Origin of the sequence: Alteromonas naphthalenivorans, assembly GCF_000213655.1 — a bacterium.
Lineage (GTDB): Bacteria > Pseudomonadota > Gammaproteobacteria > Enterobacterales > Alteromonadaceae > Alteromonas > Alteromonas naphthalenivorans.
In genome coordinates this window covers 4383039-4440709 of sequence record NC_015554.1, presented here as the reverse complement: position 1 = coordinate 4440709, position 57671 = coordinate 4383039, and the positions used below count along the sequence as shown (strand labels likewise).

47 protein-coding genes and 1 tRNA gene (1 of these 48 only partly in view) are annotated in these 57671 nt (G+C 44.9%); 29 read left to right on the top strand and 19 right to left on the bottom strand.

Translation table 11 applies throughout. The features are described 5' to 3' along the window. Window positions 1–414: 414 nt before the first annotated feature. Together gloA2 and AMBT_RS19340 are read right to left on the bottom strand one after the other, a co-directional pair. Window positions 415–798, bottom strand: coding sequence for an SMU1112c/YaeR family gloxylase I-like metalloprotein (gene gloA2, locus AMBT_RS19345; protein ID WP_013786346.1), 384 nt, complete (start codon window positions 796–798; stop codon window positions 415–417). A 49-nt stretch (window positions 799–847) separates the two neighbouring features. Further along, window positions 848–1798 (bottom strand): aldo/keto reductase, encoded by a 951-nt coding sequence (locus AMBT_RS19340; RefSeq protein ID WP_013786345.1) that lies wholly within the window; start codon window positions 1796–1798, stop codon window positions 848–850. Window positions 1799–1977: 179 nt separating this feature from the next. Here AMBT_RS19340 and AMBT_RS19335 point away from each other — a divergent pair, with 179 nt between their 5' ends. The 5 genes from AMBT_RS19335 to AMBT_RS19315 all read left to right on the top strand — a co-directional run bounded on the left by AMBT_RS19335 (window position 1978) and on the right by AMBT_RS19315 (window position 6111). Further along, complete coding sequence (locus tag AMBT_RS19335) at window positions 1978–2475, top strand: lipocalin family protein (RefSeq protein WP_193352911.1); 498 nt, start codon at window positions 1978–1980, stop codon at window positions 2473–2475. Window positions 2476–2559: 84 nt separating this feature from the next. Beyond that, on the top strand, window positions 2560–3117 hold the full coding sequence (locus AMBT_RS19330; protein ID WP_013786343.1) for a PhnA domain-containing protein: 558 nt from the start codon (window positions 2560–2562) through the stop codon (window positions 3115–3117). Window positions 3118–3145: 28 nt separating this feature from the next. Then, entirely contained in the window at window positions 3146–4204 is a 1059-nt protein-coding gene (pyrC, locus tag AMBT_RS19325) for a dihydroorotase (RefSeq protein ID WP_013786342.1), read from the top strand. Between the two features lie 33 nt (window positions 4205–4237). Further along, window positions 4238–5620, top strand: a complete 1383-nt coding sequence (gene dbpA / locus AMBT_RS19320) for an ATP-dependent RNA helicase DbpA (protein ID WP_013786341.1) — start codon at window positions 4238–4240, stop codon at window positions 5618–5620. Window positions 5621–5709: 89 nt separating this feature from the next. Further along, entirely contained in the window at window positions 5710–6111 is a 402-nt protein-coding gene (locus AMBT_RS19315; RefSeq protein ID WP_013786340.1) for an ACT domain-containing protein, read from the top strand. A gap of 153 nt (window positions 6112–6264) precedes the next feature. On the opposite strand, the gene AMBT_RS19310 is transcribed toward AMBT_RS19315, so the two are convergent. Beyond that, window positions 6265–8325 (bottom strand): M13 family metallopeptidase, encoded by a 2061-nt coding sequence (locus AMBT_RS19310; RefSeq protein WP_013786339.1) that lies wholly within the window; start codon window positions 8323–8325, stop codon window positions 6265–6267. 18 nt (window positions 8326–8343) lie between these two features. Further along, a complete protein-coding gene (locus AMBT_RS22510) occupies window positions 8344–8571 on the bottom strand; it encodes a hypothetical protein (protein ID WP_013786338.1) in 228 nt (75 codons plus the stop codon). 135 nt (window positions 8572–8706) lie between these two features. Between AMBT_RS22510 and AMBT_RS19305 the strand changes: the two genes are divergently transcribed. From AMBT_RS19305 to nusG, 5 genes are all read left to right on the top strand, one after another. Beyond that, window positions 8707–9321 (top strand): RraA family protein, encoded by a 615-nt coding sequence (locus AMBT_RS19305; protein ID WP_013786337.1) that lies wholly within the window; start codon window positions 8707–8709, stop codon window positions 9319–9321. An 88-nt stretch (window positions 9322–9409) separates the two neighbouring features. After that, entirely contained in the window at window positions 9410–11251 is a 1842-nt protein-coding gene (locus AMBT_RS19300) for an ABC transporter ATP-binding protein (RefSeq protein WP_013786336.1), read from the top strand. A 210-nt stretch (window positions 11252–11461) separates the two neighbouring features. Next, window positions 11462–11538, top strand: a tRNA-Trp gene (locus AMBT_RS19295). Between the two features lie 58 nt (window positions 11539–11596). Continuing rightward, window positions 11597–11974 carry a preprotein translocase subunit SecE gene (gene secE, locus AMBT_RS19290; protein WP_013786335.1) on the top strand — a complete coding sequence of 126 codons (378 nt, stop codon included), beginning with the start codon at window positions 11597–11599 and terminating at the stop codon, window positions 11972–11974. Window positions 11975–11977: 3 nt separating this feature from the next. Continuing rightward, window positions 11978–12526, top strand: a complete 549-nt coding sequence (gene nusG / locus AMBT_RS19285; protein WP_013786334.1) for a transcription termination/antitermination protein NusG — start codon at window positions 11978–11980, stop codon at window positions 12524–12526. 330 nt (window positions 12527–12856) lie between these two features. Here the strand turns inward: nusG and AMBT_RS22630 are convergent, their stop codons facing one another. Beyond that, window positions 12857–12997, bottom strand: a complete 141-nt coding sequence (locus AMBT_RS22630) for a hypothetical protein (RefSeq protein WP_013786333.1) — start codon at window positions 12995–12997, stop codon at window positions 12857–12859. A 247-nt stretch (window positions 12998–13244) separates the two neighbouring features. On the opposite strand from AMBT_RS22630, the gene rplK reads away from it, so the two are divergent. The 12 genes from rplK (at window position 13245) to AMBT_RS19225 (ending at window position 31867) form a co-directional block, all read left to right on the top strand. Next, window positions 13245–13673 carry a 50S ribosomal protein L11 gene (gene rplK / locus AMBT_RS19280; protein ID WP_013786332.1) on the top strand — a complete coding sequence of 143 codons (429 nt, stop codon included), beginning with the start codon at window positions 13245–13247 and terminating at the stop codon, window positions 13671–13673. Between the two features lie 4 nt (window positions 13674–13677). After that, a complete protein-coding gene (gene rplA, locus AMBT_RS19275; protein ID WP_013786331.1) occupies window positions 13678–14373 on the top strand; it encodes a 50S ribosomal protein L1 in 696 nt (231 codons plus the stop codon). 302 nt (window positions 14374–14675) lie between these two features. Next, window positions 14676–15194, top strand: coding sequence for a 50S ribosomal protein L10 (rplJ, locus tag AMBT_RS19270; protein WP_013786330.1), 519 nt, complete (start codon window positions 14676–14678; stop codon window positions 15192–15194). A 59-nt stretch (window positions 15195–15253) separates the two neighbouring features. Beyond that, a complete protein-coding gene (rplL, locus tag AMBT_RS19265; protein WP_013786329.1) occupies window positions 15254–15628 on the top strand; it encodes a 50S ribosomal protein L7/L12 in 375 nt (124 codons plus the stop codon). A 322-nt stretch (window positions 15629–15950) separates the two neighbouring features. After that, a complete protein-coding gene (gene rpoB / locus AMBT_RS19260) occupies window positions 15951–19979 on the top strand; it encodes a DNA-directed RNA polymerase subunit beta (RefSeq protein WP_013786328.1) in 4029 nt (1342 codons plus the stop codon). 81 nt (window positions 19980–20060) lie between these two features. Beyond that, the gene (gene rpoC, locus AMBT_RS19255) at window positions 20061–24227 is read left to right on the top strand and encodes a DNA-directed RNA polymerase subunit beta' (protein ID WP_013786327.1); all 4167 of its coding nucleotides are present in this window, start codon (window positions 20061–20063) and stop codon (window positions 24225–24227) included. A gap of 307 nt (window positions 24228–24534) precedes the next feature. Then, the gene (gene rpsL, locus AMBT_RS19250; RefSeq protein ID WP_013786326.1) at window positions 24535–24909 is read left to right on the top strand and encodes a 30S ribosomal protein S12; all 375 of its coding nucleotides are present in this window, start codon (window positions 24535–24537) and stop codon (window positions 24907–24909) included. A gap of 74 nt (window positions 24910–24983) precedes the next feature. Continuing rightward, window positions 24984–25454, top strand: coding sequence for a 30S ribosomal protein S7 (rpsG, locus tag AMBT_RS19245; RefSeq protein ID WP_013786325.1), 471 nt, complete (start codon window positions 24984–24986; stop codon window positions 25452–25454). Window positions 25455–25481: 27 nt separating this feature from the next. Next, entirely contained in the window at window positions 25482–27587 is a 2106-nt protein-coding gene (gene fusA / locus AMBT_RS19240; RefSeq protein ID WP_013786324.1) for an elongation factor G, read from the top strand. Window positions 27588–27650: 63 nt separating this feature from the next. Beyond that, the gene (tuf, locus tag AMBT_RS19235) at window positions 27651–28832 is read left to right on the top strand and encodes an elongation factor Tu (protein ID WP_013782545.1); all 1182 of its coding nucleotides are present in this window, start codon (window positions 27651–27653) and stop codon (window positions 28830–28832) included. A gap of 622 nt (window positions 28833–29454) precedes the next feature. Next, window positions 29455–30639, top strand: coding sequence for a hydroxymethylglutaryl-CoA reductase (locus AMBT_RS19230; RefSeq protein ID WP_013786323.1), 1185 nt, complete (start codon window positions 29455–29457; stop codon window positions 30637–30639). Window positions 30640–30805: 166 nt separating this feature from the next. Continuing rightward, window positions 30806–31867, top strand: coding sequence for an alpha/beta hydrolase (locus AMBT_RS19225; protein ID WP_148259133.1), 1062 nt, complete (start codon window positions 30806–30808; stop codon window positions 31865–31867). Between the two features lie 45 nt (window positions 31868–31912). On the opposite strand, the gene AMBT_RS19220 is transcribed toward AMBT_RS19225, so the two are convergent. Next, a complete protein-coding gene (locus AMBT_RS19220) occupies window positions 31913–33481 on the bottom strand; it encodes a sodium:solute symporter family protein (protein WP_013786321.1) in 1569 nt (522 codons plus the stop codon). A 239-nt stretch (window positions 33482–33720) separates the two neighbouring features. Then, a complete protein-coding gene (locus AMBT_RS19215; protein ID WP_013786319.1) occupies window positions 33721–34239 on the bottom strand; it encodes a membrane protein in 519 nt (172 codons plus the stop codon). 337 nt (window positions 34240–34576) lie between these two features. Here AMBT_RS19215 and AMBT_RS19210 point away from each other — a divergent pair, with 337 nt between their 5' ends. The 3 genes from AMBT_RS19210 to AMBT_RS19200 all read left to right on the top strand — a co-directional run bounded on the left by AMBT_RS19210 (window position 34577) and on the right by AMBT_RS19200 (window position 39084). Next, window positions 34577–36265, top strand: a complete 1689-nt coding sequence (locus AMBT_RS19210) for a carbon starvation CstA family protein (RefSeq protein ID WP_013786318.1) — start codon at window positions 34577–34579, stop codon at window positions 36263–36265. A 321-nt stretch (window positions 36266–36586) separates the two neighbouring features. Beyond that, window positions 36587–37822 (top strand): SO_0444 family Cu/Zn efflux transporter, encoded by a 1236-nt coding sequence (locus tag AMBT_RS19205; protein WP_013786317.1) that lies wholly within the window; start codon window positions 36587–36589, stop codon window positions 37820–37822. Between the two features lie 158 nt (window positions 37823–37980). Beyond that, window positions 37981–39084, top strand: a complete 1104-nt coding sequence (locus tag AMBT_RS19200) for a CNNM domain-containing protein (RefSeq protein WP_013786316.1) — start codon at window positions 37981–37983, stop codon at window positions 39082–39084. 6 nt (window positions 39085–39090) lie between these two features. Here the strand turns inward: AMBT_RS19200 and AMBT_RS19195 are convergent, their stop codons facing one another. From AMBT_RS19195 to pdsR, 6 genes are all read right to left on the bottom strand, one after another. Continuing rightward, the gene (locus AMBT_RS19195; RefSeq protein ID WP_013786315.1) at window positions 39091–40311 is read right to left on the bottom strand and encodes a hypothetical protein; all 1221 of its coding nucleotides are present in this window, start codon (window positions 40309–40311) and stop codon (window positions 39091–39093) included. Then, window positions 40311–40991, bottom strand: coding sequence for a methylamine utilization protein (locus AMBT_RS19190; RefSeq protein ID WP_148259132.1), 681 nt, complete (start codon window positions 40989–40991; stop codon window positions 40311–40313). The genes AMBT_RS19195 and AMBT_RS19190 overlap by 1 nt, the downstream gene beginning before the upstream one ends. Window positions 40992–41266: 275 nt before the next feature. Further along, window positions 41267–41947, bottom strand: a complete 681-nt coding sequence (locus AMBT_RS19185; protein ID WP_013786313.1) for a Fe2+-dependent dioxygenase — start codon at window positions 41945–41947, stop codon at window positions 41267–41269. A gap of 25 nt (window positions 41948–41972) precedes the next feature. Continuing rightward, on the bottom strand, window positions 41973–44267 hold the full coding sequence (locus tag AMBT_RS19180) for a TonB-dependent receptor (RefSeq protein ID WP_013786312.1): 2295 nt from the start codon (window positions 44265–44267) through the stop codon (window positions 41973–41975). A gap of 195 nt (window positions 44268–44462) precedes the next feature. After that, a complete protein-coding gene (gene pdsS, locus AMBT_RS19175; RefSeq protein ID WP_013786311.1) occupies window positions 44463–46685 on the bottom strand; it encodes a proteobacterial dedicated sortase system histidine kinase in 2223 nt (740 codons plus the stop codon). 12 nt (window positions 46686–46697) lie between these two features. After that, on the bottom strand, window positions 46698–47387 hold the full coding sequence (pdsR, locus tag AMBT_RS19170) for a proteobacterial dedicated sortase system response regulator (protein WP_013786310.1): 690 nt from the start codon (window positions 47385–47387) through the stop codon (window positions 46698–46700). 832 nt (window positions 47388–48219) lie between these two features. Here pdsR and AMBT_RS19165 point away from each other — a divergent pair. From AMBT_RS19165 to trmB, 3 genes are read left to right on the top strand one after another with little or no spacing between them, the layout of a single operon-like run. After that, a complete protein-coding gene (locus AMBT_RS19165; RefSeq protein WP_013786309.1) occupies window positions 48220–49140 on the top strand; it encodes an ABC transporter ATP-binding protein in 921 nt (306 codons plus the stop codon). A 2-nt stretch (window positions 49141–49142) separates the two neighbouring features. Then, window positions 49143–49955 carry an ABC transporter permease gene (locus tag AMBT_RS19160; RefSeq protein ID WP_013786308.1) on the top strand — a complete coding sequence of 271 codons (813 nt, stop codon included), beginning with the start codon at window positions 49143–49145 and terminating at the stop codon, window positions 49953–49955. Next, window positions 49955–50635, top strand: coding sequence for a tRNA (guanine(46)-N(7))-methyltransferase TrmB (gene trmB / locus AMBT_RS19155; protein ID WP_013786307.1), 681 nt, complete (start codon window positions 49955–49957; stop codon window positions 50633–50635). The genes AMBT_RS19160 and trmB overlap by 1 nt, the downstream gene beginning before the upstream one ends. Window positions 50636–50660: 25 nt before the next feature. On the opposite strand, the gene AMBT_RS19150 is transcribed toward trmB, so the two are convergent. After that, window positions 50661–51380 carry an EAL domain-containing protein gene (locus AMBT_RS19150; protein ID WP_013786306.1) on the bottom strand — a complete coding sequence of 240 codons (720 nt, stop codon included), beginning with the start codon at window positions 51378–51380 and terminating at the stop codon, window positions 50661–50663. A 276-nt stretch (window positions 51381–51656) separates the two neighbouring features. Between AMBT_RS19150 and panP the strand changes: the two genes are divergently transcribed. Continuing rightward, window positions 51657–53285 carry a pyridoxal-dependent aspartate 1-decarboxylase PanP gene (panP, locus tag AMBT_RS19145; protein WP_013786305.1) on the top strand — a complete coding sequence of 543 codons (1629 nt, stop codon included), beginning with the start codon at window positions 51657–51659 and terminating at the stop codon, window positions 53283–53285. 198 nt (window positions 53286–53483) lie between these two features. Here panP and panC read toward each other — a convergent pair whose 3' ends face one another. From panC to gluQRS, 5 genes are all read right to left on the bottom strand, one after another. Beyond that, window positions 53484–54332 carry a pantoate--beta-alanine ligase gene (gene panC / locus AMBT_RS19140; protein WP_013786304.1) on the bottom strand — a complete coding sequence of 283 codons (849 nt, stop codon included), beginning with the start codon at window positions 54330–54332 and terminating at the stop codon, window positions 53484–53486. A 12-nt stretch (window positions 54333–54344) separates the two neighbouring features. After that, a complete protein-coding gene (gene panB / locus AMBT_RS19135) occupies window positions 54345–55139 on the bottom strand; it encodes a 3-methyl-2-oxobutanoate hydroxymethyltransferase (protein ID WP_013786303.1) in 795 nt (264 codons plus the stop codon). A 50-nt stretch (window positions 55140–55189) separates the two neighbouring features. After that, window positions 55190–55687, bottom strand: coding sequence for a 2-amino-4-hydroxy-6-hydroxymethyldihydropteridine diphosphokinase (gene folK, locus AMBT_RS19130; RefSeq protein WP_013786302.1), 498 nt, complete (start codon window positions 55685–55687; stop codon window positions 55190–55192). After that, window positions 55680–56996: a polynucleotide adenylyltransferase PcnB gene (pcnB, locus tag AMBT_RS19125; RefSeq protein WP_013786301.1), complete on the bottom strand. Its 1317-nt coding sequence runs from the start codon at window positions 56994–56996 to the stop codon at window positions 55680–55682. Before pcnB ends, folK begins: the two co-directional genes overlap by 8 nt. A 98-nt stretch (window positions 56997–57094) precedes the next feature. Next, window positions 57095–57671: the 3' portion of a tRNA glutamyl-Q(34) synthetase GluQRS gene (gluQRS, locus tag AMBT_RS19120; RefSeq protein WP_013786300.1), read on the bottom strand. Its footprint extends 512 nt past the window's final position; the window shows 577 of its 1089 coding nt (coding positions 513–1089); the start codon falls outside the window, past its right edge — the gene reads right to left on this strand; it ends in the stop codon at window positions 57095–57097.

The following is a 57671-nucleotide window of genomic DNA, read 5'->3' as shown; positions in this document are numbered from 1 at the left end:
ATCGATTACTCTTACTAAATTATAGTCGTAAATTATTAGGTTGCCTGTGCAATACGCCAAAATCACGCTAAGTTACGGCGGAGTAAAACAAAATAGATTTTCCGTTACTGGCTGCCAATAATAATAGGGGCTGAATGGGCGATTATTGCTCTAGCCAAAGCTGTTGAAAAGGGGCAAGCGAGATTCTTGCATCGCTGTGCATAACGCAACGCTATTTAGGATGGGTCAATCTTTTGAAATAAGTCGCAGAAGTGCATTTAAACTCGGTAAGCAAACAGCGTGATAAAGCAAACACGGTATGAGTTCGATGACTTCAGCGAAAATCTGCAGAAAGCGCAAACGATTAAGTTGAACGGTACGCTGTTACATTAAGATATGCACGAAAGACGACGCATTTGAACTGTTCATACAAAACTACATTTCATACAGCTCAAGCGGTAAACCGTCGGGGTCTGCGAAAAAGGTAAACCGTTTTCCTGTGTATTCATCTACACGAATGGGCTCGCACTCCACCTTATTTGCAGTTAAATGCGCAATCACCTCATCAATGTCATCTACCCTGAACGCCAAGTGACGCAACCCTTGCGCCTCGGGCCTTGATGGTCTAGCAGGTGCACCCGGGAATGAAAATAGTTCGAGTTGTCCGCCATCAGGTAAGGCTAAATCACACTTGTATGACTTTCTTGCTTCGCGATAATTTTCCGCAATAACGCTAAGACCAAGAATGTCAGTATAAAAATGTTTAGACACCGGGTAGTCGCTACAAATTAGCGCTACGTGATGAATTCCTTTTAACATAAATAAGCTCCGTTAAAACATGAAACCAGAATGTGGCATAGACCCTACCTTATGGCATTTCCTGGCCACGTGCAGTTTCTAACAACAAGTACCAATGTTCACGGCTAAGGTGAACCTTTAACGCTTTATGGCAGGCCTTTATACGTTCAATATTGGTGGTGCCAAGTACGGGCTGAATATTGGCAGGATGACGCATTAACCAAGCCAATACGATAGCTTCAGGACTAGTCTGGTATTCAGCGGCCAGAGAATTAACCAGCGCAGCCGTGGCAGCATCAGTATCGTTGTGGGTACTGGCACCCGTATACTTGCCTTGTGCCAAGCTGCCCCAAGCTTGAATTTGCACCTTGTTCATCATGCAATACTCAAGGGTACCTGGGGCATAACCAGAGTTACGGTTTGCTGGGCTATTGGTGGTAACACCGTCTTCTAACCAGTCTCGAAACGCTAAGCTCATTTCCAATTGGTTTGCCACAATTGGGCTTGAAAGCGCCGATTGTAGGTACGCCATTTGATGCCCATGCATGTTTGATACGCCAACGTGCTTTATTTTTCCTTGCTGCTGTAAGGAAGAGAGCGTGGTAGCCACTTCATCCAGTTCCATTAAGGGATCGGGGCGATGAAGCAGTAAAATATCAAGTTGCTCTATGTTCAAACGCTGCAAAATTCCTTCTACCGAAAATTCAATCCATTTTGCAGAGAAATCGTAGCGCTTTGGTCCTAAATCATCTTCGAACCGTATCGCACACTTAGATTGCAAAATCATGCGCTCTTTCAGCGAAGGGTTTTCTTTTAGAACCTTACCAAACACGGTTTCAGCTTTGCCAAAGGTATAGATGTCCGCATGATCGAACACATTAATATCAAGAGCCAATGCTTGTTCTATTACCTGGTGTGCTTGTAACACATGTTCTTTCGTTGCTGATTCGTTGTTCCAGCCACCACCAAGGCCCATGCAGCCATAAACAAGTCTGCTTGCGTCTGGGAAATAGTTTTGCATCTTATACTCCAAATAAATGTGCAACTGCGTTGGCAGTCACGATAACGTGCTATTTTGTTAAAGTAAGCCATATATAGATGAAGCTAGGGGATTAGTCGATGTTTAACACATTGAATACGTATGAAGGTATTTTTCGCCGATTGTTTAGCCAGCATAGTAAAAAATGGTTCAGTGTGGCCATGTTATTTACTTTGGTGGGATGTACTTCAGTACCAGATGGCGTCAAGCCGGTGGAAGGATTTGAGTTAGACCGTTATTTAGGGCAGTGGTACGAGGTAGCGCGCTACGATCACAGTTTTGAAGAGGGGCTATCCAATGTTACGGCTACCTACGCTATGCGTGACGATGGTGGCGTAAAGGTTATCAACCGAGGTTACTCGCAAGAAGAAGCAAAGTGGGATGAGGCCGAAGGTAAAGCTTATTTTGTATCGACTGCCGATACGGCGCATTTAAAAGTATCATTCTTTGGTCCTTTCTATGCCAGTTATGTGGTGATGGCATTAGACAAAGAAGACTATCAATATGCCATGATAACAGGGCCTGATAGAGATTATTTGTGGATCTTAGCGAGAGAAAAATCCTTACCTCAAGAAACTATCGACGCCCTCTTAGCCCAAGCTACACAAAGCGGCTACGATACCAGTAAATTGATTTGGGTGTCTCACGACACGCCTTAACCATGTTTAGCAGGCGTTTTTGCCAGCCCCTATTTAGCCGAATTGTGGTATACTTTGCGGCAAAATATCGTAGGGACATTTGCTGTGCTTCAAGAAGCTGTTTTCAATCGAGCGGATAACGCTTGCGAGTTGTGTAAGAACACCGAAAATTTAGACGTTTACATGGTACCTGAGTCGCCAGACGAAACTGCTGGCTGCGCGGTACTTACTTGCCAAACCTGCCGCATGCAACTTAACAGTGAAGCCGACATAGACACCAACCACTGGCGTTGTCTTAACGACGCCATGTGGTCACCCACACCCGCCGTTCAAGTGGTGGCTTATCGTATGCTTAATAAAATAAGCGGCGAAAGCTGGGCACAAGATTTGTTAGACATGGCCTATTTAGAAGACGATGTTAAGCAGTGGGCTGAAGCGGGACTTATCGAGCAGGAAGCTACGCTTGATTGTAACGGTACTGCGCTGCAAGCTGGCGATAATGTGCACCTAGTTAAAGACCTTACTGTGAAAGGGGCTAACTTCACAGCGAAGCGCGGCACACCAGTAAGAGGCATTAGCCTAAGCGATAACCCTTTGCATATTGAAGGTAAAGTGAATGGTACCCGCATTGTTATTATTGCGGCATATACAAAAAAATCTTAATTGGTCTTAAAGAAGAGAGCTTTCGGTTATGCAAACGCTAACGATTAGAACCCCCGATGATTGGCACTTACATTTTCGTGACAACGAAATGTTAGCAGAAACTGTTCCCGCTACAGCCCGTTGTTTTCAGCGCGCCATCGTAATGCCTAACTTGGTTCCACCTGTGGTGAATGCAAGTATGGCGGTAGCTTACAAACAGCGGATAGAAGCGGCTCGTCCTACGGGTAGCAGCTTTGAACCTCTAATGACTCTCTTTTTGACTAACACCACATCAGTCCAAGATATTGCTGATGCGAAGGCTGCTGGCGTAACAGCGTGCAAGCTATACCCAGCTGGCGCAACCACCAATTCAGATGCTGCTGTAAAAGGTATCGAGGCGTTATACCCTGTTTTTGAAGCCATGGAGGCTCACGGGCTATTACTACTTATCCATGGTGAAGTTACCGAATCGCATATTGATATCTTCGACCGTGAAAAAGTGTTCATCGATACGCATTTGTCACCTATCGTGGCGGCTTTTCCGAACTTAAAAGTAGTGTTTGAGCATATTACTACCGCAGACGCAGCAGCTTTTGTGGTAGATGCTAGCGCCAACGTGGGCGCGACAATTACGCCGCAGCATTTATTGTTAAATCGCAATGATTTACTGGTTGGTGGCGTTCGACCACACAATTACTGCCTACCTGTATTAAAGCGAAATACACATCAAAAAGCGCTGCAAAATGTGGTAGCCAGCGGCAATACTAAATTCTTCTTAGGTACCGATTCAGCACCTCATGCCAAACACAAAAAAGAGAACGCGTGTGGTTGTGCTGGTTGCTATAGCGCATGGTCTGCCATCGAGTTTTATGCTGAAGTGTTCGAGCAGTTGGGCGCATTAGACAAGCTAGAAGGGTTCGCCAGTAACTACGGCGCAGACTTTTACGGACTACCAAGAAACAACACAACAATGACGTTAGTAAAAGAAGCGTGGACAGTACCTGAACAGGTCACGTTGGCTGATGGTACTGATATGGTGCCTTTCTATGCAGGGCAGACGCTTCAATGGAAACTACAAGATACTTTCCAAACGCGCTCGGCTGACTAACGCTACGTATATGCATCTTTGGAAAAAACAGAAATGACAATTGAAACAATAAAGCAGTTGGAAATAAATCCAGCGATTACAAAAGCGTTAGATGCACAAGGTATTTTTACCTTATCGCCCATTCAAGCACAGTCTTTACCTCATGCATTAGCGGGAAGCGATGTTATCGGGCAAGCGCAAACAGGCAGTGGTAAAACGCTTTGCTTCGTAATACCGGCGCTTGAAAAGATTGACCCTACATTATTTGCTACTCAAGTACTGGTATTGTGCCCTACGCGAGAGTTGGCAGACCAAGTGGCCGTGCAGTATAGAAATGCCGCAAAGCAAATTGGTAATATTAAAGTGATGACCATCTGCGGCGGTCAACCTATGGGGCCACAGATTCAGTCGCTTAAACATGGCGCTCATGTTGTAGTGGGTACACCAGGGCGTGTAATGGAGCACGTAGAGAAACGCAGGCTGATGCTCAAAGATGTACGTTTACGCGTGCTTGATGAAGCCGACCGCATGCTAGATATGGGCTTTGAAGATGACTTGAAAGTCATTTTTTCGCCAATGAAGAAGGGCGTACAAACCTTACTATTTTCTGCTACCTATACAGAAGAAATTGAGCGTATTGCCGATCAGTATTTAACCGAACCTGTAATTTGTAAAGTTGAAAGTGATGAGTCGAACAAACCGTCGATTACTCAAATCGGTTACAACGTACTTCCGCACACACGAATACAAACGCTCAAAGCAATTCTGACCGATTCTCAGCCTAAAACAGCTATCGTGTTTTGTAACCGCCGAGTACAGGTGACTGAAGTGGTCGCGTCGTTACTTGAAGATGGCTTTAGTGCTGCAGGTTTACAGGGCGAAATGGAGCAGTACGAGCGTACGGCAGTTCTTAACCAGTTTGCTAGTGATGCACTACAAGTACTGGTTGCTACCGATGTAGCTGCACGTGGGCTTGATATTGATGATATTCCGTGTGTGATCAACTACACCGTGAGCGAAGAGCCGGAAACGCATATTCACCGTATTGGGCGTACTGCTCGTGCGGGCGCTGAAGGGACAGCAATAACGTTAGTGGGCGACGAGGAAGAGCATTTCTTGCGTAAAATTGAAGTGCTTCAAGGCACTGATATTCCGCTAAAAGGCGCACAAGGCTTACGTTTCCATAAAAACCGCATCATCGAACCTGAATTTAGCTGTATTTCACTGAGTGCGGGTAAAAAGCAAAAGCTTCGTCCTGGTGACTTAGTTGGTGCGCTGACTAAAGATGCAGGCATACCAGGTGATGATGTAGGTAAAATTGCTGTGCAAAATAGCCAAAGCTTTATTGCGGTTAAATTGCGTAGTGTAAAGCGTGCTATGAATCACTTCCGTGAAGGCAAGATTAAAGGCAAACGTGTGAGAGCACGTAAGTTATAGGTGATATCACCTATAACAGCCCAAGCGTATTGCACAATAGCTACGATAGTATATTTCACGAGTTGGATAGGCAAAGTAAAGGCGGTTAGATGTCAGGCGAAACAGATTTAAGTACTTTATTACAAACACTACAGCCAGAGCTAAGCGCTGAAGCGTTTGTATTTGTGAGCGTGCCTTACGCTGTTTCGCCAACTCAATTGGCCAATGCATTAATGGTGTATAAAGAAGATGAAGGTACAACTCTTATTCTTGAATCATCTTTTGCAAGTAACGAAGGATTTGCAGTAGATAGCACCTTTAAGCGTATTACATGTAATGTCCATTCAAGCTTAGATGCAGTAGGTATGACCGCAGTAATGTCCGCTGCACTTACGAAGGCTAATATTAGCGCGAATGTGGTAGCCGGTTATTATCATGACCATATTTTCGTTCCGGCTGGCCGAGCCGACGAAGCTATTACTGTATTGCTGGAATTGGCCAACCCTTCATAAGTCTCACGCATTCTGTTTAAAGTACATAAACGTGGCTAGCGAATAGAGGCTATCAATTTCCGTACGGTTTAAGCGCGATTCGCATATTTAATGCAGATATAAAAAAGGCGACAATGAAATTGCCGCCTCTTCAATAACACTAACAAATATCTATTACCAAATTTTTACGCGCTCTTCTGGCGGTAAATACAAATCATTTTCCTCGGTAACATCAAACGCCTCGTAAAATTCAGGAACGTTGCGCAGTGCACCGTTAGTACGGAATTTGGTTGGAGAGTGGGTGTCGGTCTGAATTTGGTTGCGTAAGGCTTCATCACGATACTTGCTCGCCCATACTTGGCCGTAACCAATAAATACGCGCTGATCGCCAGTGTAACCGTCAATAACAGGGGCTTCTTCACCCTCTAAGGTTAAGTGATAGGCTTTAAGCGCAATACTAATGCCGCCCAAGTCGCCAATGTTTTCACCCAGAGTATATTCACCATTAACGAAGAGTTCTGGCAGGGCTTCGAATTCATTGAATTGCTCGACAAGTTTCGCCGTTCTCGCCTCAAATTCCTGACGGTCAGTATCAGTCCACCAGTTGCGTAACGCGCCATCACCATCAAACGTCGAACCTGCATCATCAAAACCATGACCAATTTCGTGTCCGATAACGGCACCAATACCACCGTAGTTTACCGCGTCTTCAGCATTCATATCGAAAAATGGCGGTTGAAGTATAGCTGCTGGGAAAACAATTTCATTCGCCGTTGGGTTATAGTAAGCATTAACGGTTTGAGGCGTCATACCCCACTCATGCTTCCATACTGGACCGCCTTGTTTCTTAAGCATTTCTTCGTAGGCAACATCGGCTGAACGCTTTAAGTTGCCAAATAAATCGCTGCCTTTCACTACCAGCTGAGAATAGTCTTTCCACGTATTGGGGTAACCAATTTTAACCGTGAATTTAGACAGCTTATCTAACGCCTGCTCACGGGTTTCATCTGTCATCCAATCTAGCTTTTCAATACTGTCTTTGTAGGCAAGCAAAAGATTACTCACCATGTCGGTCATACGCTCTTTGGCTTCAGGCGGGAAGTATTGTTTCACGTAAACTTTACCGATAACTTCGCCAACATGCGCATTAGAAAGGCTAACAGCCCTGCGCCAGCGTGGCTCAGGCTCTTCGACACCGCGAAGTGTTTTGCTGTAAAAATTGAAGTTAGCGGTGTCGAAATCTTCACTTAAACGGCTGGCTGAGGCATTAAGTAAGCCCCATTTTAGGAATACCTTCCAATCTTCCAAAGAGGTTTCAGTGATGAACGTATCCATTTGCTTCATGAAATCAGTTTGTAAAAACACAAGGCTGTCTACGTCGTTTAATTCCATTTCATTAAGAAAAAGTGACCACGGGAAGTTAGGCATAAGAGTGCTTAGGTCTGACACAGGCACTTTATTGTAGTTAGCCGCCCAATTACGTACTTCTTCTTTCTTCATATGAAGCTCGGCAATACGGCTTTCCATATCAAACAGCATTTGTGCGTTATCTGAAGGCGCATCAAATTCAGCGAGGGTAAACATAGTTTCAATATGTTTAACGTAGGCATCGCGAATTTCTTGTGATTTGGCGTCGTCTTTAAAGTAGTAATCGCGCTCAGGCAGACCAAGGCCAGACTGCCATGTATAAATCATATAAGATTCTGGCGATTTGAAATCTGCATTTTGGCCAACGTTGAATGGGGTCACATAGCCGTACCGAATGGCATAGGCAAAGTATGCCGCTAATTCATCGTAATTTGTGATAGCTTCAATTTTTTCAATGTCGGCATTAATTGGGCTTATACCCAACTCATTAAGCGTATCCGTATCCATGTAAGCACGATAGAAGTCGCCCACTTTTTGTTCATCGGTGCCATCTGCAAAGTCGCCTTCGGCAGAACTTTTAATAATCTTCATCACATGATCTTGAGATTCATCACGCAAAATGGTGAAAGCGCCATAACTCGATTTATCGGCTGGGATCTCAAGGTTATCCACCCACGTGCCATTCACGTATTGGAAGAAGTCGTTGCCTGGGTCGGCCGTTAAATCCATGTTTTCTTTGTTCACGCCAGACTTTAATTCTTTTTGTTGCGTTGCCGCGGTTGGCGCTTGGCTTTCAGGTTGTGTATTTTGTGGGCTACATGCAGTGAGTGCTAATGCAACGCTTAAGCTAACTACGCTTTTCAACATTGATTGTAATTCCTATTTTTATAAGCTGGTGTGAACCAAGTCGTGATTAAATTGTGTCGTTAAGTTCATGTCTCGTTGGCTGAATACTGACTTATGCTCTCTATTGCCTTTTGGTAATGCAATGTGGAGCGCTGGCGAATGTATGATGGTTAAAATCAGCGCTTTTAAAAAGTCGTCGCCTTCATAAATCATAGACTTAAAATTAAGGCACGAAAGGCAGTATTCTCTTACGTTAATATTTATCACGCTCCTTCCATTAGAAAAAGCACTTATAGTGAAAATACATAGCTTGTAACAACTTCTGTGTCTAATTTCGATATATTGACTACATTGGGCAGGCAAAATCACCTTTGCACTTCACTTAATATTGAAGGAATTAACATGATTCAATTCGATACCGTGTCACCTTGCGAGTACGCCGACGCATTGCCTCGCAAGCAGTTTATGGATTATAAAATTAAGCCATTGTGGCAACCGATCCCCCGCATTGCTGGGCCTGCTTTTACAGTAAAATGCGAGGCAGGAGATCACCTTATGCTTCATGCGGCCATTTATCGTGCTAATGCTGGCGATATCATCGTGGTTGAGGCGGATGATAAATTCGCGGTGGCGGGCGGTAATGTGTGTGCAATTGCTAAGGCTAGAGGTATTAAAGGGTTTGTTATTGACGGTGTCATAAGAGACTTGGCTGAAACCCGAGAAAATCAATTCCCTGTCTTTGCTCGCGGTGTAATTCCTAAGCCGGGCGCTAAAAAGTGTATATCACCCCTTAATCAGCCTATTCAATGTGGTGGCGTAACAGTGAATGCCGGTGACATTATTGTGGCTGACGAGGAAGGTATTGTGGTAATTCCGCAAGCACAAGCACAAGAAGCATTTGATATAGCCTTTGCCCGTGGTGAGAAAGATGCAGCCATGACACTTGAGCAGTGGCAAGCGCAACATAGTGAAAAGGTAGAGAGCATTCTGACAAACTTAGGCTACAAAGATGAGTAACCCGATGTTTTAAACCCGAGCATTGAACATATCGTGTAGAATGACGTAATTAAACGCAGTTGATGTAGAACGACACGAGTTTTGTTGCATGTTTTCATTTTTTGAACGATTAACACAGCCTTTCCCTGAAGCCCCACCAGGGCAACCTCCAACAGGTATTGTTGCCTTTTGTAAGTATTACACCCAAGGAATGTGGGGTGTTATTGCCACCGTTTCTATTTTAAGTGCCATTGTTGCGGTGCTAGAAGTGGCGCTGTTCGGTTTCTTGGGCCAATTGGTAGATTGGTTTTCAGAACAAAACCGAGAAACTTTTTTAGCCGAGCAAAAATGGACCTTAATTGGCATGGCCGTTACCGTGCTAGTGCTGATTCCAGGCTTTATACTGTTACGTTCATTGTTTTCACGCCAGTCGCTTATGGGAAATTTCCCCATGCGTATTCGCTGGCAAGCCCACCGCTATTTACTCGGCCAAAGCTTAACCTTTTTCCACGATGAATTTGCGGGTCGCGTGGCTACAAAAGTCATGCAAACCGCGCTATCTGTCCGTGAAACTGTAACCAAAGTCCTCGATTTGCTGGTGTACATTAGCGTCTACTTTATTTCTATGGTGGTACTGGTTTTCAGTACCGATTGGCGCTTAGCGGTGCCGCTTGTGGTGTGGTTTTTTGTGTACATGTTCATCTTGCGCATGCTGGTACCCAAGCTTAAACAAGTGTCACAAAAGCAGGCCGATGCGCGCTCTATGATGACGGGTCGAATTGTAGATAGTTACACTAATATCACGACCGTAAAGTTATTTTCTCATAGCCGCCGGGAAGCTGACTACGCCAGAGAAAGCATGGATGGCTTCTTAAAAACTGTGTACCCACAAATGCGTTTAGTAACGGTATTAGAGTTTTGTGTAGAAATGTCGAATGCCATATTGGTGTTCACCATTGGCGCACTGTCTGTGTATTTATGGATGGAAAATTTGGCCACACCAGGCGATATTGCCATTGCGATTAGTTTGTCTCTTCGCCTAAATGGAATGTCGCATTGGATCATGTGGGAAGTATCGGGCCTGTTTGAAAACCTAGGCACGGTGCAAGACGGTATGAATACGCTAGCCCAACCTATCGCAGTGAAAGATAAGCCTAAAGCCACAGCGCTAAGTGTGCAGGGTGGTGGTATTAAGTTTGATAACGTGGACTTTGCCTACGCGGGAGCCGATAACCAACCCATCGACGTATTTTCTAGCTTAGAGCTCGCTATTCATCCGGGCGAAAAAGTGGGCTTGGTAGGACGTTCAGGTTCGGGTAAATCCACATTAGTTAATTTGCTGATGCGGTTTTACGATACCCAATCGGGGCGCATCATTATTGATGGGCAAGATATAACCCAAGTTGGACAAGAAACCTTGCGAGCTAAAATTAGCATGGTGACACAAGATACCTCGCTTATGCACAGGTCAGTACGTGACAACATTCTTTACGGGCGTACCAACGCCAGCGAAGAAGAAATGATAAACGCCGCCAAGCTATCAGAAGCTCATGAGTTTATTCTTACCCTTACTGACAGCCAAGGAAGAACTGGCTACGACGCCCATGTGGGAGAACGTGGTGTGAAGCTGTCCGGTGGCCAACGACAACGTATTGCAATCGCCCGGGTGTTATTGAAAGATGCACCTGTACTAATTTTAGATGAAGCCACTTCTGCCTTAGACTCAGAAGCTGAAGCCGCTATTCAAGCAAGTCTAGATAAAGTGATGGAAGGCAAAACCGTATTGGCTATCGCGCATAGGCTTTCAACGATTGCGCAAATGGACCGATTACTAGTGTTAGAAAAAGGCCAGATAGTAGAGCAGGGAACTCACGCTGAATTAATTGCACATAATGGTATTTACGCCAAGTTATGGGCACATCAAACAGGCGGCTTTATTGGCGTGGAATAGTTTTTCACTGAGATAACAAGTTTAACGGCACAGTAAGTTGTAGAACAACTTGCACTGAGGGTAATACCTTAAACATGGTTAACAAAAACCTTGTGCCGCTTGTTATCTTGAGTATAATACGCCTCCCTCCCTTGCGATACCGCACTTTCCATTGAAATGACGCTGAATTCCCAAGGGTAGTGTAAGTAAAATTTGTGAGTTAAACACCACAGGGGTGTAGTTCGAATTGGTAGAACAGCGGTCTCCAAAACCGATGGTTGGGGGTTCGAGTCCCTCCACCCCTGCCAAATTACAAGTTCGCGTATTAGCGCGAGCAAAACGACGCTGTAGTGCTAGGATCGTGACATGAGCGAAAAGACGGAAAATCAGTCCAATGCATTGGACATGTTTAAATGGGTAGTGGTATTTGCCCTACTTGCTGGATTGGTTACGGCCAACACAGTGTTCGGTGAAATTTCAGTATTATACCGTGCAGTTACCGCAGTAGTGGTAGTGATTATTGCTGGTTTTATTGCAGCATCAACGGTTAAAGGCAGCACTTTCCTTAGCTTTGCTAAAGAGTCGCGCACTGAAGTTCGCAAAGTAGTATGGCCGACCCGTCAAGAAGCAAACCAAACTACTATCATCGTACTAGCGGCTACGTTGGTAATGGCATTAATCCTTTGGGGATTAGACGGCATTATCGTTCGTGTTGTTGGATACATTACTGGAATAGGAGCATAACGTATGTCTGAAGAAGAAATTAAAAAAAGATGGTACGTAGTACAAGCATATTCTCAGTACGAAGGCCGCGTTCAAAAAACGCTACTTGAATATATCAAGATGCACGGCATGGAAGAGCACTTCGGTCAGATTCTAGTTCCGACTGAAGAAGTTGTTGAAATGCGTGCTGGCCAAAAGCGTAAATCTGAGCGTAAATTCTACCCAGGTTACGTATTGGTAGAAATGGCAATGAACGAAGAATCTTGGCACTTAGTGAAAAGCGTTCCTCGTGTACTTGGTTTCATCGGTGGTACTTCTGACCGCCCAATGCCAATTACCCAAAAAGAAGCAGACGCCATTCTTAACCGTCTTGAAGAGTCAGTTGATAAGCCTAAGCCGAAGACATTGTTCGAGCCAGGCGAAGTGGTTCGCGTTACAGACGGTCCATTTGCAGACTTCAATGGTGTGGTAGAAGAAGTAGACTACGAAAAGAGCCGCGTAAAAGTGTCGGTACTTATCTTCGGTCGTTCTACACCGGTAGATTTAGAATTCGGACAGGTAGAAAAAGGCTAGGTCTTTTTATCTACCTCTAAGTTCATAAAAAAGCCCCTTAATAGGGGCTTTTTTGTATGAGGAGCTTTTGTGTTATTCAGATAGTAATGGGTGAAACATCATTACTTCTTTTTTTGTAAAAAACAGATTGTTAATTCACCCACACAAACACGCTCAAAAAAGCAAAAAATGAAAATAGAAATTGCAGAATTAGGCTCGTGTTTTGGGATATTTTATTGCTACTACTAAAAGAGTCCCAAAATCCGACATTCAAAGCGCGCTTTAAAATGAAGTTGACTATGATAAGGCAAATCATCCAGACTAGAAATTTAGTGGCATGTTCCATTTTTTTTATTCATCTGTTGTCGCTGCATCTTCGGCGTCTGAAAGTACGTTGACAATTGCACCTGAAGCCACACCCCCTCCAACTCCCCACAACGCTCCAGACACTTGGGACACTTCTTCTTTGTTTAATTCGATTAGTTCTCTCATAGTATTAAATAAGCCTTATTTGTTAAAATTAAGGCTTAGTGCAACTTACACCAAAGCCGAGTTAATTTTGACAACCCTGAATATTTAATAAAACTGGCCATGAGATCGTTTTTTAGTCACATTTATGCTTGCATACCATTTGAACACCTTATATAATGCGCGCCCTTTTAAACGGAAACGGGAAGCCGATTGAGCAGGTAATCTCTGTACTTGCAAGGCGCTATACCCAAACAAGAGAGCATTTAAAATGGCTAAAAAAGTAAGCGGTATTATTAAGCTTCAGGTTGCAGCAGGCGCTGCTAACCCAAGTCCACCAGTTGGTCCTGCACTAGGTCAACACGGTGTGAACATCATGGAATTCTGTAAAGCGTTTAACGCAAAAACAGATAGCCTTGAGAAAGGTGCTCCGGTACCTGTAGAAATTACGGTTTATGAAGATCGTTCTTTCACATTCGAAACTAAGACTCCTCCTGCGTCTTACCTGCTTAAGAAAGCAGCGGGCATCAAGAGCGGTTCTGGCCGTCCTAACACTGAAAAAGTGGGTACTGTTACTCGCGCTCAGTTGGAAGAAATCGCCAAAACTAAAGAACCAGACTTAACTGCAGCTGACCTAGATGCAGCGGTTCGCACTATCGCGGGTTCTGCTCGCTCAATGGGCTTGAACGTAGAGGACTAATCGAATGGCTAAATTATCTAAACGCGCTCGCATTATCCGCGAAAAAACAGACGCGACTAAAGAATACGAAATCAACGAAGCAGTTGCTTTGCTTAAAGAATTAGCGACAGCTAAATTCGCTGAAAGCGTTGATGTTGCAGTAAACCTTGGTATCGACGCTAAGAAATCTGACCAAAACGTTCGTGGTGCTACTGTACTACCTAACGGTACTGGTAAAGACGTTCGCGTTGCAGTATTTACTCAAGGTGCTAACGCTGAAGCCGCTAAAGAAGCTGGTGCTGACATCGTTGGTATGGAAGACCTTGCTGAGCAAGTGAAGAAAGGCGAAATGAACTTTGACGTTGTTGTTGCCAGCCCAGACGCTATGCGTGTTGTTGGTCAACTAGGTCAAATCTTAGGTCCACGTGGCCTAATGCCTAACCCTAAAACGGGTACAGTAACGCCAGACGTTGCTACTGCTGTTAAGAACGCTAAAGCTGGTCAGGTTCGCTACCGTAACGATAAGAACGGTATCATCCATGCTAGCATTGGTAAGATTGCGTTCGAAACAAACCAAATTCAAGAGAACCTTGAAGCATTACTAGAAGCATTGAAGAAAGCTAAGCCTTCTTCTGCTAAAGGTACTTATATCCAGAAGATTAGCCTAAGCACCACTATGGGCGCTGGCGTATCTCTAGATAAAGCTTCAGTAGGTCTTTAATAGCCTGCCGAGGCAACTCGGCTTCTCTGTAAAGGTAATGGGTTGGAGTCGTCAATACAGCAGTGCTGATTGGCAACTCCCGTCCAAGACCGCAGGTGCGATGTGGTGATTGAGGTAAGAGAACTTTCACATTAAACATATCGCTTAATACAACAACCTGCGCAGACGGTGGTTTGACTCAGACTCTCTGGGGTAACAAACACCGTAGAGCGGTATCATCAATTATGTTGATATCAATCTGTGAACCCTGATGGCGTAAACAGGTAACTGTATACAAAGTCAGATACAAAGAGGTGAACTCAGTGGCACTAGGTTTAGCAGCAAAAAAAGAGATCGTAGCAGAAGTTTCTGAAGTTGCGTCTCGCGCTCTATCCGTTGCCGTCGCTGAATACCGTGGGATGGAAGTTGCAGAACTGACTGACCTTCGCGTAAAAGCTCGTGAGCAAGGCGTATACCTTAAGGTTATACGTAACACTCTAGCTAAGCGTGCATTGGCAGACAGTAAATTTGCAGACTTAGATAGCGCCCTTACTGGTCCTCTTATCTACGGCTTCTCAGTTGAGGCACCTGGTGGTGCAGCACGTCTTTTCAAAGACTTTGCGAAGCAAAACGATAAGTTGAACGTAACAGCTCTATCTATTGGTAGTGGTCTTCTTGGTCCAGATAAATTGGACGCAGTTGCTTCACTTCCTACTCGCGACGAAGCGCTTGCAAAACTTCTTGCAACCTTCAAAGCACCGGTTGGGAAATTCGTTCGAACTATCAACGAAGTACCTACCAAGTTTGTGCGCGTATTGGCGGCGATCAAAGACGAGAAGTAATTCCCGTTTTTGGCATATTGATTTTTTTAACATTTTAAAAACCCAGGAGTTTAGACCACATGGCTCTAACTAAAGAAGATATCTTAAACGCGATTGCTGAAATGCCAGTTATGGAATTGGTTGAGCTTATCGAAGCAGCTGAAGAAAAATTCGGTGTTGACGCATCTGCAGCAGTAGCTGTAGCTGGTCCAGCAGCGGGCGAAGCAGCAGCAGTTGAAGAAAAGACTGAGTTTGACGTTGTAATGACTTCATTCGGCGCAAACAAAGTTGCAGTAATCAAAGCAGTTCGCGCAGCGACTGGCCTAGGTCTTAAAGAAGCTAAAGAAGTAGTTGAATCTGCTCCTAAAGCTATCAAAGAAGGCGTAAGCAAAGAAGAAGCTGAAGAACTTAAAGCACAGCTAACTGAAGCTGGCGCTGAAGTTGAAGTTAAGTAATCTATTTGTTTAGATTATTTGCCTGAGACGGCAAGGCTGGTGGTTTTTTAAACCACCAGCCTTTTTGCGCTGTACAGTGTGTAGATTCTAACCCTTGACTACACTACTAAATGCGCACCTCGGAAATTACACATAAAAGCATAAAACCAACAAGTTAACTAATAATTGGTTAAATTTTGTTGTATGCTGTGGAATTGCCCCGAAAAAGGGTTGTGGAAGTTTGTTGCTTATGCGCAATTCAACACGAAGCTCATAGCTTGAAGCACTCGTCGCGATGCATAATGCAGCAGGTTGGGTCATAAATCAGCAGGCTGAGGAACCCATGGTTTACTCTTATAGCGAAAAGAAACGTATCCGTAAGGATTTTGGCAAACGCCCACAGGTATTGGAAATTCCATACCTTCTTTCAATTCAGCTTGATTCTTTCAAAAAGTTTATTGAGATCGACGCCGATGCTCAATACGGCTTGGAAGCAGCATTTCGTTCCGTTTTTCCGATAAAAAGCTACTCAGGTAACTCGGAGCTTCAATATGTTAGCTACCGTTTGGGAGAGCCAGTATTCGACGTTAAAGAATGTCAAATTCGTGGCGTCACATTCTCTGCTCCATTAAGAGTAAAACTACGGTTAGTATTGTTTGATAAAGACGCTGCGCCAGGTACCGTAAAAGACATTAAAGAACAAGAAGTGTACATGGGCGAAATCCCATTGATGACTCAGAACGGTACGTTCGTTATCAATGGTACAGAGCGTGTTATCGTGTCACAGCTACACCGTTCACCTGGTGTGTTCTTCGATCACGATAAAGGCAAAACTCACTCGTCAGGTAAAGTGCTTTATAATGCACGTGTAATTCCTTACCGTGGTTCTTGGCTTGACTTCGAGTTCGATCCAAAAGATAACCTGTTTGTTCGTATTGACCGTCGTCGTAAGTTGCCAGCAACAATCATCTTACGCGCGCTTGAAATGACATCAGAAGAAATCTTGGATACGTTCTTCGAGAAAGTCAGTGTACGTATCGATAAAGACAAGTTAATGATGGAAGTGGTGCCAGATCGTCTTCGTGGCGAAACTGCAGCATTCGATATCATTGACGGTGAAGGTAATGTTGTTGTTGAAACCGGTCGTCGTGTATCTGCACGTCATACCCGTGCGCTTGAAAAAGCGGGTTTATCTGAACTTGAAGTTCCAGCAGATTACCTAATTGGTCGCGTATTCGCGGCAACGTACGTAAATGAAGATACTGGCGAAGTTATCGTTAGCGCTAACGAAGAGTTAACGCTTGAGAACTTAGCGGCACTAAGCCAAGCTGGTATTAAAGAGTTCGAAACTTTGTACATAAATGAATTGGACCATGGTTCATACATTTCTGACACATTGCGTATCGACTCTTCAACAAACCGCCTAGAAGCGCTTGTTGAAATTTACCGCATGATGCGTCCTGGTGAGCCACCAACAAAAGACGCAGCAGAAACCTTATTCCAAAACCTTTTCTTCTCAGATGAGCGTTATGACCTATCTTCTGTAGGTCGTATGAAGTTCAACCGCCGTTTAGGCCGTGAAGAATTGATTGGTTCAGGCACCCTAGATAAAGACGATATTGTTTCAGTAATGAAGCAACTTATCGAGATTCGTGACGGTAAAGACGAAGTGGACGATATCGACCACTTGGGTAACCGCCGTATCCGTTCTGTGGGTGAAATGGCTGAAAACCAATTCCGTGTTGGTTTAGTACGTGTTGAGCGTGCTGTTAAAGAGCGTCTAAGCTTAGGCGACCTTGATAGCATTATGCCGCAAGACCTTATTAACGCTAAGCCTATTTCGGCTGCGGTTAAAGAGTTCTTCGGTTCATCACAGCTTTCTCAGTTCATGGACCAAAACAACCCGTTATCAGAAGTAACGCATAAGCGTCGTATTTCTGCATTAGGCCCGGGCGGTCTTACGCGTGAGCGTGCAGGCTTCGAAGTACGTGACGTACACCCTACGCACTACGGTCGTCTGTGTCCTATCGAGACGCCTGAAGGTCCAAACATCGGTTTGATCAACTCATTGGCAAGCTTCGCGCGTACCAATGACTTTGGTTTCCTTGAAACGCCGTTCCGTCGCATTGTTGATGGTGTGGTAAGTGAAGAAATCGATTACTTGTCTGCAATTGAAGAAGGTCAATTCGCAATTGCACAGGCAAACATTGTTTTAACCGCAAACGGTGAGCTAGTAGACGACCTTATTCCATGTCGTCACCGTGGTGAAACCACCTTGATGCCGAAAGAAGACATCAAGTACATGGACGTTTCTCCACAGCAAATCGTTTCAATCGCTGCGAGTATCATTCCGTTCCTAGAACACGATGATGCTAACCGCGCATTGATGGGTGCGAACATGCAACGTCAGGCTGTACCTACATTACGTGCTGATAAGCCGCTTGTTGGTACCGGTATGGAAAGAACCATTGCTGTTGACTCAGGTGTTACTGTAGTTGCTAAGCGTGGTGGTAGAGTTGACTATGTTGACGCTAGCCGTATCGTTATAAAAGTAGAAGAAGATGAAATGCTTCCTGGTGAAGCAGGTATCGACATCTACAACCTGACTAAATACACACGTTCTAACCAGAACACCTGTATCAATCAGCGTCCTACTTGTAGTGTAGGCGACCCGATTGTTGCTGGCGATGTATTGGCAGACGGTCCATCTACTGACTTGGGCGATCTTGCGCTTGGTCAGAACATGCGTATCGCGTTCATGCCTTGGAATGGTTATAACTTTGAGGATTCAATCCTTATCTCTGAGCGTGTAGCTCAGGAAGACCGTTTCACCACTATCCACATTCAAGAACTAAGCTGTATTGCTCGTGATACTAAGCTTGGGCCAGAAGAGATTTCTTCTGATATTCCGAATGTTGGCGAATCTGCACTAAGCAAGCTTGATGAATCAGGTGTTGTTTACATTGGTGCGGAAGTGAAAGGCGGCGACATTCTGGTAGGTAAAGTAACACCTAAAGGTGAAACTCAACTTACGCCAGAAGAAAAACTATTAAGAGCAATCTTCGGTGAAAAAGCGTCTGACGTAAAAGATACGTCACTACGTGTGCCTAACTCTGTTCACGGTACGGTTATCGACGTTCAAGTCTTTACCCGTGACGGCGTAGAGAAAGACAAACGTGCGCTTGAAATTGAAGACATGCAACTTCGTCAGGTTAAGAAAGACCTTACTGACGAATTTGAAATTCTTGCAGACGGTATCTTTGCTCGTGCACAAAACGCATTATTACGCTCTGGTGTTGAACAAGCTAAGCTTGACAGCCTACCGCGTGAGAAGTGGTTTGAAATTGCATTAAACGACGAAGACGTACAGCTTGAGATCGACCAAATTGCTGATCAGCACGCAGAAATCAAAGAAGACTTCGATAAGAAGTTTGAAACTAAGCGTCGCAAGATCACACAAGGCGATGACCTAGCACCTGGTGTCCTTAAGATTGTTAAGGTTTACCTAGCTGTTAAGCGTCACATCCAGCCTGGTGATAAAATGGCCGGTCGTCACGGTAACAAAGGTGTAATTTCAACGATTCAGCCTGTGGAAGACATGCCATATGATGCTAACGGTACGCCGGTAGACATCGTATTGAACCCACTAGGTGTACCATCGCGGATGAACATCGGTCAGATCCTAGAAACACATATGGGTATGGCTGCTCACGGTCTTGGTGTGAAAATCGATCGCATGCTAAAAGAGCATGAAGAGATGCAGAAGCTTCGTAATTTCTTGAAAGAAATTTATGAGCTTGGCGAAAATCACCAAGAAGTGGACATCGATAACTTCACCGACCACGAAATTACACGTCTTGCAAACAACCTACGTAAGGGTGTTCCAATTGCAACACCTGTATTCGACGGTGCACGTGAATCTGAAATTAAGGAAATGTTGAAGTTAGCTGACATTCCTGAAAGCGGTCAGATTTCGTTGTTCGACGGTCGTACTGGTCGCGAGTTTGAGCGTCCTGTTACGGTTGGTTACATGTACATGCTGAAACTGAACCACTTGGTTGACGACAAAATGCACGCTCGTTCAACTGGTTCGTACAGCCTTGTTACACAACAGCCGCTGGGTGGTAAAGCTCAGTTTGGTGGTCAGCGCTTCGGAGAGATGGAAGTGTGGGCCCTTGAAGCTTACGGTGCAGCATATACCCTTCAGGAAATGCTTACTGTTAAGTCGGATGATGTTAACGGCCGTACTAAGATGTACAAGAACATCGTCGATGGTGACCACAGAATGGAACCTGGCATGCCAGAGTCATTCAACGTATTACTTAAAGAAATCCGCTCGTTGGGTATCAACATCGAGTTGGAAGAGAAGTAACACGGCAATCGCCACGTTATGACAAGAGATGGCCCGGCGCTTGCGCCGGGTTCTAGAGACTGACTCCGCTGGGAGAGTAATGTGAAAGACTTATTAAAGTTTCTAAAGCAACAAAACAAGACTGAAGAATTCGATAATATTCGAATCGGTCTTGCTTCACCTGACATGATTCGTTCATGGTCTTTTGGTGAAGTTAAGAAGCCAGAAACAATTAACTACCGTACGTTCAAACCAGAACGTGACGGCCTGTTTTGTGCGCGTATTTTCGGACCAGTTAAAGACTACGAATGTCTTTGTGGTAAGTATAAGCGTCTGAAGCACCGTGGTGTTATCTGTGAAAAATGTGGTGTTGAAGTAACCCTAACTAAAGTACGTCGTGAGCGTATGGGTCACATTGAACTGGCAAGCCCAGTTGCACACATTTGGTTCCTTAAATCACTTCCGTCTCGTATCGGCTTAATGCTTGATATGACACTTCGTGATATTGAACGTGTACTATATTTTGAATCTTACGTAGTAACCGAGCCGGGTATGACTACCCTTGAGCGCAGCCAACTTCTTAACGAAGAAGATTACTTGGATGCACTTGAAGAGCACGGTGACGAGTTTGACGCAAAAATGGGTGCTGAAGCCGTATTTGACCTTTTAAAAGTGTTAGATGTAGATGCTGACGTAGCTTCAATGCGTGAAGAGTTGCCTTCAATCAACTCTGAAACTAAGCGTAAGAAAATCACCAAGCGTCTTAAGTTGCTTGAATCATTCCAACAGTCTGGCAACAAGCCAGAGTGGATGATCTTGACTGTACTTCCAGTACTTCCGCCGGACCTTCGTCCGTTGGTACCACTGGATGGTGGTCGATTTGCAACGTCTGACCTGAACGATTTATACCGTCGTGTTATCAACCGTAACAACCGTCTCAAGCGTCTTCTAGACCTTGCGGCGCCTGACATTATCGTACGTAACGAAAAACGTATGCTTCAGGAAGCGGTAGATGCATTACTAGATAACGGTCGTCGTGGTCGCGCTATCACAGGTTCTAACAAACGTCCTCTTAAATCACTTGCCGATATGATTAAAGGTAAGCAAGGTCGTTTCCGTCAGAACTTACTTGGTAAGCGTGTTGACTACTCTGGTCGTTCTGTAATTACCGTTGGTCCTACATTACGTCTTCACCAATGTGGTCTTCCTAAGAAAATGGCACTTGAGTTATTCAAGCCGTTTATCTATGGAAAACTTGAAGGTCGTGGTCTAGCAACAACTATCAAAGCAGCGAAGAAGCTGGTTGAACGTGAAGCACCAGAGGTATGGGACGTACTAGATGACGTTATCCGTGAACACCCTGTTATGCTTAACCGTGCACCAACACTTCACCGTTTGGGTATCCAGGCATTTGAACCAACCCTTATCGAAGGTAAAGCGATTCAGCTTCACCCACTAGTATGTGCGGCCTACAACGCCGATTTCGATGGTGACCAAATGGCTGTACACGTGCCGCTGACTATTGAAGCTCAGCTGGAAGCACGTGCGTTGATGATGTCGACCAACAACATTCTGTCACCTGCAAATGGTGAACCTATCATCGTTCCTTCACAGGACGTTGTATTAGGTCTTTATTACCTAACCCGTGACAAAGTGAACGGTTTGGGTGAGGCAATGGTATTTACCAGCCCGAATGAAGCAGAAAAAGCATACCGCACAGGTAACGCAGAACTTCACTCACGCGTTAAAGTACGTATCACTGAATACGACATTGACGAAGATGGTGTGAAGACTGAGAAAGTAACGCTAACAGATACTACTGTTGGTCGTGCAATTTTCTCATTGATGCTACCTAAAGGTTTGCCGTTTGAAATTATCAACCAGGCAATGGGCAAAAAGCAGATTTCACGTTTGCTTAACGCTTGTTACCGTACACTGGGTCTTAAAGACACAGTAATCGCTGCTGACCAAATCATGTATACCGGTTTCCACTACGCAATGATTGCGGGTGCATCTGTTGGTATCGATGACATGGTAATCCCAGCTGCGAAGAAAGATATTATCGACGCTGCAGAAGCGGAAGTTATCGAGATCCAGGAACAGTTCCAAAATGGTCTTGTAACCGCCGGTGAGCGCTACAACAAAGTTATCGATATCTGGTCAAATGCCAACGAAAAAGTTGCCAAGGCCATGATGGATAACCTTAAGACTGACATCGTAATTAACCGCGATGGCGAAGAAGAAGAGCAAACCTCATTTAACTCTGTTTATATGATGGCCGACTCTGGTGCTCGTGGTAGTGCCGCTCAGATTCGTCAGCTAGCGGGTATGCGTGGTCTGATGGCTAAGCCAGATGGCTCAATCATCGAAACGCCAATCACGGCTAACTTCCGTGAAGGTCTTAACGTACTTCAGTACTTCATCTCTACTCACGGTGCGCGTAAAGGTCTAGCCGATACAGCACTTAAGACTGCGAACTCGGGTTACCTAACTCGTCGTCTAGTAGATGTTGCACAAGATTTGGTTATTACTAACGACGACTGTGGCACCTTCGGTGGTGTTCAGATGACACCGCTAATTGAAGGTGGTGACGTTGTAGAACCACTTCGTGAGCGTGTACTAGGTCGTGTAGTTGCAGAAGATGTAGTTAAACCAGGTACTACAGAAGTATTGGTTGAGCGTAATGTGTTACTAGACGAAGCGCTAGTAGACATGCTTGAAGCTAACTCTGTTGACCAAATTCAAGTACGCTCGGTTATCACCTGTGATAACGACTTCGGTGTGTGTGCAAACTGTTATGGTCGTGACCTTGCTCGCGGACATATGGTTGGAAGCGGTGAGTCTGTGGGTGTTATTGCCGCACAGTCGATCGGTGAACCAGGTACACAGCTTACCATGCGTACGTTCCACATCGGTGGTGCGGCATCACGAGCTTCTGCTGAGAACAGCGTTCAGGTTAAAACTGCGGGTAGCCTTAAGCTACACAATGAAAAATCAGTACGTAACTCAGACGGCAAAGTGGTTATTGTTTCTCGTTCAACAGAACTTACTGTTATCGATGAACAAGGTCGTGAGAAAGAGCGCTATAAAGTACCTTACGGTGCTGTACTTAGCGTGGATGACGGTGCAACTATTGCAGCTGGCGACGTTGTTGCTAACTGGGATCCGCATAGTCACCCAATCGTAACTGAACGTGCAGCTAAGATTAGCTTTGCCGACATCGACGACTCTAACACCGAGATGCAACAAGACGAATTAACTGGTCTTACGCGTATCGTAGTTAAAGATCTTGCGAAGAGTAACTCTAAAGAACCTAAACTTATCCTAGAAAGTGATGAGTTCGGTCTTCAAGAGATTCGCCTGCCAAGCTTTACGACTATCGAAGCGAAAGAAGGTAAGGTTGCTAACGAAGGTGACGTGTTAGCACGTATACCTCAAGAAAGCTCGAAGACACGTGATATCACGGGTGGTCTACCTCGCGTAGCCGACTTGTTTGAAGCACGTAAGCCTAAAGAGCCAGCTATCCTTGCTGAAGTTTCAGGTACTATTGGTTTCGGTAAAGAAACCAAAGGTAAGAAACGTTTGGTTATCACGCCGCCAGAGGGTGATGCATACGAAGAGATGATTCCAAAATGGCGTCAGCTTAACGTGTTCGAAGGTGAGAAAGTGGAACGTGGTGAAGTTATTGCAGATGGCCCTGAGTCACCGCATGATATCTTGCGTCTACGTGGTATCTCTGCTGTAGCAAACTACATCGTGAACGAAGTTCAGGAAGTTTACCGTCTACAGGGTGTAAAAATTAACGATAAGCACATCGAAGTTGTTATTCGTCAGATGTTGCGTAAGTGCGTTATTACCCATTCAGGTGATACTCAGTTCCTTGAAGGCGAACAAGTTGAAGTGTCTAACGTGAAAGTGACCAACCGTGAAGTTGAAAAACACGGTAAGATTCCAGCGCAGTATGAAACACAACTGCTTGGTATCACTAAAGCGTCGCTATCTACTGAGTCATTCATCTCAGCTGCATCGTTCCAAGAAACAACACGTGTTCTTACCGAAGCTGCAGTTCAAGGTAAAGAAGATGACCTTCGCGGTCTGAAAGAAAACGTAATCGTGGGTCGATTGATTCCAGCGGGTACAGGTTTCGCTTACCATGAACGTCGTGCACAACGTCGTAAAGAAGAAATCGAAGAAATGTCAGTTTCTGCTGCTGATGCAGAACAGGCACTAACCGAAGCACTTAACGCCGGTGACGACTCAGCCGAATAAGGCATGATCGTAGGAGTACGTTAACGTACTCCTAACAAATTGGCATGTTAAGCTGACAGATTGCAGTTAAATGCCTGCTTAACCTTTGTACAGCTTGACACGCCGAGCTATGATCATTAATATTCCGCGACCCGATTTTGGATGACCTCTAAAAGGCAGAAGAAAATGGGCGCGGTTTTTTGTATCAGAGCTCAGTTAATGCTGACAAGCACAGTATTAACATTAAATGAGTGACGTTAGAAAAGTCGCTTTAATGGACCCAATCAGAGTGATTGGGTTTTTGTAGTTTTTAATCAGGAGCTAGTTAATGGCAACAGTTAACCAGTTAGTCCGCAAGCCGCGCAAAAAGCCCGTTGAAAAAAGCAACGTAGCTGCATTGCAAGCTTGTCCTCAAAGACGCGGTGTATGTACTCGTGTATATACTACTACGCCTAAGAAACCAAACTCTGCACTACGTAAAGTATGTCGTGTACGTCTAACTAACGGTTTTGAAGTTTCTTCATACATCGGTGGTGAAGGTCACAACCTACAAGAGCACAGTGTAGTACTTATCCGTGGTGGTCGTGTTAAAGATCTACCAGGTGTTCGTTATCACACAGTTCGCGGTACATTAGACTGCGCAGGTGTAAACGATCGTAAGCAAGCCCGTTCTAAGTACGGTGCGAAGAAGCCTAAGTCTTAACGGTTCTCCGTTAGTAAGGCCAAACTGAAGTTTAAGAGTTTTGGGTAATTCCTGAATTCATACGGAGAATAGAAATGCCAAGAAGAAGAGTCGTAGGTCAACGTAAAATCCTACCAGAGCCAAAATTTAGCTCACAACTGCTTGCAAAATTCATGAATGTCGTAATGCTTGACGGCAAGAAGTCAGTCGCTGAAAAAATCGTTTACGGTGCGCTCGATATTGTTGCTGAAAAAACCAGCAAAGCTCACCTAGATGTATTCGAAGAAGCACTTGATAACATCCGTCCTACTGTAGAGGTTAAATCTCGTCGTGTAGGTGGTTCAACTTATCAAGTACCAGTAGAAGTTCGTCCAGTTCGTCGTAATGCCCTAGGTATGCGTTGGTTGGTAGATGCTGCTCGTAAACGTGGCGAGAAGTCAATGGCTCAACGCCTGGCTGCTGAAATGATTGATGCATCAGAAAACAAAGGTTCTGCGGTTAAGAAACGTGAAGACGTTCACCGTATGGCCGAAGCAAACAAAGCGTTTGCTCATTACCGTTGGTAATAAACGTAATATAACTGAGAGAGATGTATGCCTCGTAAGACCTCGATTGAGCGTTACCGCAATATTGGTATTGTGGCTCATGTGGACGCGGGTAAAACCACGACCACAGAGAGAGTCCTGTTTTATACAGGGTTGTCTCATAAAATCGGTGAAGTGCATGATGGTGCTGCAACCATGGACTGGATGGAACAAGAGCAGGAGCGTGGTATTACTATCACGTCTGCTGCAACCACTTGTTTCTGGTCAGGCATGGAAAAGCAGTTCGATCAGCATCGTATAAACATTATAGACACGCCAGGACACGTGGACTTTACCATTGAGGTAGAACGTTCATTACGGGTACTGGACGGGGCTGTAGTGGTTTTTTGCGGGTCTTCTGGGGTTGAACCTCAATCAGAGACAGTCTGGCGACAGGCTGACAAATATGAGGTGCCACGTCTCGTGTTCATCAATAAGATGGACCGAGCTGGCGCCGATTTTGAGCGTGTTGTGGGTCAAATCCGTAAACGCTTAGGCGCAAACTGTGTTCCTATTCAATTGAACATGGGCGCTGAAGAAGAGTTCCATGGCGTAATCGATCTTATTAAGATGAAAGCCATAAACTGGAATGCCGAAGACATGGGTATGACGTTTACCTATGAAGATATTCCAGCGCAATATTTAGACAACGCACAAAAGTATCGTACAGAGATGATTGAAGCTGCTGCTGAAGCCTCTGACGAGCTTATGGATAAGTATTTAGAAGGCGAAGAGCTAACTGAAGCTGAAATCCGACTTGGTTTACGTACCCGTACACTGAACAACGAAATTGTTCTTGCCACCTGTGGCAGTGCCTTCAAAAACAAAGGTGTTCAGGCAGTACTAGACGCGGTAGTAGAATACTTACCGTCACCAAGTGAAGTAAAAGCTATTACGGGTGTTTTAGACGACAAAAATGAAACTGAAGCTGAGCGTCATGCAGACGACAGCGAGCCGTTCTCGGCCCTTGCATTTAAAATCGCTACCGACCCATTCGTAGGAACGCTAACTTTCTTCCGTTGTTACTCTGGCGTTGTTAATACTGGTGATACGGTTTACAACCCAGTGAAAGGTAAACGCGAGCGTTTTGGGCGTATTGTTCAAATGCACGCTAAAGACCGTGAAGAAATTAAAGAAGTTCGTGCTGGCGATATTGCCGCAGCCATTGGTCTTAAAGATGTGACCACAGGTGATACGCTTTGCGATCCGAATAATGTCATTACACTTGAGCGTATGGAATTTCCTGATCCAGTAATTTCTATCGCTGTTGAGCCACGCTCTCAGGCTGACCAAGAGAAGATGGGGCTCGCGCTAGGTAAACTAGCTGCTGAAGACCCATCATTTAAGGTTAAGACTGATGAAGAGTCGGGCCAGACGATTATCTCTGGTATGGGTGAGCTTCACCTTGATATCATTGTTGATCGTATGAAACGCGAATTTAAGGTTGAATGCAACGTAGGTAAACCTCAGGTTGCTTATCGTGAGACCATTCGCAAGAAAGTTGAAGTTGAAGGTAAATTCGTACGTCAGTCTGGCGGCCGTGGCCAATTTGGTCATGTGTGGCTTCGTATTGAGCCACAAGCAGAAGAAGGCGCAGGCTACGAATTTGTTAATGACATCACCGGTGGTGTGGTACCAAAAGAGTTCATACCAGCGGTTGATAAAGGAATTCAGGAGCAGTTGCAAAGTGGTGTTGTAGCAGGGTATCCGGTACTAGATGTAAAGGTTACTTTGTTTGACGGTTCGTACCATGATGTTGACTCTTCTGAAATGGCGTTTAAGATCGCCGGCTCTATGGGTTTCAAAAAAGGCGCCGCAGAAGCAAATCCGGTGTTGCTTGAACCCATGATGAAAGTTGAAGTAACTACTCCAGAAGACTGGATGGGTGATGTGGTTGGTGACCTAAATCGTCGTCGCGGCATGATCGAAGGTATGGAAGAAGGCGTAGCAGGTATTAAAATAGTACGTGCTAAGGTGCCGCTTTCAGAAATGTTCGGGTATGCTACTGACTTGCGTTCACAAACGCAGGGTCGCGCATCATACTCTATGGAGTTCTTCAATTATTCTGAGGCGCCTAAAAATGTGGCGCAGGCTATTATTGAATCTAGAATTTAATCTAAATGAAGGTTCGGTCCGGTCCCGTATTGGGTCGGACTTTTAACTTAGGAAACGAGAAAAATGGCAAAAGAAAAGTTTGAACGTACGAAACCCCATGTAAACGTGGGTACAATCGGCCACGTTGACCACGGAAAAACTACCCTTACTGCAGCTATCACTACTGTTCTTTCAAAGACATACGGTGGTTCAGCTCAGGCTTTCGATCAAATCGATAACGCGCCTGAAGAAAAAGCTCGTGGTATCACCATCTCTACTTCACACGTAGAGTATGACACTCCTACTCGTCACTACGCTCACGTAGACTGCCCAGGACACGCTGATTACGTTAAAAACATGATCACCGGTGCTGCTCAGATGGACGGCGCGATCCTAGTAGTAGCTGCGACTGATGGCCCTATGCCTCAGACTCGTGAGCACATCCTACTTGGTCGTCAGGTTGGCGTTCCTTACATCATCGTATTCATGAACAAATGTGACATGGTTGATGATGAAGAGCTTCTAGAGCTAGTAGAAATGGAAGTTCGTGAACTTCTTAGCGAATATGAATTCCCAGGCGATGACCTTCCAGTTATCCAAGGTTCTGCACTTAAAGCTCTTGAAGGCGATGCAGAATGGGAAAAGAAAATCATCGAACTTGGTGAAGCTCTTGATTCATACATCCCAGAGCCAGAGCGTGCTATCGATAAGCCGTTCATTCTTCCAATCGAAGACGTATTCTCAATCTCAGGCCGTGGTACAGTAGTAACGGGTCGTGTAGAGCAAGGTATTGTTAAAGTTGGTGAAGAAGTAGAAATCGTTGGTATCAAAGATACGACTAAGACGACTTGTACTGGTGTTGAAATGTTCCGTAAACTTCTTGACGAAGGTCGCGCTGGTGAGAACGTTGGTGTTCTTCTACGTGGTACTAAGCGTGAAGACGTTGAACGTGGTCAAGTACTAGCTAAGCCTGGTTCAATCAACCCACACACTAAATTCGAAGCTGAAGTATACGTACTAAGCAAAGACGAAGGTGGCCGTCATACTCCATTCTTCAAAGGCTATCGTCCACAGTTCTACTTCCGTACAACTGACGTAACTGGTGCTGTAGAGCTTCCAGAAGGCGTAGAGATGGTAATGCCTGGTGACAACCTTAAGTTCGTAGTAGAACTTATTGCACCAATCGCGATGGACGAAGGTTTACGCTTCGCTATCCGTGAAGGTGGCCGTACTGTAGGTGCTGGTGTTGTAGCTAAGATTCTTTAATCTAAGCAAACCAAAGCATAAAAGAAAGGCGCTCATTTGAGCGCCTTTTTTGTGCGTGTAATTTGGTGTACCTGGTGGGGAAGGGCTTTGCGCGCCTCGTAAACCCGGCGTAAACCCATCCATGGGGCCTTCGCTACAGCATCCATGCTGTAGAGAGTTTCCGAGGCGCACAAAGCCCTTCCTTATAAACAAGTCATCATACTCAGATAGTGATTAATCCCATCAGAAACACGGCGTAAACCCATCCCTGGGGCCTCTGCCACAGCATCCATGCTGTGGAAGGTTTCTGATGGGGGCTACTCCTAGCATAAACTATAGGAATAGTAAGGGATAATCTATGCATGGAGCCTTCGTTACAGCATCCATACTGTAGAGAGTTTCCGAGGCGCACAAAGCCTTTTCTTCTAAACAAGCCGTCGTACTCAGATAGTGATTAATCTCATCAGAAACGCGCGTGAATCCATCAATGCTGCTGAGGGTTTCAGATGAGGGCTACTCTTTCTTGCAAACGCGAAGCAAATACTATTGAAGAAAACTATATGCAAAGATACATAGATGTAATTTGCTTATAAGTACAAAACGTTCTCATACTTAGTTAATATTTTGTTAATAAGTAAGTGATATGGCTAAGATCCCACGAAGCAAATTCTATGACCAGAGCTCCAACGATTACACCGCTGAAATGGCGGCAACACGTCGGGAGTTTGTGAAAGATAAAACTGGCGCTGAAATGAATCATGTAGGTACCTTCTCAATTAAGCCAGATACTTTGCCGGGTAATATAGAACACTTCACCGGTGTCGCCCAAGTGCCTATTGGGTTAGCAGGCCCGCTGGTCATTAAGGGTGTAGATGCTCAAGGGGAGTTTTATGTTCCAATGGCAACTACCGAAGGGACGCTAGTTGCCAGTTACAACCGGGGTATGCGGTTAACTGCTGAATCGGGTGGGGTTAAAACTACGGTTATTGATGATGCCATGCAGCGGGCGCCGGTATTTGTGTTTGAAGATGCGCGCGCGGCACTAGCATTCGGAAAATGGGTCACTGACAACTTCGAACTAATTAAAGCCAAAGCAGAAGAAACGACTTCGGTAGGTAAGCTGCGCGATATCGAGCAGTATGCCGTATCTAAAATGCGTTGGTTACGTTTTAACTTTACCTGTGGCGATGCGGCAGGGCAGAACATGGTTAGCAAGGCCACGCGACATGCTTGCCAATGGATGCAAGCGCAACACATAGCTGGGCTTGAACACTTCGCCCTATCGGGTAATTTAGATACCGACAAAAAACACTCCTTTGTGAATTCGCTACATACCCGAGGTAAGCGTGTGGTGGCCGAGACCACTATCCCTGCTGATTTAATGAAATCATTAATGCATTGCTCACCGGATGCCTTATTCAAGCAGCGCCAGTTGTCTAACATGGGGGCATTTGTGGCAGGGAGCGTGAGTAATGGAGCCCACTTTGCCAATGGCATTACTGCACTGTTTATAGCCTGCGGCCAAGATGTCGCAAATGTAGCCGAATCATCAGCAGGGTATACCTACAGTGAAATTACCCCGAATGGCGATTATTATTTTTCTATTACCATCCCTTCACTCGTCGTAGCATCTTATGGCGGCGGTACTGGGTTAGCTACGCAGCGAGAGTGCTTAGAAACGCTAGGGTGTTATGGTAACGGCCGCGTGAATAAGTTAGCTGAAATTATTGCTGCTACCGTGTTGTGCGGCGAGCTATCGCTAGGTGCGGCGGTGGTGGCAGATGAGTGGGTATCCAGTCATGATGAATATGGTCGCAATCGGCCATAGCTTTTTATGTGCAAACTATTGGCATAACTTGAACAATAGTGATTATTATTGAAAAGTATCAGTATACGGGTGTGGTTATCGGTTATAACAATCTTGATAACATAAAAGCGTTTTACGCATGCACCTACTTACCTTTTCCTTCACGTTTTTCATCTTGGTGGTATCAATGACCTTTTCGACTTCTACATCTGGGGCTTCTACCCACAACACTGATACGGCCAAATTGTCTTATGAATCTTCGTTAACCGTGCCAGCTAAAACGGTTCCGCTGCCAAGTGCTGCAAGCGAGGAACTTAAAAGCGCGATTTCTCAATACCCCATACCGTCAGTTGATGAAGTCGTTAACAACACGCCTCAATCTATAGAGCAGTGGCGTGAATTGATTCAAATAAGGAATGCAGATCAGAAAAAGAAAATCAAAAAAATGCGCAAGCAGTTTGATGTTGATGTGTCTTTGGAAAAAATTAACGGCGTACCGGTGAGGCGGCTGACGCCAAAAACAATTGCACCTGAATTTAAAGACAAGGTGTTTATTGACGCACACGGGGGCGCTTACGTGTTTTTTTCTGGGTTGCCTAGCATAGAAGAAAGCTTATTAATCGCCCACAGAGTGGGTATTACAGTGATTAGTATCGATTATAGAATGCCACCTCATGCTCCATTTCCAGCTGCACTTAACGATGTCGTGTCGGTTTATAGCAGCTTGGCTACAGAACATGGCGCACAGAACCTATTGATAGGTGGTACGTCTGCAGGAGCAGGTTTAGTCCTCTCAGCCGTGCAAACGCTTATTGCAGATAAACAACCATTGCCTTCAGCGGTGTATGCGGGCACCCCTTGGGCAGATTTGACGAAAACCGGGGATACTCTTTATACCAATGAAGGTGTTGATCGTATTTTGGTGACATACCAAGGATTTTTGGAAGCAGCGGCTAATCTATATGCTGGAAACGAAAGGTTAACCCATCCCTCTATTTCCCCGCTTTATGGAAACTTTGCTGGCTTCCCGCCTACGTTTTTAATATCAGGCACGCGAGATATGTTTCTAAGCGATACGGTTCGAGTAAATCGTAAGTTACGTGATGCGAAAGTTCGAACACAATTGGAAGTTTTCGAAGGGTTATCCCATGCCGATTACGTTGTCGCTTATGAAACCCCAGAGTCTCTCACTGTATACCAAGAGCTTAAGCAGTTTCTACTTAGTGTGTGTACTAAAAATTGCAACTAACCGCCGATGACGACCGTTGGCAATATAAATAATCGACATTGCTTGTCATTGAATAAGCATCACAGGTAAGGCGATACATATACCAATAAGCACAACACACCAAGTAATTAGGGCCGCCATATTGGTTTTGGTGAGTACATCTTGGCGGGTTCTGATAAAGGGTTGTTTAAACTTTTTGTGACTAAGCCAGTACACTCCAAGAGAAACACTAAGCGCGGTCAAAAAGCCAGTCACGTTCCACCAAAACCAAAAAACGTCTGGCTGGGCGAGCCACAAATAAATATTTACCAATACACCCGCAATAAGCCCAGTATTAACCTGCTTTGCCAAAAGGTGTTTTGTACACACGCCTAAGAAAAATGTAGCCAAAATAGGACCAAAGCAGACTGAGCCAATCTTGTTGATGGCCTCTATAATAGTTGGGGCAATATCATCTACCACAAAGGACAAACTCAATGTAAGCAAGCCCCAAAACATGCCAGTGTACTTTGCCACTTGAAGGGTACTTTCTGGTGACAATGTTTTGCCTACAACTCGACAATAATCTTCAACAGATACCGCCGCTAAGCTATTAATTGCTGAACTTAAAGAGGACATGGCCGCGGCTAAAATAGCCACCAACAATAACCCTAGAATGCCGTTTGGAAGGTAATTAACAATGAAGATAGGCATCAGCCAATCGGGTTGGTCCTCAGGAATTTGAGCAAGAAATTCTGGGGTCGTCAGTGCTAATGTGCCAATGATTAACCCTGCAAAGCAGTAAATTAACGTGATAGGGAAACGTAAGAAGCTGGCAGCCATGATAATTTTCTTCAAATCGCCTAGGCTCTTAGCCGACAGCGAACGCTGGGCTTCTGATTGGTCGCAGCCGTAATACGAAGCGTATAACACGATGCCACCAAAAATCATGGGCAGTAGGCCGAAGCCTTCACCATCAAAACCATAAGATGATGTGTTTAGTGTAGAGAGTCGTTCGGGCTGAACCTGCTCAAGAAAGCTTGTCCAACCGCCTATGTGGTATAGCCCAAAGCCTAAACACACCAATGCCCCTGCAACTATTAATACCATTTGCACAGCGTCACCATACACCACCGCTTTCATGCCCCCTTGAAGGGAATAAATAAGGGTAATAACACCAATAAGTAACACGCTTTGCCAGAACGCTAAGCCCATCGTGCTTTGCAAGATAATCGAAATGGCGTAGATCATAATAGCGGTGGCAAAAGAACGGCTTATTTGAAACACCACGCTAATGAGCACCCGGGAAGAGCGGCCAAAGCGTTGCTCTAAAAAGTCATAAACACTGACTACGCCAGAACGATACAAAGTCGGTAAGATAAAATAGAGTAGGGCTAGCATGGCAAGGGGAAGGGCCAGCTCGTATGACAACCAAATAAGGCCACCATCTTCTCTTAGCCCCACAAAAGCGGGCGCCGAAATAAAGCTAACGGCAGATAGCTGCGTGGCCATAATAGAAAGAGACAGAGGTTTCCAGCCCAGCTGTCGATTGGCAAGAAAGTAATCCTTTTTACTCACTTGTTTTCGAAACACAAACCCCATGATTAATAAACCCATGAGGTAGATAGCCACTACCGTGAAATCGATGAAATTCATAGACGCTCACTGTGCAGATGCGCTGCTACATTTGAAGTGTGTTGTAACTCAAGTAAAGCTGAAGTGAGCGCACCTATTTCAAGCGTGCTTACGGTGAAAAGGAGGCTATACTGGCGCGGCATAAATCTTTCCCTGATAGTGAGCGTACGAGTTCGTGACTATTCAGATACGTTACCACAGGGTTCAAGCATGTGCTAAAAAGTGTTCGAACCACACCACGGCGGTTCGAACACATAAAGTTATGAGCCGAACATCACTACAAGTACAGCCACTACTGCACCTAATCCCGCTATTTTAAGCCCGTTTTTATACATAGGCAGCTTAGGCATAAACATCAAAAATGCAGAGATGACGAAAAACAAAAGCGCAACGCCAAAGCTAATGTTCAACCAAAATAATGGGCTGTTATTCGTCGCCTTGTGAAGCTTAACCATTTTTGCCAGCACAAGAGGGTAGTCTTTACGGGTAATAGTAGCGACACCGTCTGCCTTGTCATAGGTACCCATATTTAACACAACTTGGGTGTCATTCTCTTCAACCACCTTTAAACCTTTCACCTTAATTTTTGATGCTACCTGTTTTCCGTTCAAGTCTAGAGACAACTGACGGACTTCAGTTTTATCGAATTTCAGGAAATCGGTGGGGCGAAAAATGAGTAACACGCCACTGATAGCATAAATTGCCATTATGCCTGCTAAGAAAAAGCCTAACCATCGGTGATATTTACGGACGGCCATATGAAATTTTGGTGATGCCATAACTGCTTATTAATAGAATTATTTATTGATGAGCCTTTATAAACGAGACTGAGCGGTATTTGAAGGGTGTAGGTAAGATTAACGCTATATTTAGCAGCTATTTTCTTTAAGCCTGCTATTTTTGTTGTAAATTATTGGTAAAAGCCACAAAACTAGCATGGTACGAGCAGTGTAAAAAAGCTGCTACCACAATAGACTTTGGTCTAATATGGCGACGTGAAAAAGTAAATAATGTTTTAATGTTTAAATAAGCGTTTTTTAACGACAGAAAAGCGTTGTATATGCGTTCAAAAAAGAAATTGAATAATGCGGTGCAACATCGACACAGGACAATAATATGCAGTCAATAGCCATAGTATTACTCGGGATCGTGGGCATGCTCCTCGGGTGGTTCGTTTACTCGAAATTTATTGCCACGAAAATATTTAAACTAGACGATAACTTCACTACGCCTGCTCACGAGCTGCAGGATGGTAAAGATTTTGTACCTACTAATAAAGTGGTGCTCTGGGGGCATCACTTTACGTCAGTTGCTGGGGCTGCGCCAATTGTAGGGCCAGCTATCGCTGTGTACTGGGGCTGGGTGCCTGCCGTACTTTGGGTTATTTTCGGTACCATATTGTTTGCAGGTGTGCATGATATGGGGGCCTTGTGGGCGAGTGCGCGTCACAAGGGTAAATCGATGGGAGCTTTGTCTGAAAGTGTTATCGGCAAGCGTTCTCGTTCATTGTTTATGATTGTTATCTTTTTAGTACTGTTAATGGTTAATGCCGTGTTTGGCGTGGTGATAGCAAACTCGTTTGTCTCTCAGCCTAATGCGGTTTTCCCAGCCTGGACAGCCATTGCCGTAGCGCTTGTTATTGGCCAGCTATTAAAACGTAACTTTGGTTTAATTCCTCTTTGCCTTGTGGGTATCGTGGTGCTTTACGCCTCGGTTTATGCTGGTAGCTATATCCCGATTAGCTTGCCTGAAACCATGTTCGGTTTAGCTGACAAAGCGAACTGGATCGTTATCCTGTTTATTTACGCTGCCATTGCGTCTTTATTACCCGTGTGGATGTTGCTTCAACCCCGTGACTTTATTAACGGTATGCAGCTGTTGGTTGGCCTATTTTTACTTTATGGCGCGGTCTTCTTTGCTATGCCAGACATTACAGCGCCAGCTTTCAATACACAGACGGCCATGGACTCTCCTAGCTTAATTCCCTTATTGTTCGTCACTATAGCCTGCGGTGCAGTGTCAGGCTTTCATGGTATTGTGGCTTCAGGCACCAGCTCAAAGCAGTTAGACAAGGAAACTGATGTACGCTTCGTGGGTTATTTAGGGGCGATCGGTGAAGGTTCTTTGGCGTTAATTACCATTGTTGCGGTTAGTGGTGTGGCGTTTGCGGCCTCTCCAGAAGAGTGGCATGAAGTCTACAGTCACTTAGGTGCAGGTAGCGTAGGTGCGTTTATTAGCGGCGGCGCGGCGCTTATTCATCAAGGGTGGGGGCTGCAGGAAGCTTTCTCATCAACCATACTGGCGGTAATGGTCGTGTTGTTCGCGGGCACAACTATGGATTCTGGTGTTCGTCTTCAGCGCTACATTATTCAAGAGTGGGGCGATATTTATAAATTGTCAGCACTTAAAAATGGTGTGGTCGCCACTTTCTTAGCGGTTGCTTGTTGCTTACTGCTAGCGTTCGGCGCAGGTGGTTCTTCAGGCGGTGGCGGTATGATCATTTGGCCGCTGTTTGGCTCTACAAACCAAATACTGGCTAGTCTTACCTTGTTGGTTATTTCAGTCATGCTGATTAAGATGGGAAGACCAGCCCGTTACACATTAATACCCATGGTATTCGTTTTGGTCATGGCTTTCTTTGCTGGGCTAATTAAACTTAAAGAATATTATCTTGCTGAAAATTACCTATTAGTTTTCCTAGATGCTGTGGTGCTAGTGGTGTCTGTGTTGGTGATGCTCGAAGCATGGTCTGTTGTGGCTAAACTTCGTAGCGGACATCAAGACGAAGTGGGCGAGAAGGAATAGCAACAGCGGTAAAAATAGTAGCTAGCCGCTATCACAACATTGTTGAGCGCTAGCTTTATACAAAGCCGACGTAGAGCGTTATTCTCTGCGTCGGCTTTTTTGTAGGCAATCGGGTTATTCGATGAGGTGGATTACTTCTCGTTCATTCACGGTAGGCGCGTAAATTTGCTATCATACGCATTCGCCTGATTTGGTAGATTTACCGCCAAGTAAATTGGCACATTAAGCTGGAAGTCGGAAGTCGGAAGTCGGATAGCAAGTCGGCAAAGCAAATCAGCATGTGAAAAATATAAATGTTCAACGCGGTTCGTTTGGAGTGGTATGACTGACCTAATGCTATTAGTGCAAAATTTCATCAGCCTATTTATGGAGTCTGCTCCGTGGCTGTTACTTGGCCTGCTGGTGGCGGGTATTATGCACGAATTAGTGCCGGTCAGCTTTTTAGAGCGCCACATGGGAAGCAGCTCAACCGCCTCTATCACGAAAGCCGCGGTAATAGGTGCTCCATTACCTTTATGTTCTTGTGGCGTTATTCCCGCTGCGATAGGGCTGCGTAGAAGTGGCGCCTCTAAACCATCGACAATTTCATTTCTAGTTTCTACGCCTGAAACAGGGGTTGACAGTGTTTCTGTTTCTTACGCATTACTAGGCCCCCTGTACGCCATCGTTAGGCCAATAGCCGCTATTGCTAGCGCAATCTATGCTGGTCTTATGGTGAGATGGTTTGATGGCGCTAAGTCTCAGAAACCGGCACATTCACATACTCACTCTCATAAAGGCTCTCATCAGCACCCACATAAACACGCGGGCAGTGTATCTTGCTGTTCAAGTGAATCCTCTGTAGCTCCAGAGCAAGAAGAAGCCGCATCGTTGGATAAAGCGCAAACGAGTTGTTGTGCTAGTGAAAAGCCAACCACACGTTGTTGCGATGGCACGGCCACTACTCAGGGTGAATCAGTAAAACAAGCAAACAAACTTACCCAAGTGCTTCGTTATGCCTCGGGTAAATTGCTGGAAGATATTGTGGTATGGCTACTTATTGGCCTAGCCTTAGCCGCAGCCATCAAAACTTGGGTACCAACAGACTTTCTCACTCAATGGGGTGATGGGGTTATCGCTATGTTGGTCATGGCCATCATTGGCATTCCTATGTATATTTGCGCCACGGCATCTACGCCGCTTGCAGTGGGTTTTTTAGCTGCTGGGTTATCTCCTGGCGCGGTGCTGGTATTTCTCATGGCAGGGCCGGCTACTAATGTTTCTACCATGGGCATGATCAAACAAGAAATGGGTTTTAGAACCCTGTGTTTGTATTTGTTTAGTGTAATCACAGCCAGTATTGGGTTTGGCTATTTGCTTAATTACGCGGTGTCAGCGTTATCGTTAGAAGGCTTAATTCATATGGAAAGCCAACTACACAGTCATGGTGCTAACATTCAAGCGCTCTATGCAGCGTGCGCTATTCTTCTTGCTGCACTAATGGCTCGATTGGGCGTTAAAAAAGTCAATGCTAGGTTGGCACAGCGTGAAGAAAACCATCAAGACTGTTGTGGTTAACACAAAGGTAATAATGGTTAGGTAATTTAGTATATGGATACCTGTATTTATGAGTAAATTACTCGGTATTCGTATTTAATTCACCTGCGCTCTTGTAAGTCCGGTTAAGGCTTGCATAATGGTCGTTTGCTTCATACTCCGATTATCGGAAAGGACTCATGTTTTTACTCATCGTTTATGTATTGATTGCCTTGGGCTTCTCTTTTTTATGCTCAATTGCTGAGGCAGTCATATTAAGTGTGTCCTCAGCCTATATCTCTGTTTTAGAAAAAGAGAATCGGCCTAGCGGCATATTGCTACGAAAGCAAACCGATAATATCAATACGCCGCTATCGGCAATTCTAACGTTGAATACCATTGCGCATACCATGGGTGCTGCTGGTGCGGGTGCACAGGCTGCTAGTGTGTTTGGCGAAGCATATTTAGGTGTGATTTCAGCGGTATTAACGCTGCTTATCTTGGTTTTTTCTGAAATAATTCCTAAAACCGTCGGTGCAACCTATTGGCGTGGATTAGCGCCAGTGACAGCCTATTTCCTCAAGTATCTAATTATAATTCTTAAACCTTTTGTGGTGATGTCTGAATTGCTTACCCGTGGTTTTAAAGATGACAGCCCACTTCGAGGGTTAAGTCGCGGAGAACTTCACGCCATGGCCGAGCTATCAGGTCAAGAAGGGCAGTTGGCCAACCACGAGGCGGTATTTTTACAAAGCTTGTTAAGCTTGCACGAATTAAAAGTAAAAGATGCCATAACACATCGTACAGTGTTGTTTTCAGTGGCAGAGTCGATGACGGTAGAAGTGTTTTTCCATAAACACGCGCATATTGAGTATTCACGAATTCCTGTTTATGAAGACAAAGATTCGGAAAACATCACCGGTTATGTCATGCGTTCAGATTTGCTTGTGGCGCAAGCGCGCGGGAATACCGATAAACCATTGTCAGAATATGCTAAAGACATGGTGACCATATTAGGCTCTATGCCTTTGTCGATAACCTTCGACCATTTTATCGATAAACATGTTCATATGCTTTTAGTGGTAGATGAGTATGGCGGGTTGGAAGGGGTGATTACTCTTGACGATTTGCTAGAGCGCTTGCTGGGCGTAGATATTATTGATGAAAAAGACACAACGGTAAGTATGCGCAGATTGGCGAAAATGATGACGCGCCGCAAAGAACGAATGATGGTCAAAAACGTACCCGATGAGTCGCTCGATAAGTCGCTCGATAAGTCTAAATCTAATGGTAACGATGATTAGTTCTGTTCAGTCGATGCGGTAGGTAACTGCGAGCTGAAGCAGGTTTTCGTGGAAGGTTTCACTAGATACCGATGTAGCGTTTAAAAATCGTAGATTTTCTTGGCGGCCTCGATTCACTTGCCACTCGGCTGATATTGCTATTTTCGAGCTCATAGCATAAGTGTAATTAACGGTAATGGCTTCCCCTCTACTGTTGTTGGGGTCATCTATGGTGCTGTCGTTATCTATCACTTGATACCAATCTAAACGTGTAGAAAGTTGATGTGCTTCATGGGTATACGTTGCAGCAATGTAGGCCGCGTAAAAGTCGTTATTAACAATGTCTTCCCCCATCAAAGTGTCACCTATCAGCCCTTGCCCGAAAAAGGTGACATTGCGGTTACGCATATGACGAAGGGTTAATGCGTGAAATCGCGTGCGCCATGCGTATATTTTGTCAGGGTCGAAAATGAGTGGATTGGCGCGGTTGTCGTAATAATAATAACGTAACTCTGAACGGCGCTTATGGGCTAAATGCGCCCCCACGTAATAACCTGTTTTCGTATCAATTTCACGAAAGGGGTCTGTCCATGCTGGAGCACCGATCCCCGCTTCCGATACCACGCCAGGAATAGGAGTGAATTTTACTCTATCATTGTTCAGCGATTGCCTGTCGTGCAGCGCAAAGCCGCGCCATGATAACAAGGTGCCTGTGGTGTCGTTACCCTTAAATAGGCTCCCTATTACTTTCCATGACCAGTCACGTCTAACTTGCCTTCCGTTTTGTCTTAAGCTTGCCTCTACACCAAACGTTCTAAGCTCTTCGCCTATCCAGCTGTTAATGGCTGAATTAGATAAAAAGTGTGGTGACAGCCACCCCATGTCGGTGTTTTCAGCAGAAATTGCAGGGTAGAAAAAGCCGAGCTTAACTTCTGGTTTAATGGTGGATGCAGTGAGTGGTCGGTATTGAGTATAGAGTTGGCTAACCCCGAGTTTTTGTTCTCCATCGCTATATCCATTGGCCACAGCATGAAACTGCCAATTATCGCTTAACACTTTATTATACGCTAGCACCGCTTGAGATAACGCAACTGCGTTATTTTCAAAGCGCTGGTGGGAGGCGCCATTTGTTTGAAATGTGTCAGCATTATCTGCTGAAAGAATACTACCTCTAAGCAACAACCTTGTATCTGAAAAAGCGTGAAAATTGATGAAGCAAAAAACAACGAAAATACAACGGCTCAGCATTAATAATCACCGAAACCATCATCAAAATCATCATCGCTTGCTATCACTTTCGATAACGTTAGCGTGAAGTTTTTATCGCTGTTCAACTCAATTTCAGTTTCAATAAAGGGCGTTTCGTTTGGCGCGTTAGGGTGCCAAAACTCAACACTGTATTTGCCAGTGGGAAGTGAGATGTCAGCATTTCCGTCATCTGCGGTTTTTAAAAAATAAGGGCTATCAGCAATAACGATGTAACCTAGCATCCAATCGTGAATGTTGCAGCCAATATCCACAATTCCAGCTTGCTCAAAGAACAATGGTTCGGCAGTAAATTCTTTGTAGAGCTTTAGCTCAAACTGCTTGGTGGGTGAAAAAGAATAAACATGATGGAACACGTTATCGGCGTTAGGGAAGGTAACTTCTGTGTTCTTTTGTACTACAAGTACATGAGGGGCAAACTGCTTATTGATTTGATTCATAATCGCAGTTTTAGGTGTTGATTCTGCTTCTGAGTGGTTAGTTTCTGTGCTGGGTAAATCAAATAAGGGGGTGAAGATAACAACGCCGTCTTTAACCGAGGACTGCTCGGCGTCTAATAGCGTTATTGATGCGGTTACATTATTTGCTAGCGCATTAAATGGCGCCAGCATTGCAATAAAAGCTACAGAGGCAAGAGCGGCTAGCACAGCAAGCTTATTCACGTTTTTCGCCACGCGCTTAATCCAGCAAGTGTTAGGTGTAAAAAAGCACGTTCCACACATTATTTCATTCATCTAAGAGTAACCCTATCTTTTGCTAAAAGCTTTTTTTTCAGTCATATAGAGACCGGAGGTAAAGCTGGTTTATTTCACAGTATTCTAAGCGTCACATGTTAATGAGTTAGGAAAACGCTCAATAAAATACTATTGGCAAGATCGACACAGTCAAAACATACCTACAAGAATAACCTTGCGCAACGGGTAAGGTTTTGTCCAGTTTACACGATGGAGAATTTTCTAATGAGGTTGTGGTATACGTGATGAAGTTTATCGAGTTCTTCTCTGTTGGCTTTACCGCCTTGCACCAAAGACTGAATGCTTTGGTCTAGCTCATACAAGCTTTCACGAATAGTTTGGTCGCTAATCATGCTTTGCATCCACGTAATAGCGGCAATTCTCTCGCCGCGAGTTACCGGAGTAACCTTATGTAAACTTGAGGAAGGGTAGAGTACAGCGCTACCTAGGTTACCTTTGACTTTCTGCTCGCCGAACCCAGTCTGAATAACTAACTCTCCGCCTTCGTAATCGCTTGGGCTAGATAAAAACACCGTCATCGACATATCGCTACGCAAAACATCGGGGGTATTGGGAATGCGCATGATTGCGGCATCTACATGATAGCCGTAGGTTTGTGATTCACTGTAACGGTTGAAACAAGGAGGGAAAATGCGCTGAGGTAGCGCAGCAGAGACTACTTGCGGGTGGTTGCCGAGGCTTGCCAACAAGTTGTTGGCAAGGGCTTGAACCGTAGCGTGCTGCGCATCAGCTTGACCATTATTTTTAACCCCTGCTGCCATGCCCATTGCGGTCGCTTTTCCATCGTTAAATGGTACATCGGCTAAAGCAGCCCGATATTGCTCTACTTGGTCAGCGTCTAGTAGGTTATCAATAATGATCATTTTTTGCGTTTCTCTTTAAACTAACTTAGAACTCGTAGTTTACCGTACCGGTTACGTTACGGCCGTCACCAATGTACATGAAGGCACCAGAGCGATAAGCGGCAGTCCAGTATTCTTCATCGAACAAGTTACCGATATTAACACGGAACGTTAGTTTTTCAGACGCGTAGTAGTTCGCAAACAAGTTAAATACTTGATAGTCAGGAACGACAATTGAGTATTCACCCGTATCAGCATCGTAACCTGCCGCAGTGTCAGGTTGGCCACCAAACATTTCAGACTTGTACGTATAGTCACCACCAAAAGCGAACTTTTCATTGGGTTGATAACGCAGTTGTAAGTAGAAGCTTTCGTCAGCAAAGTTACTTAATGTAAGACCAATGTTAGATTCTGTGAATGAATCTAGTACTTCTGAGTCCATGAAGGCGGCTGAGGCTTGAACACTAAACTTCTCAGTAATATCACCGCTAACACCAAACTCAACACCTTCAACGCGGTTTTCACCCGTGTTTAATGTACCAATGGTTGAGTAGTCATCTTCACCGATACTTTCATGTACATCGCTTTTTGTAATACGGAAGATTGATGCATTTGCCATCAATTTTTCATCAAATAGCATCCATTTTGTGCCAATTTCGATGTTTTCAACATGCTCTGGATCAGCTTGCGCAGCTTGCTCAGGCGTACCACATAGTCCACCGTAACCACAGTTTGCGCCTAGGTCAGACTCGCCGCCATTAATGTTCGTTGCTGTGCTGTAAGAGGCGTAAACATTACCGTGTTCAGTAATGTCATATACTAAACCTAAGTGCCCGTTAAACAACTCATCAGAAAACTCATAAAGGTCGCTACTAGTTTGGTTGCTATAGTCGTAGCTATCCATACGTAGGCCAAAGAACACGTCTAACTTATCGGTTAACGCAAAGGTATCCATGGCGTAAATGGCATAGGTTTCAATATCGAAAAGGGCATCTTCATCACCACGTTCAATGGTTCTGTCCATTAATGACCCGATGTTATCGATAAGGTTTCCATCACCATCAAGGATACAATAGCTTTGTGATACGCCACGACGACCACCAATTGCACAGTTAGTATTTAGGTTTTCAATATCAAAAACACCGTTATCAACCGATTCATCGCTGTACTCAAAACCAAATACTAAACGGTGATCTAAGCCTGCAAATGACGTGTCCCAGAAAAGGTTAAATTGAGTCGTGAAGTAATCTACTTCTTGCCAGCCTTGGTGCGTGCTAAGTCGAAGTGTATCTACACCTGGTGCTGTTTCATCAGAATCATCACGGGTTGTTGCACTCATACCGGTCGTTACGTATTCGTTTTCAGTGTTACCTGCACGAGTCGCGTTATAAAAACGAACATTGTCGCTAATTTCGTATTCGGTACGGAAGGTAAAAGTGGTGACTTCTGAGTTTTGGAAGTCGTCATCTTGTGCATAAACAGGAATATCTTCTAACGGATAACCCGCGTCACGATCGTAGTAGCTCCCTAAGTCAGGCTTATCTTCTGCATTAAGGTAATAAACATCACCAATGAAAGACAGTCTGTCGTTAGGGTTTAGTACATAAGAAAGCTGAACACCATCACGTCCACGTTCAATGCCTTCGCGACCCGGCTTGTCTTCTTGAGACGTAAGTGCATTAACACGAATTGCACTGTTTTCCGTTAAGGTCTTATTCAAATCTACCGTTAAGCGCGTGTGCTCATCGGTACCAATGGCGGCATCAACACGACCAAAGTTATAGCTAGTAGAGGCTTTTTTCGTAATGCTGTTTACCGCACCGCCTGATGAACCGCGGCCCGCAAATGTTGAACTTGGGCCTTTAGTAATTTCAACACGTTCGGTGGCGAAACTTTCACGGGTAGTCATACCTGGGTCACGCAAACCATCAACAAAAACATCGCTGCGTGCTTCGTGGCCACGTATTACATAGCGATCACCAAAAGCATTACCATTCTCACCTGTACCAAGAGTTACACCGGCTTGCGCAGCAAGAATATCTTTAAGGTCAGTTTTACCACTTTCTTGAATTTGGTCTTGTGTAAGAACACTAATGGTTTGTGGTGTATCAACAAGGTCGGCTAAACGACGCGGGTCGCCAGACTTGTCATAGCGATAGATAGACTGCTGAACACCATGGATGCGAATTAGCTCAATTTCGTCTTGTTGCGCTTTACACTCCGCTTCGGTTTTATCTTTACAGATTTCAGTTTCTTGAGTTTGTGCAATTGCAGCGCCGTGTCCGAAAGCTAAGGCCGCAGCAATGGTTTGTGCACCCATCGTTAACGTTTTATTTTTCATTGTGTGTGTATTCCCTGTGTGTGTTTAGGAATCGAAGTGTATTCAAGTAGTAAATGAATGTAAATGCTAATGAGAACAATTCTCACCCGTAATTTATTTTAGAGGTTTTTTAGAAAAACTTAAAGGACTGCGTTAAAAGGGGATATAACAGCAAAGGGACGGTGGTTTTCAAACCACCTCAAATAGCGTAGCGCATCAGATCTTTGGGAAGTTAACGGAAACAATCACTCCGCGTTTGTCATCTCGGTTGGCCAGGGCGAGCGTACCTTGATGAAAAGCGACAATAATGTCAGCGATATAAAGCCCCAAACCTAGATGTGGTGAACCTGCTGATTGCGCCGCCTCAGACTCAGGGCGAACCGATACCATTGATTGTACGAGTTGTTTTTTCATGCCTTCGGGCAATAGGGGCCCAGGGTTGCTCACAGTGAGGACAATTCTTTTGTCTTTGGTATAAACGGCTACATCTATGATGTCGTCGGGTTGACTAAAATCGACCGCGTTAGAAATAATTTTATCAAACATTTGCGCGATAAGGTCGGGGGCGCCCTTTAGCATCGCTGTGTCTTGTGAACAAGATAGTGAAAACTGCCTGTCTGTATAAGCATGTTGATACCCACCCACGCAGCCTTTAATTACGTCAATCATATTGAACGTGGTCACCTCTTCCTGCGCAATGGCTTGTTCTAATCGTGTGGCTTCACTCATGGCATTTAAAATAGAACTTAACCGGCTTATACCGGATTGGGCACGTTGAACGAAAACATCTTGTTGCGTATTCGCCTGAGCGCTAACTTGAGATAACGCATCAAGAGATGACTTCACTACGGCTATTGGGGTTCTAAGTTCATGGGAAAGCCGAGAAGCCATGTTCTCTAAATAGGAGTTATATTGCTGTAGTCGCAATAAAACATCAGAAAACGCTCGTGAAAGATCGCCAATTTCATCACCCTCTTTGGCAATAGGTAGTTTGCCTACAATTTTACCGTTAGCATCAATAATTGCCTCGGTGTTGTCTCGAAGCCGCCTAATACGATTTGATATTCTGCTAGCGAAAAGCAATAAACCTAGCGTGCCCAGTAACATTACTGCCAAAATAACGTGGAATAGCTGCTCTAAAGCCCGGTTTCTTAATGTGCGTATACCGTTAGTGGTTTGCTCCACCACCACTGCGCCCATTACCGCGCCCTCAATAAAGATAGGGTAAGCAGCAGACACTACCACGGCTTTGTTATCTGGCGTTAAGCGCCATAATGAATCCGGTTGACCATTAAGGGCTAAGCCTATATCTCGGCCAGCCAACGCATAAGCATCCTCTAGTTCATCCACAAAATCAGCCGGTGGCTTAGTGAGAATATGGTAATATAAGGGCAGTAGCCAATGGGTTTCTACCCAGCGCCATACCGGGTTTTCGCTTGCTTCTCTTTTGGCAGTATTTAGCCCTGAGGCCGTTTGTATATCGCCTGCTCGTGCCAATACCCGCTTGTGATTATCTATCACCCATACGCGTGAGTCGGCATATTTTAGCCCTGCTAATATGCGCTCAATTTCAGGTGACGGGGTTACCACCGTACCTAGTTCATCAATGTTGTTGGTGTTAGCGGTGCCAATGGCGTAGCGTTTTTGCCTAGTTACAGGGTCGTCCACATCGACAATGGCAAAGGCGAGAGCGCCAGAGGTCATGGAAAGGGGAAAGCGAAGTTCAATATTGTAGCCAGTAGCGGTTTCTTGCCAGCGACCTTGAATACTTAACGCATTTTCCACCGCGCGATTTGTTGTGCCCGATTCTGCTAATTTAAACGCATTTACCCAGCCACTTTCGTAAGGGGCTACTACGTATCGTGCTAATTGACCTGCTGGGGTTTGCATACCAATAAGTAAATGGTCACCCCGCTCCACACTTAAACTATTTGCCTGTCGCCATAACAAGGCGTCGTCACTAACGTTGAACATGGCATAGAGGAACTGATCGTATCGGCCTACCATATGCTCGAATGAGAGGCTAATCGCTTTATCTGTGCCTTTGTTCACGCTAGCTGCGCCCTGGTTTTCGTCGTTAGTATGAAGGTTAGTAAAGCGCTCAACAATTTCATTAGCGCCATAGTGGGTAAGCAAGTCGTCAACTTGTTGCCAATCGTTTAGTTCACCGTCAAGCTGAATAGGATAAGGAATGGGCGGGGCGTATAAATCAGTGCCCGGGCGTACGTCTTTTAAATAGGCAGACTCGCTGTCGAATAACGCAGGGCGTTCATGCAGCGCTGTTGCTACCGCCCTCGCCGTACCTATCATGGTTTGCTCTTGACCTGTGCGAAGGTATTGCTCTAGCTCCCATACGTAATTATAGCCAAGGTAGGGAATGGCAAAAAAGAACAGCGACAACACAAGCAGCTGTAAGCGTATGGAGAACCTTAACCGCATATTAGCAATACCCTACAACTGCCATCGATATCCCATACCGTAAACGGTATCTATGTGGTCGAATTGTGGGTCTAATTGAATGAATTTTTTACGCATACGTTTTATATGAGAAGTAATGGTGGTGTCGTCTACTACCATGCGCGACTCATCCATTAATTGTTGTCTGCTTTTAACGTGGCCTGGGTGTTTAATCAGCGCGTGTAGCATCCAAAATTCTGTCACTGTCAGGGCGACAGGTTCGCCGCTCCAACTTACTGTCATACGAGAGGCATCCACTTTTAACTCGCCTATACGAAGCTCGTCTTTTTGCTTGACAGGGGCTGACATTAAATCGCTTCGTCTGAAAAGCGCGGCGATACGGGCAAGTAGGTGAGCCATGCTGATATCTTTAGTTAAGTAGTCGTCAGCACCCATGCGAAGCCCGCTAATGGTATCTACGTCGTTGTCTCTGGCGGTAAAAAAGATTATAGGCAAGGTGGGCGACAAACCTCGCAACTGCTGACATAGCAAAAAACCGCCCTCCATTTCTTCTTTTAGACCAATATCAATGATGGCTAAATCTGGCAATGCTTCGTTAAACGCCTGAGTTGCCGAGGGGCGGTCTTCAAACGCATTAACCTTGTAGCCTTGCGCTCTTAGGGCAACAAGGTAGTTTTCTCTTATAGCGGCATCATCTTCTACTAGCGCAATTGTTTTAGGCATGGGATCTACTCTCAATCATTCTTGGCACTACTATACCTTGGCAAAAGCGCGCGTGCCTGAGTTCGACGCAAATTCCATAAAGTCGCCCGCTTTTCGCCATATTTGCCATTAAACAAAATAGCTTTTCCATTATTGTGCCCTGATATTGCCTTGTCTGCTTGGTTAACTATACCTGTGCTTGGGAAGACAGATTGACTCAAGTATGACTCACTTTGGTACGCCAACCCCTTGCACTGTGCCTAACCCCCAACTAGGTGCAGTGCTTTTTTATACCTCCCACCGTCGGTTCCGTCTTCTTTATCTCGTTCTCTTCTTATTTTTGCTTGGCCGCGAAAGTCCTTAGCACCCTGAATCGTCTGTGAAACAGTCGGTAAAAGACAGGGCAGAAATGTTCAATATCGATAAAAGAATGCATTGAGGCTTCAATAAAAAAATCGACAAAAACAGTAAAATAATCGGCAAGATAAGGAGAGTGGCAGGCAGATGGGATAATAAGTGTGACATAATTACCCCCTTTTATATTTCGTCTTTGAATTAGTGATAGCATGAGTGGAATGGGCATTGAATACCCTTATTGCAGGAAGGGTTGAATTACTAGCATTTGCCAGCACTATGCTTAAAACACGCGTACGGTAGGTATACCGTCATATTATTACTATTGTCGGTGTATTATGGCAGATGGGTAGTCACGTCAACTGGCGGCAAACTGATTTAATAGATTATTTGATTTACAGGGCCCTCGAATTACAGGGCGCTCGATTTACAAAGCACTCGATTTACAAAGCACTCCATTTACGGAGGCATCAAATTACGAGCAACTTACGGGTAGCACATGAAAGCGTTGGATATATCAGGCTTAACCAAAACGTATAAAGGTGGCGTACAGGCACTTAAAGGCGTAGATCTCACTGTTGATAAAGGGGACTTTTTCGCTTTACTTGGGCCGAATGGCGCGGGTAAATCTACCACTATCGGTATTATCAGTTCTTTGGTTAATCAAACCGATGGCAAGGTATCGATTTTTGGTTACGACCTTCATACCCAAAAAGAGCAAGCCAAAGCATGTATTGGCCTAGTGCCACAGGAATTCAACTTCAATCAGTTTGAAACCGTGATGCAAATTGTGCTCAACCAAGCGGGTTATTACGGCGTGCCCCGAAGTATTGCGAAAGAACGGGCTCAGAAGTATTTAGCTCAGCTCGATTTATGGGAAAAACGCGATGCCAGAGCGCGTGAACTTTCAGGTGGCATGAAACGCAGGCTAATGATTGCCCGCGCCCTTATGCACGAGCCTCGTTTATTAATACTTGATGAACCAACCGCTGGCGTAGATATAGAAATCCGTCGTTCAATGTGGGGCTTCTTAGAAGAGATTAACCGCCAAGGTATTACCATTATCTTAACGACGCATTACCTAGAAGAAGCAGAAATGCTGTGCCGCAACATTGCCATTATTAACAAAGGCACCATTGTGGAAAACACCAGCATGAAGGCCTTATTGTCGAAGTTGAACACAGAAACGTTCGTGCTGGACATTAACCTTGGTCAGCAAAAGCCGCTTTTGACAGGTTACGAAAGTCGTCTACTTGACGACCATACTTTGGAAGTCGATGTGGAAAAGGCAGAAGGGTTAAACCCTGTTTTTGCTCAGTTGACCGAACAAGGTATTCAAGTATTGAGTATGCGCAATAAATCAAACCGATTAGAAGAGCTGTTTGTGCGTTTGGTTGAAACGGCAAAGGCAGAGGGTTAAACATGAATTCACAGGCAAACACACAGTCTGACGAAAAGATTGGCTGGTTCAAGCAAAACTATGTGGCGCTGACTACAATTTGGATAAAAGAGTGCACTCGCTTTTTACGCATTTGGATCCAAACCTTAGTTCCACCGGCTATTACCATGAGTTTGTATTTCGTGATTTTCGGTAGCCTTATCGGTAACCGAATAGGCGAAATGGGCGGCTTTTCTTACATGGAGTTTATTGTTCCAGGTTTGATCATGATGTCGGTTATCACCAACTCATACGCAAATGTTTCGTCGTCTTTTTTCAGTGCGAAATTTCAGCGTAACATTGAAGAGTTATTGGTTTCTCCGGTGCCCACGTCGGTGATTATTCTAGGCTTCGTTGGGGGCGGTGTAGCAAGGGCAGTGCTAATTGGCATTATTGTTACTTTGGTATCGCTGTTCTTTGTTGATGTACAGATACACCATATCGGTATCATTATTCTTACCGTACTACTGACCTCATCATTGTTTTCAACGGCAGGGCTAATTAACGCCATTTTTGCAAAAACTTTCGATGATATTAGTGTTGTACCTACCTTCGTATTAACCCCGTTAACCTACCTTGGCGGCGTATTTTATTCCCTTACTCTTTTGCCTGAGTTTTGGCAGTGGGTAAGTAAAGCCAACCCTGTTGTGTATATGGTGAATGGGTTCCGCTACGGGTTCTTAGGGGTGTCAGATGTTGACGTTACCTTATCGTTAGCACTATTAGTGGGCTTTAATATTGTGCTGTTCGCTGTTGCTTATTACCTGCTTAAAACAGGTAAAGGAATTCGTAGCTAATGGCTAGCGGGAACTCCAGAGGGATTACAACAAATCAAGAAGGTGTGCACGAAAAGCTCGATGAACTAGTAAAGCGTTACAAGTCATCTGAAAACCAGCGTCCCATTGGCGAGCATACGCAGCTCGCCTTTAATGAAGCAACCGAATGGCTTGACGGGTTTACCGGCGATATTATCTTAGACTCATGCTGTGGCGTGGGTGAAAGCACAGCAAATATTGCTAAAGCGAACCCTGATTGCCGCGTCATTGGCTTAGATAAATCGGCACAGCGGGTGGACAAGCATCAGCATTATTCAGCTGGGCAAGATAATTATCGGGTTATTCGTGCCGATGTGAATGATTTTTGGCGATTGGTTCACCGGGCAAATTGGAAGGTAAGCCAGCATTGCTTGTTCTATCCAAATCCTTATCCGAAGAAAACCCAGGTGCAAAAACGCTGGCACGGTAGTGCAGCCATGGCTGATTTAATGGCGATAACCTCGAATATTGAGGTGCGTAGTAATTGGTTGGTTTATCTAATGGAATTTGCTCAAGCTGCTACGCATTATGGCTTGGTGACGAATTTAGCTGAAATTACGTCTGATAACGCCATGACGCCATTTGAACGCAAATATCGCGCTAGCGGCCAACATTGTTGGTCGCTCAATTGCTATTCAGAAGAGGCCGATGGCGGTGCGTAGAATAGGCGAGAATCGTTAACGGCGCCTAGTGATGGGGAGTATTTGGTTGCGGAGGGCTAAAGACATAGCCCTGTGCATACTGAATGGGCAGTTTGCGCACGCTTTCAAGAAGTAAATCTGTTTCAATATGTTCTGCTACCACGCTAATAGCACGCGCTTGGCACAGTTCGAGCAAATTATTGACGTAATCCTGCACAGCCTCATCTTGTTCATAGTGGCTTATCAAACCACCGGCTAACTTAATGCCCTTAATCGGCATATTTAATATTGCATTAATATTGCCTGGGTTTTCACCCACGTTATCTAAAAATACACCTAGCCCTGCCTCAGCACTTCTCTCAACAAACGCTTGCATTAACGCTGGGTGGGTTAATGCACTGGCGGCGCTTATCTCAATACTGACTCTTTCTGGGTTGGGGTAGTCTATTAAATGGGATAGAAGCGTGTTGGTCAGGTTGTCGTTTAGCAAATCTCGCGCACTAATATTAATACTCCAAGGCACTTGTACATGGCGAAAATAGCGGGCACTTTGGCAGAACATGGCTTCCGTAAGCGCTTTAACGTGTTGCTCTCGTTCAATTAGGTAGAGAAATTCGCTAGGCAAAAAGGTTTTGTCTTCGGCGGTAATTAAACGAGCCAAGCACTCGTAACGCCACACACGCTTTGACCTTAAGTCCATGATAGGTTGGAAGTAGGGCACGATATCATTGATAGAAACGGTATCACTTACGGCTCTTATTGGCACATTGCAGCCTTTATTTTTATTCGTATGTATAGCCAAAATATAGCACTACCCGCCATCATTTGAGAAGTTTAGGTCACTTCACTGTATTGATAGTGAATTATCACCACAAAATATCTTGTACTGATACAGGGTCAAATCATCGGGATACGCTTGGCGTAGTGGGCAATCTGAGGTAAAGTTCGTGACCCTGAAAGTATTATGATTGCTTTCAGCGTAGGCAACGAAGTTGGGTTGTATTTTCTTGTAAAAGAGTCATTTCAAAGTGAGGTCGGTTGAGTGGGTGAAGCGCAAGTTAGTCTAGAGCACTTGTTTAGGGTCTTTACCAAGCCTGAACACAAAGACTCAAAGATGGCTCAAATTGAACAGCATTTATCTGACAATATCTTAGATTTTTTGTCGCAGCACGTTGTTACCAAAAAAACCTCGCTAGAAGAAATTGAGAAAGACTTTTCAGATTCAAAAGTACCTGAATCGCCAGAGTTTGTTTCAACCCATGCTGAAAGCTTACTCGATAAATTGGTTGCCCATTCGGTGAATACCTATTCGCCTACGTTTATTGGTCATATGACCTCCGCGCTTCCCTATTTTCATTTGCCCCTGTCTAAGTTGATGGTGGGGCTTAATCAGAACCTGGTGAAAATAGAAACCTCAAAGGCATTCACGCCACTTGAGCGTCAAGTGTTAGGCATGATGCATAATCTCGTTTATGACGAATCGAAAGCTTTCTATGATAGTCACTTACACAGCGCCAAACGCTCTTTAGGTGCCTTTTGTTCCGGTGGTACTATTGCCAATATTACCGCTTTGTGGGTAGCTAGAAATAAGATTTTGGGCCCGCAAGAGGGGTTTGCCGGTGTAGCAAAAGCTGGGCTTGCTGCGGCTTATCGCTTCCACGATATTAACCATCTTGGCGTTATGTGCAGTAAGCGTGGGCACTACTCCTTATCAAAAGCGGTGGATGCGTTAGGGTTAGGTCGCGATCAATTATTATCATTACCTGCGCCGAATCAAACTCTCGACCCTGAAAAAGCACTCGCCGCAGGTAAATGTTATCAGGAAGAAGGTAATAAGTTACTGGCCATTGTTGGCGTTGGTGGTACTACGGAAACAGGGCATGTCGACCCGCTTAACGAATTGGCTGACGTAGCCAAAGAATTAGGGTGCTGGTTCCATGTGGATGCCGCATGGGGTGGGGCAACCTTGTTTTCATCGCAATATAAACACCGCTTGAAAGGCATTGAGCGTGCTGACTCGGTCACAATTGATGCCCATAAACAAATGTATGTGCCCATGGGGGCAGGTATGGCGTTGTTCAAAAATCCTGAAGATGCCAATGCAGTGCGCCATCATGCACAATATATTCTGCGTGCAGGCTCTAAAGACTTAGGTGCGACTACGCTTGAAGGTTCGCGTAACGGCATGGCCATGATGGTATATTCTGCCATGCATATCTTTGGGCGCAGGGGCTATGAGCTGTTAATCGACAGAAGCATCGAAAAAGCAGGCACCTTTGCGGATATGATTGCAAAGCACCCTGACTTTGAACTGACTACGGCACCTACACTCTCATTGCTAACGTATCGCGTTTGTCCCGCTGGCCTGCAAGAAAAGCTTAAACATGCGGATGAGGCCACTAAAGATAAGATTAACGAGAAGCTTGATAGACTAACTGTAATTGTACAGAAGCAGCAACGGGAGGCAGGGAAGTCTTTTGTCTCTCGTACACGCTTAGAAGCGCCAGAATACCCCACTAACTGTATTACTGTGTTCAGAGTTGTGCTAGCGAACCCACTTACCAGCACACAGGATTTACGTAATATACTTAACGAGCAGCATGTCATTGCTACCGGCACTAAACTTTATAAAGAGTTGGTGAAGATGATAGAGACGATACCTGTTGCCTGATAAATCGGGCTGACTATTTAGGTTATTAGAAAGACGCATTACTAGCAGATAAAAACAGATACAAAAAAGCCCCCGCATGTGAATACGGGGGCTTTTTTTGTGGTGGTAATTGATAACGTATGGTTTAAAGCGTGTTATCAATACCAGCGCCTATGTCTGAGCTTATACCTATGCTAACACCTATGCCTACACCGATACCTAAACGTGAATTTGGAGGTTATCGATAAGACGGGTGTTACCCAGAAACGCCGCCACTAAAATAACTAAGTGTGCATCGGTTTCTTTCGCAGGCTTTAGACTTTGAGCATTAACAATATGCACATAGTCATTTTTAAAGCCTGAGTCGGTTAGGATGTCTGCGAGGTCTGCCGCTAATGCGACATAGTTTCTTTCGCCTGCTTCTATACGGGCTTTCAGTGATGTCATTTCACTGTAAATAGTAGCCGCAGTATGACGTTGCTCATCAGTTAAATAACCGTTACGCGAGCTTAAGGCTAAGCCAGATACATCACGCTCGGTGGGAATGCCATGAATGGTTACGCCCATAGAAAGGTCGCGCACCATGGTGCGAATAACCTGCAATTGCTGAAAGTCTTTTTCCCCGAAAAAAGCATCATGGGGGTGAACCATATTAAATAATTTGCTCACTACCGTGGCTACACCGCGAAAATGCCCGGGACGACTTGCACCACATAGAATATCCGAAATGTCGGGTACTTCTACTACCGTTTGGTGTTCAACCCCGCCTGGATACATATCGCTAACACTGGGTAAAAATACTGCATCAACACCCGCTTCAATAAGCTTGGCTTTGTCTTCTTCAATGGTACGTGGGTATGCATCTAAATCTTCATTAGCACCAAATTGCATAGGGTTAACAAAAATACTCACTACCACTCGGGAATTATGTGCCTTGGCGCGTTTAACGAGTTTTAAGTGCCCGTTGTGTAGGTTTCCCATTGTGGGAACAAACCCAACAGTGCTACCACTGAATTTCCATTCAGTAGTTAGTTTTCGTAATGACGCAATGTCGTCAACAACCTTCATATTTAAACCTCGTTACTCAAAGCTGTGCTCAGGGGACGGGAAGGCACCACTTTGTACTTCTGCAATATACTGCTGAACCGCCTTGCGCATATCGCCCGTCTCGGCAAGGTAGTTTTTTGAAAACTTAGGCATGTAGTTGGCACTAATACCAAACATGTCATGCATTACCAGTATCTGGCCATCTGTATCATTTCCAGCGCCAATACCAATTACCGGTATAGTCAATGCTTCGCTTACGGCTTTGCCTAATGAAGACGGTACGCACTCTAGCACGAGTAGCTGAATACCTGCAGCTTCAAGTGCTTTCGCTTCTGCTAGCAGTTTTTCTGCTTTGTCGGCTTCACGGCCCTGTATTTTAAATCCACCAAAAACGTGAACCGACTGTGGCGTGAGCCCTAAATGACCACATACAGGCACGCCACGCAAATTCAAACCCTGAATGGTTTCGCATAACCAGCTACCGCCTTCCATTTTAATCATGCTTGCACCTGCTGCCATGAGCTTAGCTGCATTCGCATAAGTTTGTTCTGGTGTCGCGTAGGACATAAACGGCATGTCTGCTAAGACGAAGGCACGTTCAGTACCTTTCCTTACGCTGCGCGTATGGTATTCAATATCTTCAATGGTCACCGGTAAGGTGTCGCTTTCTCCCTGAAGCACCATACCTAGCGAATCGCCAATTAGTAAGGCATCAATACCTTGCTCATCAAACATTTTAGCAAAGCTGGCATCGTAAGCTGTTAGTGAGGTAATTTTTTCGCCGGCTTGCTTCTTCTTAAGCAAACCAGAAACAGTAATTTTCTTCATAGCAACCTTCCAGGGAAAGAGTAATGTGGCGAACTATACGGATTTTGAAGCTAAATGGAAGCGCGCAGGCGTTTAAGGCCATCAAGTGAGCATTTAGCAACCCAGTGAGAGATGGGTTTTCCGTCAGGCATGACCATAGTTTGAGCTATTTCAAAGAGAGGAACTAGCACAAACTCACGTTCAGACATGCCAATATGTGGCACGGTAAGATCAGGCGTAGAAATTGTTTGGCTACCGTAAAGTAAAATGTCCAAATCGAGCGTTCTTGCGCCCCATCGCTGCCCTTTACGTTCTCGACCAAAATCGTGTTCGGTACGCTGTAATGCACTTAGCAATTTATCTGGCGCTAGCGTAGTTTCAATTAGCGATACCGCGTTAATGTAATCCGGTTGGTCTTGCGGACCCATAGGCTTACTAGAATACAGTGATGAGCACGTAAGCACGCGAGTACCTTCAAGTAGACCCAGCGCAATAAAGGCGTCTTCAACATGTTGAACAGGGTCGCCTAGGTTGCTGCCAATACCAATATAAACGTGCTCTTTATGCATCAGTATTTCTCGATGCTGGACGGCGTTTACGCTTTCTTGGTTTTGGGCCATCACCTTCTTGGCGACGTAAGTCGTTTAACATTTTCTTTTGCTTACCAGGTTCGCCGTGCTGAAAATGCGTCCACCACTGGGCTAGCTCCAATAGGGCTCCGCCTTCAACTTGCCCGCGAACTAATAGAAAATCGTAACCGGCACGAAATTTAGGGTGGGTTAACAGCTGAAAGGCACGACGGCCAAAACGCTTAGGAAGGCGTTGCTGTAAAATCCAAATGTCTCGAATGACTGTGGAAAAACGCTTAGGGATCATAATGCGCTGGGTTTGCTTCGCAATCACTTCAGTTGATGCAAGGTTGAAAGCATCGTGGGCGCTTAGGCCAGACTCTGCCTGCATAATTTGCGCGCGTTCTTCTAACGGGTACCAGAGTAATGCGGCATATAAAAATGCGGGTGTTACCCGTTGATCGTTATTAATTCTTTCATCGGTGTTTTGCAGTACTTTTCGTACAAACTGCATTTCACGGCTGTTTTCGTCTTCGATAAACGGCGCAAGTTGCGGAAATAAAGGTGCAATTAAGCCGTATTCTCGCAGCATCAAAAAGGTTTTCTCACCTTGACCAGATAAGAACAGCTTTAAGGTTTCTTCGAATAGTCGCGCGGCCGGAATATTGTTTAGCAAGCTCGCTAGCTGCTTGATTGGTGCCGCAGTGTCGTCGCTTATACGCATTGAAAGCTTAGTCGCGAAACGCACGGCGCGAAGCATTCGAACTGGATCTTCACGATAACGAACTTCAGGGTCGCCAATTAAACGTACTTCACGCTTTTCAATTGCCTCTAGACCATTCGCAAAGTCTTTTACCGTGAAATCAGCCACACTGTAGTACATGGCATTAAATGTGAAATCGCGGCGCTCGGCATCTTCTTCAATACTGCCAAAAACATTATCTCTGACCAGTTGCCCATGGGCATCTCGTTTCGACACTGCTTTGTTCTTTGGTACTTCTTTAGCCTCAGGTTCTTCGCTGTGATGGCCACGAAAAGTGGCTACTTCTATTACTTCACGGCCAAATACAATGTGAGCGAGTCTGAAACGACGGCCAATTAAACGGCAATTCCTAAATAGCCCCTTAATTTGTTCCGGTGTGGCATTGGTGGCCACATCAAAGTCCTTGGGCTCATGTCCCATCAAAATATCGCGAACACAACCTCCGACCAAATAGGACTCGAAGCCTGCTCCGTTAAGGCGATACATGACTTTCAACGCATTAGGGCTCACGTCTTCGCGAGAGATGCCGTGCTCCCCACGAGTCATAACACGAGGCTCTAGTACATTGTCAGCGGTATGTTCCTTAGTAAAGGCTCGCTTAACAGAATTGAAAACACGATGAATGATGGTGAAGTCTCCGAAGGCTATAAAGGATGGCTATAATAAGTGGATTCGTGCTCGCCCACAATAATTTCGGCTATTTTAGGTACTAATTTCCTATCCCAGCGCGATATTGCCATAGTAAGCAGTTGTGTGGCATTTTCAAATTCGTTCGCGTGATAGTCACCTTGGCCTAAAAAAGACAGGCCATTAACGATATTTTCCAGCACATTCTTGTTGTTAATGGTGGCAGCATGATTTTGTTTACTCAACTTTCGCCCTGGCGTCACAGCCGCAACCGGAATATGCCCATATTGTGGCACATTACAGCCTAATGAACGATAAATAGCGCGTTGGAGCGGGGTGACATTTAAAAGGTCGCTGCCTCTAATAATGTCTGTTACACCCTGATATTCATCGTCTAATGCTACTACAAAGTTATAGGCGAAAAGCCCATCGCTGCGTTTAATCACAACATCTTCTGGTGCTGTACTTAATGGTGATACTTCGCCAGCGCTTATTGAGCCATCGTCGCTTCTGCTATTGCTTTTGTCTCTGTGTTGTTCCGCTTCGGCAAAGCTAGATGAAGTTAAATCAGCGGATGTTGAATGGGCTTTAGAT

Coding starts and splice junctions, on each gene's coding strand:
- AMBT_RS19180 (WP_013786312.1), bottom strand. CDS start 44,267: ATGAAAAATAAAACGTTAACGATGGGTGCACAAACCATTGCTGCGGCC.
- AMBT_RS19220 (WP_013786321.1), bottom strand. CDS start 33,481: ATGAATTTCATCGATTTCACGGTAGTGGCTATCTACCTCATGGGTTTA.
- dbpA (WP_013786341.1), top strand. CDS start 4,238: ATGACAATTGAAACAATAAAGCAGTTGGAAATAAATCCAGCGATTACA.
- AMBT_RS19185 (WP_013786313.1), bottom strand. CDS start 41,947: ATGATCATTATTGATAACCTACTAGACGCTGACCAAGTAGAGCAATAT.
- rpoB (WP_013786328.1), top strand. CDS start 15,951: ATGGTTTACTCTTATAGCGAAAAGAAACGTATCCGTAAGGATTTTGGC.
- rplA (WP_013786331.1), top strand. CDS start 13,678: ATGGCTAAATTATCTAAACGCGCTCGCATTATCCGCGAAAAAACAGAC.
- rplK (WP_013786332.1), top strand. CDS start 13,245: ATGGCTAAAAAAGTAAGCGGTATTATTAAGCTTCAGGTTGCAGCAGGC.
- AMBT_RS19225 (WP_148259133.1), top strand. CDS start 30,806: ATGACCTTTTCGACTTCTACATCTGGGGCTTCTACCCACAACACTGAT.
- fusA (WP_013786324.1), top strand. CDS start 25,482: ATGCCTCGTAAGACCTCGATTGAGCGTTACCGCAATATTGGTATTGTG.
- tuf (WP_013782545.1), top strand. CDS start 27,651: ATGGCAAAAGAAAAGTTTGAACGTACGAAACCCCATGTAAACGTGGGT.
- AMBT_RS19205 (WP_013786317.1), top strand. CDS start 36,587: ATGACTGACCTAATGCTATTAGTGCAAAATTTCATCAGCCTATTTATG.
- AMBT_RS19310 (WP_013786339.1), bottom strand. CDS start 8,325: ATGTTGAAAAGCGTAGTTAGCTTAAGCGTTGCATTAGCACTCACTGCA.
- folK (WP_013786302.1), bottom strand. CDS start 55,687: ATGCATAAAGAGCACGTTTATATTGGTATTGGCAGCAACCTAGGCGAC.
- rpsL (WP_013786326.1), top strand. CDS start 24,535: ATGGCAACAGTTAACCAGTTAGTCCGCAAGCCGCGCAAAAAGCCCGTT.
- trmB (WP_013786307.1), top strand. CDS start 49,955: ATGGCTAGCGGGAACTCCAGAGGGATTACAACAAATCAAGAAGGTGTG.
- AMBT_RS19165 (WP_013786309.1), top strand. CDS start 48,220: ATGAAAGCGTTGGATATATCAGGCTTAACCAAAACGTATAAAGGTGGC.
- rpsG (WP_013786325.1), top strand. CDS start 24,984: ATGCCAAGAAGAAGAGTCGTAGGTCAACGTAAAATCCTACCAGAGCCA.
- AMBT_RS19200 (WP_013786316.1), top strand. CDS start 37,981: ATGTTTTTACTCATCGTTTATGTATTGATTGCCTTGGGCTTCTCTTTT.
- AMBT_RS19230 (WP_013786323.1), top strand. CDS start 29,455: ATGGCTAAGATCCCACGAAGCAAATTCTATGACCAGAGCTCCAACGAT.
- AMBT_RS19315 (WP_013786340.1), top strand. CDS start 5,710: ATGTCAGGCGAAACAGATTTAAGTACTTTATTACAAACACTACAGCCA.
- AMBT_RS22630 (WP_013786333.1), bottom strand. CDS start 12,997: ATGAGAGAACTAATCGAATTAAACAAAGAAGAAGTGTCCCAAGTGTCT.
- AMBT_RS19340 (WP_013786345.1), bottom strand. CDS start 1,798: ATGCAAAACTATTTCCCAGACGCAAGCAGACTTGTTTATGGCTGCATG.
- pyrC (WP_013786342.1), top strand. CDS start 3,146: ATGCAAACGCTAACGATTAGAACCCCCGATGATTGGCACTTACATTTT.
- pdsR (WP_013786310.1), bottom strand. CDS start 47,387: ATGCCTAAAACAATTGCGCTAGTAGAAGATGATGCCGCTATAAGAGAA.
- AMBT_RS19215 (WP_013786319.1), bottom strand. CDS start 34,239: ATGGCATCACCAAAATTTCATATGGCCGTCCGTAAATATCACCGATGG.
- pcnB (WP_013786301.1), bottom strand. CDS start 56,996: ATGACTCGTGGGGAGCACGGCATCTCTCGCGAAGACGTGAGCCCTAAT.
- AMBT_RS19335 (WP_193352911.1), top strand. CDS start 1,978: ATGTTATTTACTTTGGTGGGATGTACTTCAGTACCAGATGGCGTCAAG.
- AMBT_RS19305 (WP_013786337.1), top strand. CDS start 8,707: ATGATTCAATTCGATACCGTGTCACCTTGCGAGTACGCCGACGCATTG.
- AMBT_RS19210 (WP_013786318.1), top strand. CDS start 34,577: ATGCAGTCAATAGCCATAGTATTACTCGGGATCGTGGGCATGCTCCTC.
- AMBT_RS19195 (WP_013786315.1), bottom strand. CDS start 40,311: ATGCTGAGCCGTTGTATTTTCGTTGTTTTTTGCTTCATCAATTTTCAC.
- rplL (WP_013786329.1), top strand. CDS start 15,254: ATGGCTCTAACTAAAGAAGATATCTTAAACGCGATTGCTGAAATGCCA.
- nusG (WP_013786334.1), top strand. CDS start 11,978: ATGTCTGAAGAAGAAATTAAAAAAAGATGGTACGTAGTACAAGCATAT.
- panC (WP_013786304.1), bottom strand. CDS start 54,332: ATGAAGGTTGTTGACGACATTGCGTCATTACGAAAACTAACTACTGAA.
- AMBT_RS19160 (WP_013786308.1), top strand. CDS start 49,143: ATGAATTCACAGGCAAACACACAGTCTGACGAAAAGATTGGCTGGTTC.
- AMBT_RS19300 (WP_013786336.1), top strand. CDS start 9,410: ATGTTTTCATTTTTTGAACGATTAACACAGCCTTTCCCTGAAGCCCCA.
- panB (WP_013786303.1), bottom strand. CDS start 55,139: ATGAAGAAAATTACTGTTTCTGGTTTGCTTAAGAAGAAGCAAGCCGGC.
- pdsS (WP_013786311.1), bottom strand. CDS start 46,685: ATGCGGTTAAGGTTCTCCATACGCTTACAGCTGCTTGTGTTGTCGCTG.
- gloA2 (WP_013786346.1), bottom strand. CDS start 798: ATGTTAAAAGGAATTCATCACGTAGCGCTAATTTGTAGCGACTACCCG.
- secE (WP_013786335.1), top strand. CDS start 11,597: ATGAGCGAAAAGACGGAAAATCAGTCCAATGCATTGGACATGTTTAAA.